The organism is Sphingomonas sp. Leaf4, assembly GCF_920939515.1.
Taxonomy (GTDB): Bacteria; Pseudomonadota; Alphaproteobacteria; order Sphingomonadales; family Sphingomonadaceae; genus Sphingomonas.
On record NZ_CAKLBB010000006.1, the window covers coordinates 221,971 to 276,820 of the forward strand.

The window sequence follows — 54,850 nt, forward strand, 5'->3', positions numbered from 1 at the left end:
CCTTGGCGATCAGTTGGATCGCCGTCTGCACCCTCTGGTCGATCGCGCTATTGCCCGAGGCATTGTCCTCCAGCGCCGAATCGCGTCCAGCCTTCTGCATCTCCCCGTCGAGAATCCCCTGGACGTAGGTCTGGAACATCAGATCGCCCAGACCCATGATGAGCGCCACCAGCACGGGAATAATCAGTGCAAATTCGATGATCGTGGCACCGCGCCGGTCGGCGAAGAGGAAGCGCGCGCGCCGGATCATTTCGAGATCCGCAGCATCGCGACCGCCTTGGCGATCTTGCGAAAGGTATCCGACAGGCCGCTGCCGGACTCGGTCGCCAACGCCTGGTCGGGCGTGCTGGCGCACTGGGTCAGCTCGTCGGTGGAATCGGTGCCGAGCGCCACGGTCCACACATCGATATTGGCCGCCGCCGCCTGCTGGCACAGCGAGAGGAAGCGGGCGTTGTGATACGCCTTGAGATCACCGGTATCGCCGTTGGCGATGCGCCGGTCCCAAGCCTCCATGCCGTACAGGCCATAGAGGGTGTCGTTGGGCGACATCGCGCCATCGGTCAGGAACACGATAACGCGCTTGGGTGCGCCGCGCCCGCTCTGCACGGCGTTGTCGCTGGCGAACACGCCGGTGCGCGACAGCAGTCGCATCGCCCACAGCATGCCGGTGTCGTGATAGGTGCCGCCGAGCGGCGCGAAATCGGCGGCGTTGACGTAGGAGCGGACTTGGTCGCGGTTCAGTTCCGAAAGGCGCTGAACGGGCTTCCCGCACGAGACGTTACCCGAGTTCTGCATACCGACCGATCCCATCCACGGCCCCAGATTGGTGTCTTCGCCGTTGGTCGTGATCTGGTCAGACGTGGGATAATAGGCGACCTGCCAGCCATAGTAATAATACCAATAGGCATATCTCCGTTGATATTCGACTTCCGGCCACATCGGTTGCCAGCGCAAGGCACCACTGGGGATCAGGTTGGGGTCGAGGTTGGGCGGCGGATTGGTCGTGCTGTAGCTCTTCGATCCACTGTTGCTGCTGTCGGGTTCCTCGATACAGCCGAGCCAGGCCGAGGTGGACAGCGGGAAGCGGTTCGGCGTCGTGACCGCAGCGTTGCTGACATAGCCGCTGACATCGACGGGATAGCGATTGTAGGTCCACACCGGGGCCAGATTGCGATTGAAGTTCTGGCATCGTTTGGTCGAATTGTTCCATTCCTGCCCGGTACGGGTGGCGGTGCCGTCCGATTTGAAGGTTCGCTCGTTGGCCGGATCCCGAACGGAGTTGAAGTTCGTACCACAGGCGGACTGCGCGCGATTGACGGTGGTCGTGACCGTGCGTGACGCTTCATATTCGCCGGTGATCGTGCGTGACTGGTAGTCGGCAGTATCGCCCGCTCCATTGCCGCCGACGATATAGCTGGTTCCCATCGCGCGGACCGATGCGCCGACGTTGACCGTCGAGGTATAGGGAACGAACGCATAGCGGACGCGCGTCGTCGGCTGTTTCGCTGCGGCCATGGTATCGAAGAAATCGACCACGGCGGTGCGCAGCGCGGCGATGCGCGATCCCGACCGTTCCGCCACCGAATAGCCCGTCGTGCCGACATAGCCGGGCGTGACATTGGCGGTGCTGGTTGCGGGGCGGCTGTAGGTGATCTTGGTCGCGGTGCCGGCATAGTTGCTGCACGAATCGTCGTCGTCGCCGGGCAGGCAGGCCATCGACCCGGTCGTGTCGAGCACGAACATCACATCGGTATCGGCGATGTCGAGCCGCGCCTCGCAGGTGGTCGTCAGCGTCACGTCGGCGGCGCCGAACATCTTCATCACCGTCATCGGCACGCGCGCGGTCGCGGTGCCGGCGACACGGTTCTGCGCGGTCCTGACAGGTACGAAGGTATAGTCGGATGCGCGCATCCACCCCTGGGCGATATTGTTGTTGAAGAAGTTGCGCGCCTGAAGTGTGGCGTTGGCGTCGAGCGTGTTGTTGCTCGAATCGACCATGAACTTGCGACCGGCGAGGACGCCCGCGTCGCAGGCCTGTTGCAGCCGGGTCTTGACGACATAGATTCGCGCGGTGTCGACCGCCGATCCGCCCAGTGCGGTAAGCGGGATCATCGAGATCGCCATCATCGCCAAGGTGTTGCCGCGCCGGTCGCGCGACAGCCGGGGGAGCAGCGCGGCGCGGGGAGGCTCCTTCGTTCGCGCCGTCGTATCGTTCATTCGCCCCGTCCACCGTCGATGCCGCGACCGGTTCGCGGCACCTATCCCCTTGCGCTCTGCACCAATGGGGTTGACGCGGCGTTAAGGGCGGCGATGGACGAAGGTATGAGCAACGACCCCGAACGCGCGCTGGCGCTGACCTATGCCCCCGCCGGCCGCCGGCCTGCGCTGGCGGCGCTGCTGGCGCTCGACGATGCGCTGGGCGATGTGGTGCGCACCACGACCCAGCCGGCGATCGGGCAGATCCGGCTGGCGTGGTGGCGCGATTCGCTCAAACGGCTCGACAGTGCGGCCCCGCCGGCGATGCCGGTGCTGGAGGCGCTGGCGGCGCATGTCCTGCCGCTGGGGGTGAGCGGTGCGCGGCTGGCGGCGGTGGTCGACGGCTGGGACGTACTGATCGAGCATGAGGTGCTGGACGAGGCGGCGCTCCGCGAATTTGCCGAAGCGCGGGGCGGGATGTTGTTCGCGATCGCGGCCGCGGTGCTGGGCGGCGACGCCGAACGCGCGGCGTCGCCGGGCGAGGGATGGGCGCTGGTCGATCTGGCACGCTATGCCGACGATGCCGGGGTTGCAGAGCGGGCGATGGCGCTGGCGGGCGTATCGCTTGGGCAATCGCTGGCCGGCGTGCCGCGGGCGCTGGGGCTGCTGGCGCTGTCGGCGCGGCTCGACCGGGCGGGGGTGCCGCATGGCGGGCCGAAGCGCGCGGCGCGGCTGGCGTGGTTCGGCCTCACCGGGCGGTGACTCTTGCGCCGCCGCCTGCTCCGCGTAGGATCGTGGCGAAGGGGAGCGGCAGATGGGGCGATTCTTGGCGGGGGTCGGGGCGGCGCTGGCGCTGATGCTGGCTGGATTGTTCCTGTTCCGCAGCGATGCGGCGAGCGAGGCATTGCCGCCGCCGCCGAGGATGGTCGCGCTGGCCGATGCGCCGACGGTCCCCGAGGTGCAGGCCGATGCGCCCGCCGCCTTGCCCCGCACCCGCGAGCAGAAGCGCTTCGGCCGGTATGACAAGGATCGCGACGGGCGGATCACCCGCGACGAATATCTGGCGTCGCGGCGCAAGGCCTATGCGAAGCTTGACACCAACGGCGACGGGCGGCTGAGCTTCGACGAATGGGCGGCGAAGACGACGACCAAGTTCGCAACCGCCGACAAGGGGCGCGACGGCGCACTCGACGCCGCCGAGTTCGCGACGACGGCAGTGAAGCGCAAGGCGCCGAAGCGGACCAATTGTCCGCCCGCGACCCAGCCGGCGGACGAAGGTTGACGTTCACGTAAACGTAAGGCAGCATCGCGCGATGGTTGCCGTTGCTACGTCGTCGGAGTCCCCCTCCGACCAGTTTTCGATCACCGACCTGTGCGCCGAATTCGGCGTGACGCCACGCGCGCTGCGCTTCTACGAGGATGAAGGGCTGATCGCGCCCGAACGGCGCGGCCTTGCCCGCATCTATTCGCAGCGCGACCGCGCACGCCTTGCGTGGATTTTGCGCGGCAAGCGGGTCGGGTTCAGCCTCGCCGACATCCGCGAGATGATCGACCTGTACGACATCGGCGACGGGCGGCGGGTGCAGCGGCAGGTAACGGTGCAGAAGTGCCGTGACCGGATTTCGCTGCTCGAAAACCAGCGGCGCGACATCGATGCCGCGATCGCCGAACTGACCGATTTCGTGACGATGCTCGACGCGCTGCCCCAACAAACCGCGCCGCAGACGCGCGGGACGGAGAAGGATTGATCCCATGCCCAGCTATACCCCGCCGGTTCGCGATACCCGCTTCATCCTCGACCATGTGCTGCGCGTCGGCGATCATGGCAATCTGCCGGGCTTCGCCAATGCGACTCCCGACGTGATCGAACAGGTGCTGGAGGAGGGCGGACGCTTCGTCGCCGAGGTGCTGTTCCCGCTGAACCAGTCGGGCGATCTGGAAGGCTGTACCCGCCACGCTGATGGCAGCGTGACGACGCCCAAGGGGTTCAGGGAAGCCTATCGCCAGTTCGTGACAAGCGGCTGGGGTACGCTGGCCGCGCCCGAACAGTTCGGCGGGCAGGGGATGCCGCATGTCGTCGCCACCGCGTTCGAGGAATATCTGATCTCGGCCAACATGGCGTTCGCGATGTATCCCGGGCTGACGCAGGGCGCGACCGCCGCGCTGCTGGCCAAGGGCAGCCCCGAACAACAGGCGATGTACGTGCCCAAGATGGTGTCGGGCGAATGGGGCGGCACCATGAACCTGACCGAGCCGCAGTGCGGCACCGACCTCGGCCTCATCAAGACGCGCGCGGTGCCGAACGACGACGGGTCGTGGGCGATCACCGGCACCAAGATCTTCATCTCGTCGGGCGAGCACGACCTGACCGACAACATCATCCATCTGGTGCTCGCCAAGACGCCGGATGCGCCGGACAATGTGAAGGGCATCTCGCTGTTCGTGGTGCCCAAGTTCCTCGTGAACGACGACGGATCGCCGGGCGCGCACAACGCGGTGTCGTGCGGGTCGATCGAGCACAAGATGGGCATCCACGCCAATTCGACCTGCGTGATGAACTATGACGGGGCGACCGGCTGGCTGGTTGGCGAGGAGATGAAGGGGCTGGCCGCGATGTTCATCATGATGAACGCCGCGCGGCTGGGCGTGGGGTTGCAGGGGCTGGGCGTCGCCGAGACGGCGTATCAGAACGCGGTCGTCTATGCCGGCGACCGGCGGCAGGGGCGCGGGCTGACCGGGCCGCAGGAGCCGGACGAGAAGGCCGACACGCTCTTCGTCCATCCCGACGTGCGCCGCATGCTGATGGAGGGCAAGGCGCTGACCGAGGGGTTGCGCGCGCTGTGCCTGTGGGGCGCGCTCCAGGTCGACATCGCACATATGGGTGCCGACGAGGCGAGCCGCGAACTGGCTGACGATCTGGTCGGGCTGCTCACCCCGGTCATCAAGGGTTATGGCACCGACAAGGGCTATGACGTCGCGACCAACGCGCAGCAGGTCTATGGCGGGCACGGTTACATCGCCGAATGGGGCATGGAGCAATATGTCCGCGATGCGCGGATCGCGATGATCTACGAAGGCACCAACGGCGTGCAGGCGATGGACCTCGTCGGGCGCAAGCTGGCCAAGAACGGCGGGCGCGCGGTGCAGCATTTCTTCCGCATCGTTACGGAAGAGATCGCGACCGCGAAGGAGAGCGACGCGACACGCGACTTCGCCGAACGTTTGGGCAAGGCGCTGAACGATCTTCAGGCGGCGACGATGTGGTTCGTCGCCAACGGCATGCAGAACCCGAACAACGTCGGCGCGGGCGCGCATTCGTACATGCACGTCATGGGGATCGTTGCGACCGGACTGATGTGGCTGCGGATGCTGACCGCCGCCGAGGCGCTGTCCGCAGCGGGTGAGAGCGACGCGGCGTTCATCGCGGCCAAGCGGGTGACGGCGCGCTTCTATGCCGAGCGTATCCTGCCCGACACCGGTGCGTTGCGCCGCAAGATCGAGGGGGGCAGCGAGGCGGTGATGGCGCTCGACCCGGCGTTGTTCGCGCGGGGGTAGTCCCCCCGCTCAAAACCGTCATCCCGGCCTTCGCCGGGATGACGAAATCGATTACTTCTCGCGCTTCTTGCGATGCGTCTCGAGGTCGAGGACCGCCGAGTCCGCGCCCTCGGGCAACAGCCCCAGCCGACGGGCGACTTCCTGATACGCCTCAACCTCGCCGCCGAGGTCGCGGCGGAAGCGGTCCTTGTCGAGCTTTTCGTTGGTGACCATGTCCCACAGGCGGCAGCCATCGGGGCTGATCTCGTCCGCCAGGATGATGCGGCTGAAATCATTGTCCCAGATGCGGCCGAATTCGAGCTTGAAGTCGACCAGCCGGATGCCGATTCCCGCGAACAGGCCGGACAGGAAATCGTTCACCCGGATCGCCATGTCGGCCATCTCGTGCAGCTCGTCCTGCGCTGCCCAGCCGAAGCACAGGATATGTTCGTCCGACACCATCGGATCGCCGAGCGCATCGTCCTTGTAATAATATTCGATGATCGTGCGGGGCAACTGCTGCCCCTCCTCGATGCCGAGGCGCTTGCTGATCGATCCGGCGGCGACGTTGCGCACCACGACCTCGATCGGCACGATCTCGACCTGACGGATGAGCTGTTCGCGCATGTTCAGGCGGCGGATGAAGTGCGTCGGCACGCCGATGTTGCCGAGCAGTGTGAACACATGCTCGGAAATCCGGTTGTTGAGCACGCCCTTGCCGTTGATCGTGCCCTTCTTCTGGGCGTTGAAGGCGGTGGCGTCATCCTTGAAATACTGGATGAGCGTGCCTGGCTCGGGACCCTCGTAGAGAATCTTTGCCTTGCCTTCGTAGATCTGGCGACGGCGGGCCATGCGTTTTCCTTCGACGTGATGGTGCGGGGCGGCGGACCCCTGCGATAGAAGCCCGCCGCATAGCCCAAGGGTCACGCCGGTGCAATCAGGCGCCGTGCGCCATGCGCCGCTCCCACAGCCGCCGGCCGCGCGCCCATAGCCACAGGCCGAGCAGCGCCACCGCCAGCGGCGGCAGGCCGACGCCCAGCGCCGCCAGCACCGTGCCGAGCGTCCAGCGCGCCGAGGTGACGGCAAGGTCGGCGGCATGGGTCAGCGGCGAGGCGGGATCGAAGCTGCGGATCGCCTGTCCGGCGCGATAGTCGAACACCACCGGCGTTGCCGCGAGTGACGCGCGCTGTTCGGCGATGGCGGCCTGCGCGGTGCGCGCGGCGTCGGTCGCGCTGGCGCGCTGGCGCTCCAGTTCGGCGCGCGCTTCCCGGCCGGTGCCGATACTGCGCGCGTCGATCGTGCGGGTATCGGCGGTCGCGGCGTCGCGGGTGCGGGTCAGTTGCCCGATCTTCGCACCCGCATCCTCGCCGGTGATCTGTGCATCAAGGACCATGCCCTCGGCCGCCTCGACCGCGCGGATGCCGTCGCGGCCGAAGGCGCGCGCCAATTCCGGCGCCAGCAGAAAGCCGAGCCGCGCATCGACGTCGTTGTCGGCATCGCGGCTGTAGCGCATCGCGGTGATCCGGCAGCGGTTGACGCCCAGCCGCTCGCAGGCGGCGGCATGCGCTTCCTGCACCGCCGCGATCCGCTCGGCGGGCAGGCGAAAGCCATAATGATACTGAAAGGCGACACCGGGCGCGGCGGTGACGTCGACGCCGGGGGCGCTGTCTACGGTGGTCGCATCGTCGGCGGTCGTAGTCCCGTCGTCACGGGCGGGATTGCTGCATCCGGCAACGAAAATGAGGGCGAGGATCGAAACGGTAGCGCGCATGAACCACTCCTGCCTTAAATATGGCGAGAATGTGTCACGATTGGGGCAGGTCCGTCAAGCCTTGGCCGTAATCAGTCCGGTAGCGCCAACGCCCGCAGCGTCGCCGCCCTGACTGCGTCCCATGCGGCAGTGCCCGGCGCGATCAGTTCGACATGGCCGGCATCCGCGACCCAGTGCAGCGCGACCCGGTCGCCGGCAGTCCGCGCGGCGGCGACATGGTCGTCGGCCATGTAGTCGGGCACGATCCGGTCGACGCGGCCGTTCACCAGCGTGTGGGGCACGCCGATCGGCAGCAGCGGCGGGATCGAGGTGTCGGCGAAGCGGTCCGGCCGGTCGCCGACCAGCCGGGCAATGACCTCCGTACCGCAGCCATTGGCCGGATCGCGCTCGACCGCCGCCAGATCGGGCAGGCCGCCGACCGAGACGACATGGGCGATCGGCAGCGGATCGGCCGAGGCGAGCAGGCTGTCGCGCGGGAGGCGCGGCCGTGCCGCCAGCCACAGCGCGAGGTGCCCGCCGGCGGAATGGCCGATCGCCACAATTCGCGACGTGTCGAGCGCATGGGTCGCGGCATGGTCGCGAAGATGGTCGGCCGCCGCCGCGACGTCGTGGAACGTACCGGGATAACCGCCGCCCGCGCGGTCGACGCCGCGATAGTCGATGTTCCACACCGCGATCCCGGCATCCCGCAGGTCCGCCGCCGCCCAGTCCATCAGCCGCCGGTCGGCGATCGAACTCTGCCAGCAGCCGCCATGGACCATCACGACCACCGGCCATCGTCCGTCCGGGCTGCCCGCCGGAAGCCAGAGGTCGACGCACTGAAGCGAATCGGGACCATAGGCGAAATGATGATCGGGCTCGGATCGCGGCCGCTGCGTCAGGTCGGGCCATGTCATCGGCGACGCGGGCGGTGGCGGCGAAAGGGTATCGGCCAAGGCTATGCTCCGGGTCAGTATCGGTATTGATAGTATTGTTGCACTATTGGAAACGTTCTCAATTAGTCGAAACGTATTTTCGTATAATAATTTTGCGAATTGAACATATTCTAGGTTAAGGGCGACGCCGTGGCGGGGGACGCCCGGAATGATTGCAGGACGTTAGGGGCCAGAGACGTGGGACGAATTCGTACGATCGAACGCGACGGTATTCTCGACGCGGCGGAGGCGGTGACGCTGGCAAAGGGACCCTCCGGGCTGACAATCGCGGCGGTGGCCGAACAGATGGGCATCACCAACGGCGGCGTGCAGTACAGCTTCCGCAGCAAGGAAGCGCTGATTACGGCGATGTTCGAGCGGTGGCAGGACGAATATGCGCAGCGGATGGCGGCATCGTGCGACGATCCAACAAGCGACCATGCGCTGACCCGCGCCCATATCGCCTACGCGGCCAATTATGACGATCGCTCGCGGCGCGGCGCGCCGAGCCTGCTCGTCTCGCTGCTCAATTCGCCGCAGCACATGGTCGCGACGCGCAAATGGTATCGCGAGCGGCTCGACGCGCTCGACATTTCGACCGCCGAGGGGCGCCAGTTGCGGCTGGCGTTCCTGGCGATGGAAGGCGCGTTCCTGATGCGGCTGTTCGGGCTGATCGAGATCGGGTCCGACGAGTGGCGGGGCATCGTCAACGACGTCGTGGCGCTGAGCGATGGCGAGATGCCGCACGAACAGGTGAACGCGCGGTCCTGCGCCGCCTGATCCCGGTTTGTTCCATTTCGCCCCTCGCATGGGGGGCGCTCCCCTGCTAAGGCGGGGGCAATGGCTACCGACCTGACCGACCCTGCGACGCCGATCGGCGTGTTCGATGCGCCGTTCGACAGCGCGCTGTCCGAACGCTACCTTGTCTATGCGCTCTCGACGATCACCGCGCGATCGCTGCCCGATGTGCGCGACGGGTTGAAGCCGGTCCATCGCCGGCTGCTGTGGGCGATGCGGCTGCTCAAGCTCGATCCGGCGTCGGGGTACAAGAAATGCGCGCGCGTCGTCGGCGACGTGATCGGCAAATATCACCCGCATGGCGACCAGTCGGTCTATGACGCGATGGTGCGGTTGGCGCAGGACTTCGCGCTGCGCTATCCGCTGGTCGACGGGCAGGGCAATTTCGGCAACATCGACGGCGATAATGCCGCCGCATATCGCTATACCGAGGCACGGCTGACCCAGGTCGCGATCGACCTGATGGCCGGGCTCGACGAGGATGCGACCGACTTTCGCGCGACCTATAACGGCGAGGAGCAGGAGCCCGAGCTGTTCCCCGGCATGTTCCCCAACCTGCTCGCCAATGGCGCCAGCGGCATCGCGGTCGGCATGGCGACGAGCGTGCCGCCGCACAACGCCGCCGAACTGCTCAACGCAGCGATCATCCTGGTCGATCAGCCGGAGGCGGACGATGCGGCGGTGCTGGCGCAGGTGCAGGGACCGGACTTTCCGACCGGCGGGCAGGTGGTCGACAGCCCGGCGGCGATCCGCGACGCCTATGCGACCGGGCGCGGCGGCTTTCGCGTGCGCGCGCGCTACACGATCGAGCGCGAGAAGGGCGGCGGGTGGCAGATCGTCGTCAGCCAGATTCCCTATGGCGTGCAGAAGGGCAAGCTGATCGAGCAGATCGCCGCGCTCATCAACGACAAGAAGCTGCCGATCCTGAGCGACGTGCGCGATGAATCGGACGCCGAGATTCGCATCGTCCTCGAACCGCGTAGCCGGACGGTGGACGCGGGCGTGCTGATGGACGGGCTGTTCCGCCTCACCGACCTCGAATCGCGGGTGCCGCTCAATCTCAACGTGCTCGACAAGGACCGCACCCCGCGCGTCATGTCGCTGCGCGAGGCATTGAAGGCGTGGCTCGACCATCAGTTCGTCGTGCTGCGCCGGCGCAGCGAACATCGGCTGGCGAAGATCGCCGACCGGATCGAACTGCTCGACGGCTATCTCGCCGCCTATCTCAACCTCGACCGGGTGATCGCGATCATTCGCGGCGAGGACGAGCCCAAACCGGTGCTGATCGCCGAGTTTTCGCTCACGGACCGGCAGGCCGAGGCGATCCTCAACATGCGGCTGCGCAGCTTGCGCAAGCTGGAGGAAATGGAAATCCGCGGCGAGCGCGCCAAGCTGGAGAAGGAACAGGCCGAACTCACGCTGTTGCTGTCGAGCGAGGCGCGGCAGCGGACGCGGATGAAGCGCGATCTGGGCAAGCTGCGCGACCGCTATGGCCTCGATACGCCGCTGGGCGCGCGACGGACGATGATCGAGGAAGCCGCGCCGGCACGCGAGATTCCGGCCGAGGCGATGATCGAGCGCGAGCCGCTGACCGTCATCCTGTCGAAACGCGGCTGGGTGCGGGCGCTCAAGGGCCATGTCGAGCTGGCGTCGGCCGATACCGCCAAGTTCAAGGAAGGCGACGGTCCGGCCTTCGCGTTCCACGCGCATACGACCGACAAATTGCTGCTCGCCACCGATGGTGGGCGATTCTTCACGATCGGCGCCGACCGGCTGCCCGGCGGACGCGGCTTCGGCGAGCCGGTGCGGGCGATGATCGACCTTGATGGCGATGCGCAGATCGTCGCGCTGCTGAAGGCCGCCGCGTCCGACCGGCTGCTGCTGGCGGCGAGCGACGGGCGTGGCTTCGCGGTGCGGGTGGCCGATGTGCTGGCCGAAACCCGCAAGGGCAAGCAGGTGATGACGCCCAAGGCCGGCGCGCGGATGAAGCTGATCCGGCCGATCGACCCCGCGCACGACTATGTCGCGGCGATCGGCGACAATCGCAAGCTGGTGCTGTTCCCGATAACCGAACTGGCCGAGATGGCGCGGGGGCAGGGGGTGCAGTTGCAACGGTTCCGCGAGGGTGGGCTGTCGGATGCGCGCACGCTGCGCTTCGCCGACGGGCTGCACTGGGCGATGGGCGGCGAGACCGGGCGGACCCGGACCGAGGCCGACCTGTCGCCATGGCGCGCGGCGCGCGGCGCGGCGGGGCGGATGCCGCCGGTCGGCTTTCCGCGCGACAATCGCTTTTAAAAAACCATCCGTTGGTTTTCAGAAGGTCTTAACTACCGCTGGCCTAGACCATCGGAGATGGGGTTCCGCCGGTCGATCTTTCCCGCACTGAAGGCGGCTGTTCCGCTTCCCGCGAACGAGGCATCGGGCGAGGCGTTGGCGTCGCCGCCCGCGCCGACGGCGGGGCAGGCGTCCGAAGCGATCCTCGACCTGTTCCCGGTGCCGACCGCGGTCCTGACGATCGAACATGGCGCGCTGACGTTCGAGGCGGTGAACCAGCCGTTCCGCGCGGCGGGCTTCGGCAGCGATGCGGTGACGTCGCCGTTGATCGCGGTGATCGGCGAACGGGTCGAGGCCTTTCTCCTGTCCGACGATACGCGCCACTCGTTCACGCTTCGGCTGGGTGACGCGATCGATTGCCGCTGTTTCGACGTGGTGATGGCGCGGCGGGCGATGGCGCGCAGTTTTCCGCGATGCCTCATCACGCTGGTCGACCAGACGCCCGAACAGCGCACCGAGATCAGCCTGCGCCGCGAGATGAACACCGATTCGCTGACCGGGCTGCTCAACCGCGCCGGGTTCGGCGACCGGATCGACGAGCAGATCACCGACAGCAACCGGTCGAACTATGCGGTGCTGGCGATCAACCTCGACCGGTTCAGCCGGGTCAATGCCTGCATGGGATCGCTGTCGGGCGACGAGTTGCTGATCTCGGTCGCGCGCCGGTTGAAAGGGGCGCTGCGCGGGCGCGACATCCTGGCGCGGACCGGCGGCGACGAATTCGCGGTGCTGCTGACGCTCAGCGACGGACCCGACGACGCGCAGCAGGTCGCGCGGCGCATCCATCAGGCGTTAGTCCAGCCGTTCCGCCTGTCCGACTTCAACATCCGCATCGATTGTTCGATCGGCATCGCACTCGGCGAGGATGCGATCGACGAAACCGAGGATCTGATCCGCCACGCCCAATTCGCGGTGAAGCGGGCGAAGAAGACCGGGCAGACCGAAATCTATCGTCCGCACCTGTTCGACATCGTCCGAAACCAGTTTTCGATCGAAACCGAGCTGCGCCATGCGGTCGAACAGAATCTGCTCCACCTGAATTTCCAGCCGATCTGCGACCTGTCGACCGGGCGGATCAGCAGTTTCGAGGCGCTGGCGCGATGGACCACGCCCGATGGCCGGTCGATCTCACCGGTCGATTTCATTCCGGTCGCCGAGGAAGCGGGGCTGATCGTCTCGCTCGGCCGCTGGGCGATGGAGGAGGCGGCGCGGACGCTGGCCGACTGGGACCGGCAGGCGGGGGGAAATTGCGGGGTTCACATGGCGGTGAACCTGTCGGCGGTGCAGTTGCAGCGCGACCAGATCGAAACGGTGGTCGCGGGCGTACTGTCGCGCCATCGGCTGGGCGGCGACCGGTTCGTCATCGAACTCACCGAAAGCGCGTTCATCGTCGATCCCGACCGGACGTTGCGCACGATGCTGGCGCTGAAGGATTTGGGGGCCAGCATCGCCATGGACGATTTCGGCACCGGCTATTCCAACCTCGCCTATCTCCAGAAACTGCCGATCGACAAGTTGAAGATCGATCGCAGCTTCATCACCGGCATGCTGGCCGATCGCGACAAGGTGGCGATCGTCCGCGCGATCCTCAGTCTGTCGCAGGCGCTGGGTATGCGGACCACCGCCGAGGGGATCGAGACGCGCGAGCTGGAGCAGACGCTGGTCGCGCTCGGCTGCGCGTTCGGGCAGGGCTATTATTATTCGCGGCCGGTCGACGCCGATGCCGCCTATGGATTGCTGACCGCGCGCAACCACTGATCGGCGACCGCATCGGCGATGGCTGCCGCCCGCGCCGCATCGGGGAAACCTTCGGCGATCCAGCGATCCTCGACCATCCGCAACGCGCGCGCGACATCGGGACCGCGCGCCAGCCCGCGTTCGACCAGCGCACCGCCGGTCAGCGGGAACACCGGCCGCTCCCAGCGCGACAGCCGCGTCGCCGCCGCGACATCGCGGCCGAGCAGCAGCCGGTCGACCGCGCCTTCCACGCCGATACGATAGCCCAGTTCCTCGGGGGCCATCGCCTCGTCCCGCCCCAGCGCGAGGGCGACTCGCTTGCGCTGGGCCTTGGACAGTTTGAGCCGTGCGGTGACGCCTTCGGCCTGCGCCGACGTGAGCAGCGCGGCGAGGCGGCGGATCGCATCGGGCGCGACACCGGCGGCAAGTTCGGCCCCCGTCAGTCCGGCGAGGCGATCGGCGGCAGCGCTATCGATCTCGGGCAGGACGGGGCGGAAGATGCCGCGATCGACCATCAATCGCACGACCCCGACCGCATCCCGCGCGACGAGCAGCTTGCGCACCTCATCGGCAATGCGTTCGCGTGACAAGGCCATCAGGTCGTTGGCACGGGCGGTGCAGGCGACCAGCCCGTCGGCATCGGGCGTATCGCCGAAGCGGGCGAGGAAGCGGAAGAAGCGCAGGATGCGCAGGTGATCCTCGGCGATGCGCTGCAACGGATCGCCGATGAAACGTACCCGCCCGGTCGCAAGATCGTCGGTGCCACCGAAATGATCGTGGATCGCCCCGCCCGACATATCGGCGTAGAGCGCGTTGATGGTGAAGTCGCGCCGCGCGGCATCGGCGCGCCAGTCGTCGGTGAAGGCGACCTCGGCATGACGGCCATCGGTGGTGACGTCGCGGCGCAGCGTCGTGACCTCGACGACGGTGCCGTCGGTGACGGCGGTGATCGTGCCGTGCGCGATGCCGGTCGGGATCGCCTTGATGCCCGTCGCCTGCAACCGGCGGACGACCTCGTCCGGCGCATGGATCGTCGCCACGTCGATGTCGGAGACGGGCAGCCCCAGCAGCGTGTCGCGCACCGCCCCGCCGACATAGCGTGCGCCGCCGTCATCGGCACCCAGCGCAAGACCGAGCCGGTCGAGCCCGGGGCGGGTGCGCCACTCGGCGGCGGGAAGAGTCAATGCCATGTCAGTCGCCGGCTCAGGTTGACGATCATCGCGGCGGTCGCACCCCAGATGCGCCTGCCCCCGAAGACCAGTTCGTAATAGTGCCGCTCGCGCCCGTCGTGCCAGCGGCTGCCGGTCGCCAGATGCGCCGGATCGAGTAGAAACGCCAGCGGGACCTCGAAGATCGCCGCGACCTCGCCCGGTGCGGGGACGAGCGGCAGGTCGGGCGGGACGACCGCCAGCACCGGCGTCACCGCAAAGCCGGTGACGGTATGATAGGGATCGAGCGTCGCGACCACGCTCGTGGCGGCCGGGGGCAGGGCGATTTCCTCCCACGCCTCGCGCAGCGCGGCGGCGGGCGCATCGGCGTCGCCGGGATCGATCGCGCCACCGGGAAAGGCGATCTGCCCGGCGTGGGTGCGAAGCGATTCGGTCCGTTCGGTCAGCAACACGCCCGGTTCGGGCCGGTCGGTAATGGCGATCAGCACCGCCGCCGCCCGCCAGCCCTCCGCCGGCATGGTCGCATCGCCGTTCAGATCGCCGGTCAGCAACTCGCCGCGCGGTTGCCCGAGCGCAGCCGACAGCCGCTCCGCCAGCGTCACGCCGCCTCGAACGGAAAAAACGTCCCTTCGCTCCACAGCCCGCGTGCGCCGTCCGGCCCGACGACCAGTCGCTCGACCAGTTCGTAGAACACCGGCCGGGCGATCAGCGCGTCGAGTCCGCCGCGGACGTGAAGATAGGGGCGGGGAGCATCGGCGCTCCCTTCGATCCGGATCGCGTGCGCCGCATCGGCGACGACCGGTTCGTCGGTATTGAGCCGGAAGGCGATGCGCTGTCCTTCGCCCTCACCCGAGAATTTCGCCTCGACCGCGATGAACGCCGCGTCCTCGACCGCGATCGACAGTTTCTCGACCGGCGTGACCAGCACATGGCTGCCGTCGCTTTCGCGCCGCAGGATGGTGGCGAACAGCCGGACCATTTCGGCGCGGGTGATCGGGCTGCCCTGATGATGCCAGCTTCCGTCGGCGGCGATCCGCATTTCGCTGTCGCCGCAATGCGTCGGGTTCCAGCGGTCGACCGGCGGCAGCTTCGCATCGGCGGCAAGCCGCGCGACTTCGGCGAGGGAGAGACTGGCGAAATCGGCGGGCGGCTGCATCGGCATGGGTCCCCGTTACCGTGGCAATGCGCGTCGCGACAAGAGCTTGTTGCCGTTTCGTACCCGTCGGGTCAGACGGACACCGCTGCGCGCGGCGCGATCATCCCCGCGATGGCCGGCACCGCGCCCATCGCGAGCAGCCGGTGCTGTTCGTAGGGACCGGGCAGGCGCCATCCGCCCGTGCGCGCGGCGGTGAAGCCGAAGCGACCATAATAGGCGGGATCGCCGATCAGCATCAGCGGCGCATCGGCACCCGCCACGGCGATCGCGCGCGCCATCAGCGCGCGGCCGATCCCCTGTCCCTGTCGGTCGGGCGTGACCGCGACCGGGCCGACCATCACCATCGGCACGGCGGTGCCATCGTCGCCGTCGATCTGTACCGGCCAACACTGGATGCTGCCGATGAGGTTGCCGTCCTCGACCAGCGCGAGGCTCATCGCCCCGATCGGCTGCAATCCCGCGCGCACGCGATAGGCGGTACGCTGACGACGATCGGGGCCGAAGGCGGCATCGAGCAGCGTCTCGACCCGATCGGGGGCGATGGTCGACAGGGGAACGAGGTCGGGCAAACGGCAGGTCCAGTCAGCGGCGGATACGGATCGCGCCTGTACCGCCGATCCGGCGCGACGCAAGCGGATCGCTCTGCTAGGGGGCCAATGTTCCGGGATGATGACAGGTGCGGCTTGCGCGATTCGCTACAATTGGAAGTCCATGATTTCGAAGTGAACGTCCTGACCGGCGTCTATTCCGAGGAGACGCATCTGCCGCAGCCGTTGCGCATCTCGATGACGGTCGATCTCGACTGTCCCGAGCATTTCGCGCCCGATACGCCGCTGTCGGCGTCGAAAAGCTATCTCGACCTCAAGCATGCCGCGTCGACCGCGCTGCCGCAGGGCGTGCATTTCACGCTGATCGAAGGCGTGGCGGAGCATATCGTCGACACGCTGTTCCTGTCCGATCCCCGCGTGCAGCGGGTGACGATCAAGATCGTCAAGCTGGCGATCGCCGAGGCGGGCGAGCGAATCGGCATCACCATGGTCCGGCACCGGCGTTGATCCGGCCGCTCGCGCTCGTCACCGGCAGTTTCCGCCGGTTGGGCGCGGCGATCGCGCAGCGGCTGGCCGAGGGCGGCCATGACGTCGCGCTCCATGCCACGCGACCGGGCGAACCGGATGCGGCGCTGGTGGAGGCGATCGAAAAGGCCGGCGCGCGATGCGAATGGTTCGCCGCCGATCTCGCCGATGGCGCGGCGGCGGCGGGACTGGTCGCGGCGGTCGCGGCGCGATTCGGGCGGCGGGTCGACCTGCTGGTCAACAATGCGTCGTGTTTCCGGGCAAGCGACGATGCCACGCCGGGGGCGGAGTCGCTCGTCGCCCATTTTGCGGTCAACGCCGCTGCGCCGTTCGTGCTGGCCACCGCGCTGGCCGGGCAGGGGGGATCGGCGGTGGTCAACATCCTCGACCAGCGTATCGCCCATCCTCACCGCGACCAGCTTGCCTATACCCTGTCGAAACAGGCGCTGGCCGAAGCGACGCGGACGCTCGCCGCCGCGCTCGCCCCGGCGGTACGGGTCAACGGTGTCGCGCCGGGGCTGACGCTGGCGACCGGGGACTATGACGCCGACCAGCTCGACCGGTTGCGTGGGCTGATGCCGCTCGGCCGGTTGCCGACCACCGACGATGTCGCCGATGCGGTGCTGTTCCTCGCCACCGCCCGGTCGAGCACCGGGCAGCTACTCTTTGTCGACGGCGGGGCGGGGATGGTCCGCTTCGAACGCGACTTCGTCCATCTGGCGCGTCAGCCCGGCTGATTGCCCCGCCCGTCGTCGCAGGTGCCGAGCGCGTCGCGGACGAAGCGGTAATCCTCGCGCGCGATCGCCGCGTCGGCCCCCTCCGACTGAACGCTCGCGTCGGGCAGCGTCGCCGGCAGCGTGCAGGCGAGGCGATACCATGCCAGCGTGTCGCGACGCGGCGGTCCGCCCGCCTCGTCGATGATGTCGCCCAGCGCCAGCGCCCAGCGGCGTTCCTCGCCCGGCCGGCGCAACACCAGCAGCGACACCGGATCGCCGGTCGTCGTCTGGAGGAAGATCTGCGTCTCGCCTTCGCCGGGCAGCGTGCCGGGAACGTGGAAGGCATTGCCGACGGCGGTGATCGTCGGCGGTGCGGCGGGATCGACGACCTCGCGCACCACGCCGCGTACGCGGGCATCGAGTGCCGGGTCCCAGGTGAACTGCGCGTCAGGAGTCACGAGCTGGATCTGATCGGCGGCACCGGCGACCGGGCGGGCAAAAGCGATGATCCGCTGGCGCTTCAGGTTCGGCGCGCGACCGCGCGGATCGAACGGCACATCGACCAGATAGCCGATCCGTGCCGGCAGCGCACCGCCCGCGCGGATCAGCGCGCCGACATCGGCGGTCACGAAATAGCGGACATGCCCCGGGGCAAGCCCGGTCGCCTCCGCCGGCGGGATACGTGCGGCGGAGCGAATCACCGCATCCACCACCACCGGCGACTGCAGCGCCAGTCGGGCCAGCCGGGCATAGGCCGGACCCGGCGAATCGGCGTTAGCGGTATCATCGACGGCGATGGTCTGACGGGCCTGCAGCGACGTGCAAGCCGCGCAAAGGAGCGATGCGCCGACCAGCGCGACCGAAATTTGCTTCATGCTTCGGTCATAGGCCCCGGATTCCCATGGTTACAGACTTATTTTCGTCATCGCGCGATTGTACGAATGTTTCGTCCGACAAAGCGTTTGCGTCGTCGAAAAGGCCGCGATAGACAATCGCGGTCCGGAATGCCGTGTAGCCCCGGACGTACGATCATTGCGTGCGGGTTGTTCCGTGTGACGATGGTCCAATGTACCGGGCTAGAGGAGTTTGGTTGCTGAATGGCTTATGCTGACCAGAGAGCAGGTAATGGCCGGATTGTCGCGCTCGTTCTCGTGGGGATTCTCCACGTATTGATCGGGTATGCGTTCATCTCCGGTCTTGCCTATAAATATGTGAAGAAGGCGGTCGAGGATACCGAGACGTTCGACGTCGTCGAGCCGCCGCCCCCGCCGGAGGAAGTTCCTCCGCCCCCGCCACCGCCCGATCAGCCGCAGCCGCAGTCGCCGCCGCCGGTCGTCACGCCTCCGCCAATCGTGCGGACCCAGGCGCCGCCGCCCGTCGTGGTGCAGTCGGTAACGACGCCGCCGCCAACCTATGCGCCGATTCCGACCGCGGGCCCGCCCGCGCCGCCGGCACCGGTCTCGCCGCCCGCGCCTCCCGCGCCGGTGGTCAGCAAGGCCGCGGGTGCGAAGGGCGATCCGTCGCAATGGATCACGCAGGACGATTACCCGGCCTCCGCGCTCAACAGCGGGGACGAAGGTGTCAGTGCGATCTCGTGGGACATCAACGCTCAGGGTCGTGTCGAAAATTGTCGCGTGACCTCGTCGAGCGGCTCGGCGGCACTGGACCGGGCAGCATGCGCCGCCCTTCAGCGTCGCGCCCGCTACACGCCGGCGCTCGACCAGTCGGGCAACCCGATCCGGTCAAGTTCGTCGCGCCGCGTCCGCTGGCAGTTGCCCGCCGACCGGTAAGCCGGCGCTCCCCATGGCCGCGTGCCATGGGGCCGACCGGGTCTCTCTTCACGAAAAACAACTGGCTTTAAGGAAACTCTCCCGATGCTCACCCCCATTCTCGCCGCCGGGGCGCCCGCCGGTCAGCCGAACTTCGGTTTCTTCGAAGCGCTGCAGCAGGGTGGCGCGATCGCGTTCACCACGCTCGGCATCCTCGTCATCATGTCGGTCGGTTCGTTCTACATCCTGTTCACCAAGCTGGTCGAACAGCAGAAGATCATGAACCAGGCGAAGCGCGTTCGCGCCAGCTTCTGGCAGTCGAACTCGCTGCGTGAAGGCGCCGCGAAGCTCGAGAAGAACTCGGCCTATCGCCAGATCGTCGACGACGGCCTTGCCGCGCAGGAACAGCATGGCAAGCTGACCGATCCGGTCGAGGCGCATGACTGGCTGCACGGTTCGCTCGCCCGCTCGGAAGCGGCGATCAACTCGAAGCTCAACGGCGGCCTCGCCTTCCTCGCGACCGTCGGCGCGACCTCGCCGTTCGTCGGTCTGTTCGGCACCGTGGTCGGCATCTACCGCGCACTCGTGAAGATCGGTGCCGCCGGTCAGGCCGCCATCGGCGACGTCGCCGGCCCGGTCGGTGAAGCGCTCATCATGACCGCCATCGGTCTGGTCGTCGCGGTTCCCGCCGTGCTCGCCTACAACTGGCTGCAGCGCCGTAACAAGGGCATCGCGGAAGACCTGTCGGCGTTCTCGAACGACGTGCTGGGCTTCCTCGCCTCGAACGGCGCCGTCCGTCCGGCCGCCGCTGCCCGCGGCCCGGTGCCGACCGCCAAGCCGGTCACGACCGGTTCGACGACTGCCGGCCAGGCCGGTGGCGTCCCGACCGCGCCGCGCTCGTAAGCCGACGCTGACACCGCCGGGCCGGAATTCTCCGGCCCGGCGGTTCGACTGAGTAAATGTGGATAGGATAGCCTCATGGCGATGAGTGTTGGCGGCGGCGGCGATGAAGCCCCCCTCTCGGACATCAATACCACGCCGCTCGTGGACGTCATGCTCGTGCTGCTGATCATCTTCCTGATCGCGGTTCCGGTCGTGGTCCAGCAGGTGAGCGGCCTGAAAGTGCCCAAGGTCGTGTTCGAACCGACGACGACCAAGCCCGAGAACGTTTCGCTCTCGGTGCAGGGTCTCGACGGTCAGTGCGCGGTGTACTGGGGTCTGACCCGTGTCGATGCGGGTGAGTTGCAGAAGCGTGCGGTCGACAAGCTGAAGTTCGAGATCGAGCGGCAGGGCGGCGTCGGCAACCCGAAGCTCGAACTGCCCGAAGTGCATATTCGCGGCGACATCAATACGCCGTACCGTTGCATCGGCGGCACCATCTATACGATGCAGTCGGCCGGGTTCACCAAGGTTGGGTTCATTTCCGAACCGGACCCCAATACCACCCCTCGCGCGCGTCAATAGGAGTAGCCTGACATGGCAATGAGTGCTGGCGGTCGCGCAGACGACGAACCGATGATGGACATGAACACGACGCCGTTGATCGACGTGCTGCTCGTGCTGCTCATCATGTTCATCATCACCATCCCGATCCAGAGCCACGCGGTTAAAGTTGATCTGCCGCAGCCGGATACCCGGCAGCAGCAGAACATCGATCCGCAAAAGAACAAGATCACGATCAACGCGCAAGGCGCGGTGGCGTGGAACGGGACGCCGGTCGACGAGGTCACACTGACCCAGTATCTCGACCAGACGGTGGCGATGGACCCGCAGCCCGAACTTCACTTCCAGCCGGACGCTACCGCGCGGTACGAAGTGGTCGACGGCGTGATGGCGATCATCAAGCGGTCGAACGTGACGAAGCTCGGCTTCGTCGGCAACGAGCAGTATCGCAACGATTTCTGATCGGGTGATCTGATCTTTCCTGCCGCAAGGCGGGTCCCGAGGGGGCGGCATTTGCCGCCCCTTTTTTTGTGCCCGATACACTGAAAAGTGCACTTGTCAGCATGTCGCAAAAGTGAAACATTGATGTCATCAAAACGAAACAAACAGGAGATGATGACATGCGACTCGGAACCTTCACCCGCCTTGCCGTGGCGCTGTCGGCGGTTGGCTTCGCTGGCAGCGCGATGGCGCAGGACGCGCAATATGTGCATGCGGCGATCGTCGGCGGAAAGCTGGCGCAGGCCGAACGCGATCTGGAGCGCGATACCCGCGCTGGCAGCCGCGAGCCCGAGGTCTTGCTGAACCTCGCCGCCGTCTATGCAATGACCGATCGCAGCGATCAGGCGCGCGGTCTGTACCAGCAGGTCCTCAAGCGCGGCGATGCGTCACTGCTGCTGTCGGGATCGCGCGTGGCCAGCGCGCATGACGTCGCCCGCAAGGGGCTGAGCCTGCTCGACCGCGACACCGCGATCCAGATGACGTCGCGCTGAGCGACACACCGAGCCCTGCCGCCCATCTTCGGATGCGCGGCAGGATCGGTATTATCGGGCGATCCTGACGGCTATGCCGATCGCCCGACGCTTTCGATACAATGACCGGGGCGAACGAGCCGGCCGATCCGGTCAGGCCGGAACGAGCAGCCCGTGATGCTTCTTTCCGGCTGACACCCGGACCGGCGCCACGACCGCGATCGACTGTGCTTCGTCGACGACCTTTTCGCCATCGACCCGGGCACCGCCGCCCTTGATGAGCCGCCGTGCCTCACCCTTCGACGTCGCCAGCCCCAGCGCAACCAGCGCATCGACGACGTTGATCGCGCCAACGACGGCATGGGTCGGCAGCGCATCGCCCGCTGCCCCTTCCTCGAACGTCCGCCGCGCGGTTCCCGCAGCTTCGGCGGCGGCGGCGGCCCCACGGCACATTGCCGTCGCCGCGTCGGCCAGCACTTTCTTCGCCTCGTTGATCTCGGCACCCGGCAGCGATTCCAGCCGTGCGATCTCGTCGAGCGGCAGGTCGGTGAACAGCCGCAGGAACCGGCCGACATCGCGATCGTCGGTGTTCCGCCAGAACTGCCAATAATCATATGCCGATAGCTGCTCGGCATTCAGCCACACCGCGCCCGACATGGTCTTGCCCATCTTGCCGCCGTCAGCGGTCGTGATGAGCGGGGTGGTGATGCCATACACCTCGGTCCCGTCCATGCGGCGGGCAAGCTCGATGCCGTTGACGATATTGCCCCATTGGTCCGACCCGCCCATTTGCAGGCGACAGCCGGCACGGCGCGACAATTCCATGAAATCATACGCCTGGAGGATCATGTAATTAAATTCGAGGAACGACAGCGACTGTTCGCGGTCGAGCCGGAGCTTGACCGAATCGAAGCTGAGCATCCGGTTGACCGAGAAATGCTGGCCGACGTCGCGCAGGAACGGGATATATTCGAGCGCGTCGAGCCACTGGGCGTTGTCGAGCATGACCGCATCGGTCGGCCCGTCGCCAAAGGTCAGGAAGCGTTCGAACACCGTCTTGATCGACGCGACGTTGCTGGCGATCACCTCGTCGGTCAGCAGGCGGCGTGCCTCGTCCTTGAAGCTCGGATCGCCGATCTTGCCGGTGCCGCCGCCCATCAGCACGATCGGCTTGTGGCCCGCTTGTTGCAGCCGGCGCAGCAGCATGATCTGGACGAGGCTGCCGACATGCAGCGACGGCGCGGTCGGATCGAAACCGATATAGCCCGGCACGATCTGCCGGGTGGCGAGCGCGTCGAGGCCCGCCGCGTCGGTCAACTGATGGATATACCCGCGCGAGGACAGCAGGCGCAGCAGATCGGAAGCATAGTCGGTCATGATCTGGCGCTGTAGCGCTCCGGCGGGGGGCAAGTCCACGCCTCTCGACTTGTCCGCCGGGAGCGATAGAGTGGCCAGCCAATGCTTGGTTACGAAGGCCGCCCCATGCTCGCGATCGGTTTGATGTCCGGAACCTCGCTCGACGGGATCGATGCCGCGCTGATCGAAACCGATGGCGAGGATCAGGTGCGCGCGATGGCCTTCGTCGGCCAACCCTATACCGATGAGGATCGCGCGACGCTGGCCGCCGCGACCGAACTGGCGTTGCTGTTCGACGATCCGGGCGAGCACCCGTTGCTGACCCGGGCCGAGCAATTGCTGACCCGCACCCATGCGGCGGCGGTCGCGGCGTTGCTTGCGCAAGCCGATGTGGCGGCACGCGCGGTCGAAGCGATCGGTTTCCATGGACAGACGGTGGCGCACCGTCCCGATCGCGGCTGGACATGGCAATTGGGCGATGGCGCAGCGCTGGCAGCGGCGACTGGAATCGATGTGGTGGCCGGTCTGCGCACGGCGGATGTCGCGGCCGGGGGGCAGGGCGCGCCGCTGCTGCCGATCTATCATGCAGCGCTTGCCGCCGACATGGCGCGGCCGGTGGCGGTGCTGAACCTCGGCGGGGTCGGCAATATCACGTGGATCGGCGCGGACGGCGACCTGATCGCGTTCGACACCGGCCCGGCCAACGGGCTGGTCGATAGCTGGGTCGAGCAGGAAACCGGCGCGCGCTTCGATGCCGATGGCGCGCTCGCGGCGGCGGGGCGGATCGACGAGACGGTGCTGACCGGCATGCTCGACCATCCATTCTTCGATCTGGCACCGCCCAAGTCGCTCGACCGGCACGACTTCACGATCCAGCCGGCGCGGGGGTTGAGTGCGGCGGATGGCGCGGCGACGCTGACCGCGTTCACCGCCGCCTGTGTCGCCGAAGCGATCGACCGGCTGCCGGTGCGGCCACAGGCGTTGGTCGTCGCGGGCGGCGGGCGGCGCAATCCGACGATGCTGAAGATGATCGCCGAGCGCACCGGACTGACTCCGATCCCCAGCGACGGCGTCGGCTGGAACGGCGATGCGGTGGAGGCGGAAGGATTCGCCTATCTCGCGGTGCGGTCGCGCAAGGGATTGCCGATCAGCTTTCCGGGAACGACCGGCGTGCCGATGCCGCTCACCGGGGGCAGCTTTCACGCTGCGCCGCGTGTGGGGCTGGCGCTTCGCGTCGTGGGGGCCTAACCGGCGGGGATGCGCACCGGCCTGATTTTCGCGACCGAGGAAGCCGAACGCCAGCCCGGCGTCCTCGCGGCGACGCTGCCGTTCGGCGGCATGACGCTGATCGAGTATCAGGCGCGACTACTGATCGGGGCGGGCGTGACCCAGTTGCTGGTCGCGGTGGCGCGGGTGACGCCGACGCTGGCGGCGGCGATCAACCGGATCGGCCGGCGCGGGGCGAGCGTCGATCTGGTCCGGTCGGCCGAGGAAGCCGTCGCACGCGCGCATCCGCTGGGGACGATCCTCGCGCTTGCCGACGGGCTCGTCACCACCGATGCGGTAGTCGCGGCGATGGCGCTGGAGCCGGCCGACACGCTGCTGGTCACGCCCGACGACGATGCCGCGACGGCGGTGGAGCGGGTCGATGCCGGGCATTGTTGGGCCGGCGTCGCGACGCTGTCGGTCGATCGGCTGCACGATGTAGTGCGATTGCCGCGCGAATATGATTTCCAGTCGACGTTGCTGAGGGTCGCGACCCAGGCGGGGGCGGGGCATGTCCTGCTCCCGGCGCGCGCGATCCGTGCCGGCCACGGCGTCGAGCGCGATGCCGCCACGCTGGAAGTGCGCAGCCGCGATGTGCTGGCGTCGCTGGCCGAGGCGCGCAGCGGCTGGATCGACCGCTATTGTTTCACGCCGCTGACCCGGCTGATCCTGCCGTTGTTCGTCCGGCGGCGGGTGCCGGCGGTAGGTGTTCTCGGCGCGGGTGCGGCCATCGCCCTGGGCGGACTGGCGGCGATTCCGTGGTGGGGGGCGGGGCCGGCGGCGGTGGTGATGGTCGTCGCGATGGTGCTGTTGTCGGCGGGATCGCTGCTCGGCTGGCTGCGGGGCGAGGATGCGCAGGCGCGGATCGGCGAACAGGGTATTGCGGCACTGGGCGTGCTGGGCGTGCTCGGTATCGCCGGGGTTCATGCGTCGAGCGTCGGCAGCGGGACGGCGGCGGTGCTTGGGCTGGCCGGCATGGCGGCGACGCTGATCGGCGGGCGGGTGCCGGGGCCGGTCGCGCCGTGGGCGGCATCGCCCGCGACCGCGCTCGTGCTGCTCGCACCATTTGCGCTGGGCGGCGTGACGACCATCGGGCTGGCACTGATCGCGCTGCATGGCGCGGTCAGCCTGACGATGGCGATTGAGACATTGCGGCGGCGGGTTTAGTTCAACCTTAACCGCCGCCGTTCTAGGGCCGTTCCAATGGCATACGACCCGCTCGATCCTCTCTTCTTTTCGGCTGCGGTTCCGCCGCTGCTCGATCGTGTCGCATCGGCCGAACGGGTCGGTGCATCCCGCCTGCGGGCGGCCGCCGATACCTTTCATCTGACCGACGATGCCCGGATCGACGATCGTACCGCCACCGCGCTCCACGGTGCGATGCGCGGTGTGGTCGGTGCGGTAGAGGCCGAGGTGCGCGATCATGGTGTCCGGCTGCTGACCACGCGCGGCGAGGCGGCACTAGCGCAGCAGTTGCGCGGCTGCGGCGGAACGTTCGACCGCGTCAACCGCGCCGGGCTGTTCCGCGATGGCGCATTGTTCGGCGAACTGCTGGCGCGGGTCCGGCTGGCGCATATCGCCGCCGCGCTGCCGGTCACGCTGCCCGAGGGGCTGGAGCGGCCGACGATGATCGCGCGCATGGCGCAGGCGAGCGACCGGCTGGTCGCGGCGGCGGCGGTGGCGATGCTGGCGGCGCAGGCCCGGCGCGGTCCGCGCTGGGATGGCGATGTCACGGTCGTAGACCTTGTCCGGCCGCTGCACCAGCGGGTCGCATGGTGGGTCGCGGCGGCGCTGCGCGAGGCAGTGGCGGCGGGCGATGCGACGACGCTGCTCGATGCCGCGCTGTCCGAATCCGTCCGCCGCGCGCTCGATCCTCAGGCGGAGCTGGTGCCGCTGGAGGTCGCGGCGATGCGGCTGGCGCAGGCGGTCGATGCGCAGCGCGACGAACTGCCCGGCCTGCTGATCGAGGCGATCGGCGACGGGCGGCTGGTGTTCTTCGTCGCCTTGCTGGCCAAGGCTAGCGGGCTGGCGTTCGACCGGGTGCGCGACCTGTTGATCGATCGCGACGGCACCCGGCTGTGGGTCGTGCTGCGCGCGGTCGATCTCGACCGGACGGTGATCGCCCGGATCGGCTTCGCGCTGACCGAGGCGGAGCCGGCACGCAATGTCGAGGCGCTGGCCGAAGCGATCGATTCGATCATGGCGGTCACGCCCGCCGCCGCGCGGCTCGCGCTGGCGCCGATGGCGCTCGACCCCGACTATCATGCGGCGATGCTGGCGCTGGGCGGACAGACGTGATCGCGCGCGATTCCGGTCTGCCGCCGGCGTTCGGCCGGGTGTCGGCGGACGGAGTGCTGCTCGATGCCGAACCACGCCTCGCCGAACTGAACCGGCGGGCGGGTGGTGCTGTGGGGCAGCCGGTGGCGGTGCCGCAGATCGCGGCGCTCGTCCGGCTGGTGCAGCGCCTCGGCATCGAACTGACCCGGACCATCACCGCCGCCGATGGCGAGGACGACCTCGAACTCACCGTCACCGCGCGGCCCGACGATCTCGGCATCCGGCTGGAGGCGGCCGGATGGCATGCCGGTGCGCCGTGGCAGGGAGAGGACACCGGGCGCGAGGCGGATTTCCTGCGCGCCGATGCCGACTGGCTGTGGACCACCGATGCGTCGCTGCACCTGACCCATGTTTCGGATCACGCGGGGGCAAGCCATGGCTTCGATCCGCTGACGGTGCTGGGCCAGCCGGTGACGCGGCTGTTCGTGCTCGACGATGATGGCGAGGGCGGTTTCCCGCTGCTGGGCGCCGTCGCGTCGCAGGCGATGTTCGACGAGCAGGAGGCGGGCGTTCGCGGGACGCCACACCGCGTCCGGCTGGCGGCGGTGCCACGGCGCGACGCGGCGGGGCGCTTCGCCGGGTTCGACGGCGCAGCCTATGCCATCGTGCCCGACGAGCCGATCGTCGCGGAAGCTCCGCCGCCCGGCGATTTGTCCGAAGCGTTTAGCCGCCGTGTCGGTCGGGCGTTGCGCGATCCGCTTGGGCGGATCATCGCCGATGCCGACAGCATGTCGGCACGGACCGAGGGGCCGCTGACCGACGACTACACCGGCTATGCCACCGACATTGCAAGCGCGGCGCGCCACCTGCTGGGGCTGGTCGACGATCTGGAGGATCTGTCGGCGATCGAGCGCGCCGATTTCGTCGTCAGCGTCGAGGACCTCGACCTTGCCGATGTCGCGCGGCGTGCGGCGGGGCTGCTGGCGGTACGCGCGTCACAGGGCGACGTGCGGATCGACCGCCCTTCGTTCGACGATTCGATGGCGGCGAGTGGCGAGTTTCGCCGGGTACTCCAAATCCTCGTCAACCTGATCGGCAATGCGGTGCGCTATTCGCCGCCGGGCGGCATGGTGTGGATCCGCCTCGAACGCGATCGCGAGAGCGCCTGCGTGATCGTCGCCGATCAGGGTAAGGGCATCGCGCCCGAGGATCACGAACGCATCTTCGAGAAATTCGGCCGGGTCGATCCGGGCGAGCCGGGCGGTAGCGGGCTCGGCCTCTATATCGCGCGGCGGCTGGCGCGGGCGATGGACGGCGACATCCTGCTCGACAGCGCGCCGGGCGAGGGCGCGCGGTTCGTGCTGCTGCTACCGGCGCGATAGGTCGCTGCGGTCAACGGGTCGTCGGCCAGATCGCCTCGATACCGCCGGTCAACGCCGCGACCGCGACATCGTCGTTCGCCATGATGTCCATCACCATCGCCGCCGGTGTAAGCTTTGGATCGAGCGTACAGCGCATCGTCAGCCGGACGGTGCGAAATTCCTTCATCCGGTGGACCACGCTCGACTCGCCGATCTTGCGATCGGTGCATAGCTTCAGGATCTGCGCGAAGTCGGCGCGCGTCGCCGGCGCGCCAAAGTCGCCGGTGAACATCACCGTGAACTGGTGGGTGGTTCGCTGGAACGCGGCATCATCGCCGGCGTCGGTGGCCTCCAGCAGACGCTGCACCGTGCGGACGGTGCCCTGCGCTGTTGGTGGGCCGGACGGAGTCAGACCCGGTTGCGCGAGCATCAATGCTGCCGTCAGCAGGCCCGTCATCCGGTCATCCCCCTCATTTTTATCAGGGGAAAGGTGGCACGACCGGCAGTCGCGGGCAAGCCGGTCGGCTTACCGCCTTGGCAACCGACGCGCGATCAGCACCAGCAACAGCCCGAGTGCCGCGACCACCGATCCGGTGACGACCCACAGATACTGATCGATCATGAACGAACTGGCGGGCCAGCGGATGATGCCCATCCCCTGACCCAGCCAGAACAGTCCGACGAACGCCAGGATCGCGCCCGCGATCGTCAGCACGCGCCGGACGATGCGCATCAGCGTTCGCCGACCGATACGTAATCACGCTGCGCCGGCCCGGTGTAGAGCTGACGCGGGCGGCCGATCTTCTGTTCGGGGTCCGAGATCATCTCGTTCCACTGCGCGACCCAGCCGACGGTGCGGGCGAGCGCGAACAGCGCGGTGAACATCGTGGTCGGGAAGCCGATCGCCGACAGGATGACGCCCGAATAGAAGTCGACGTTCGGGAACAGCTTCTTCTCGACGAAATAATCGTCCGACAGCGCGATTTCTTCCAGACGCAGCGCGGTTTCGAACACCGGATCGGTGACGCCGAGCGATTCGAACACTTCGCGCACGGTCTTCTGCATCACGGTCGCGCGCGGATCGTAGTTCTTGTAGACGCGGTGGCCGAAGCCCATCAGGCGGAACGGATCGTCCTTGTTCTTGGCGCGGGCGATATATTCCGGGATGCGATCGGGCGTGCCGATCTCGCGCAGCATGTTGAGTGCGGCTTCGTTCGCGCCGCCATGCGCCGGACCCCACAGGCAGGCGATGCCCGCCGCCATGCACGCGAACGGATTTGCACCCGACGAACCGGCAAGCCGCACGGTCGAGGTCGAGGCGTTCTGTTCATGGTCGGCATGCAGGATGAAGATGCGGTCCAGCGCCTTTTCGACGACTGGGTTCACTTCATACGGCTCGGCCGGCACGCCGAAGGTCATCTTCAGGAAATTGCCGGTGTAGCTCAGCGAATTGTCGGGATACTGGAACGGCTGACCGACGCTGTACTTGTACGCCATGGCGGCGATCGTCGGCATCTTGGCGATCAGCCGGTGCGACGCGATCGTCCGCTGGTGCGGATCGGTGATGTCGGTCGAATCGTGATAGAATGCCGACAGCGCGCCGACGACGCCGCACATGATCGCCATCGGATGCGCATCGCGGCGGAACCCGCGATAGAAGGTCGCAAGCTGTTCGTGCAGCATCGTGTGGCGGCTGATCGTGGTGGTGAAATTGCCCAGCTCGTCGCCCGACGGCAGTTCGCCGTTCAGCAACAGATAGGCGACTTCCATGAAGCTCGACTGTTCGGCGAGCTGGCCGATCGGATAGCCACGGTGGAGCAGCACGCCCTCGTCACCGTCGATATAGGTGAGCGCGGAATCGCAGCTCGCGGTCGAGGTGAAGCCCGGATCATAGGTGAAGGTGCCGGTCTGGGCATAGAGCTTGCGGATGTCGATGACATCCGGGCCGATGGTGCCCGATCGTACCGGATACTGGACGTCCTTGCCCGCTACCTGCAGTTTCGCGTCTTCAGCCATGCGGCGTCTCCTGTTTCCGTTATGCGGCCGGTGCGGCCATCTGGTCCTTGATGCGTCCGAGGCTTTCGTCGCGGCCCAGCAGGGCAAGCACGTCGAAAATCCCCGGTGAGGTGCGCGAGCCCGTCAGCGCGGCGCGAAGCGGTTGCGCGGCGGCACCCAGCTTCAACGCCGCTGCCTCCGCCACTTCGCGTACCGCAGCTTCGATCGTCTCCGTATCCCATGCTGCGAGTGCGTCAAGCTTGGCGTGCAACCGCGTCAGGATCGCACGTGCTTCCGGTGTCAGCAGCGTGGTGGCACCGTCATCCATCGCGAGCGGGCGTGACCGGAAGAAGAAGCCGGCATTGGCGGCCAGCTCGTTCAGATCGGCGGCGCGGACCTTCAGCACCGGCATGGCGCGCTGCAACAGATCGCGGTCGATCCCGTCGGGCAGTCGTGCCGCCACCAGATCGGTGAGCCGGGCATCGTCCGCCTCGCGGATATAATGGCCGTTGAGATGCAGCAGCTTCTTGGTGTCGAAGCGCGACGGCGAGCGGCCCACGCCGCCGAGGCCAAAGATTTCGATCGCGCGGTCACGGTCGATGATCTCCTCGTCGCCATGCCCCCAGCCGAGCCGCAACAGATAGTTGTTGAGCGCTTCGGGCAGCACGCCCAGTTCGTCGCGATACGCCTCGACGCCCAGCGCGCCGTGACGCTTGGACAGCTTTGCGCCGTCCGCGCCGTGGATCAGCGGCACATGCGCATAGATCGGGTCGGGCCAGCCGCCCTCGACCACATCCATCGCCCGGATGAGTGCGAGCTGACGGAAGGCGTTGTTGAGATGATCGTCGCCACGAATGACGTGGGTGACGCCCATGTCATGGTCGTCGACCACCACCGCCAGCATATAGGTCGGCGTGCCATCGGAGCGCAGCAGCACGAAATCGTCGAGTTCGGCGTTGGCGACGGTGACGTCGCCCTGCACCTGATCCGAAATCGTGACCGCGCCTTCCTTCGGCGCCTTCAACCGGACGACGAACGGCGCACCCTCGGGCGCATCCTCCGGCGACCGGTCACGCCAGCGGCCATCGTAGCGGATCGGCTTGCCGGCCGCACGCTGCTCCTCGCGCAGCGCGGTCAGTTCGTCGGGCGTCGCATAGCAGCGATAGGCATGGCCGGCGTCCAGCAACTGGCGGGCGACGGCGGCATGGCGATCGGCCCGGGCGAACTGGAACACGGCATCGCCGTCCCAGTCGAGGCCGAGCCAGCGCATGCCGTCGAGAATCGCATCAATCGCCGGCTGCGTTGAACGCGCCCGGTCGGTATCCTCGATCCGCAGCAGGAACTGTCCGCCGTGGCGGCGAGCATAGAGCCAGTTGAACAAGGCGGTACGCGCCCCTCCGATATGGAGGAAGCCGGTCGGCGACGGCGCGAAACGGGTGACGACTTGCGCCGTGGAATTGGTTGCGCCCAAGCGCGGATGCTCCCAGACATCGGGTGGATAAGACTATGGCCGGTACAGCCGCGAGCGCCTCTAGCATGGCCCCCCGCCTGCTTCAAACCTTGGGCACCCCCGCTGGGTTCCTCGGGCAAATCGAGCTGTGGCTGGAAGCGGAGCGGGCGCAATTGCCGCTGTGGCTGCCGGTCGCGCTGGGGGGCGGGATCGCGGCGTGGTTCCTGTTGCCCGATGCGGCCGGGTGGGGCGGCTTCCTGTTCGCTGCCGCCGCCGTCGCCTTGGCCGGGCTGGCGCTGCCATGGTGGAGCCGGGCGGGGCGGGTGCTGCTGTGGGGCGGGGTGCTGGCGATGCTCGGCTGCGCGCTGGTGTGGTGGCGTGCCGAGCGGGTGGCGACACCGGTGCTGGCGCGGCCCGCCGTCGTCGCGCTCACGGCGAAGGTCGAACGGGTCGAGCCGCTGCCGGCGCGCGAACTGGTGCGCCTGACGCTGCGGACTGACGATCCGGGGATGCCGCCGCGCGTGCGGGTGAACGTCGCGCAACGCGACCTGCCGCCCGGCGTGACGGCGGGGGCGGAGGTGGCGCTGCGGGCGCGGTTGATGCCGCCGCCCGATGCGGCGGTGCCGGGGGCCTATGATTTCCGCCGCGTCGCGTGGTTTCAGGGGATTGGCGCGACCGGGCGCGGCTTTGCGCCGATCGCGGTGCTGCAACCCGGCGAAACCGGCAATGCCGGGCTGCGCAGCCGGCTGACCAACCATATCCAGTCACGGGTGGAGGGCAGCGCGGGCGGGATCGCGGCAGCGTTCGTCACCGGCGACCGGGGGGCGATCGCCGAGGCGGATGCCGAGGCGATGCGCCGTTCGGGTCTCGCCCATCTGCTATCGATCAGCGGACTGCACGTCACGGCGGTGGTCGTGGGCACGATGACCGTGGTGTTAAAGCTGCTCGCGCTGTTTCCGCCGATCGCGCTCAGGGTCCGGTTGCCGGTCGTCGCGGCGGGGGCGGGGGCAGGCGCTGCGATCTTCTACACATGGCTGTCGGGGGCGGACGTGCCGACGGTGCGGTCGTGCATCGCCGCGCTGCTCGTGCTGGCCGCGCTGTCGCTGGGGCGCGAGGCGATCACGCTTAGGATGATCGCGACCGGGGCGTTGCTGGTCCTGCTGGTGCTGCCCGAATCGCTGGCGGGGCCGAGCTTCCAGTTGAGCTTCGCCGCCGTGACCGCGATCGTCGCGCTCCACGAACATCCCCGCGTCACCCGCTGGTTCCGCGCGCGCGACGAAGGCGTCGCGCGGCGGCTGGCGCGCGGCCTCGCCTCGCTGTTGCTGACCGGGGTCGTGGTCGAGGCGGCGTTGATGCCGATCGGGCTGTATCACTTCCACAAGGCCGGGCTGTACGGCGCGCTGGCCAATATCGTCGCCATTCCGCTCACCACCTTCGTCACCATGCCGCTCGAAGCGCTGGCACTGGCGCTCGACGTGGTCGGGTTCGGCGCGCCGGCGTGGTGGGCGGTCGAGCTGTCGCTGTCGCTGCTGTTGTGGATCGCGCGGAGCGTCGCCGCCGCACCAGGATCGGTCGCGGCGCTGCCCGCGATGCCGGGCGGCGCATTCGCGCTGATGGTGGGTGGCGGCCTGTGGGTCGCGCTGTGGCGCACGTCGCTCAGGCGATGGGGCGTGGTGCCGTTCGTCATCGGCGGACTATGGGCGCTGGCGACCCCCGCGCCCGACCTGCTGGTGACGGGAGACGGGCGGCATCTGGCGCTGCGCGGGCCGGATGGCGGCATGGCGATCCTGCGCGACCGGGCGGGGGACTATGTCCGCTCGACGCTGGGCGAGGGCGGCGGGGTGGAGGGCGATCTGCCGCCGCTGTCCGAACAGCCGGGAACGGCGTGCAGCCCCGATCTGTGCATCGCGACGCGGACGGCGGGCGGGCGGCGCTGGACGATCGTCGCGACGCGCAGCGGCTATGCGGTGCCATGGGCCGAACTGGTCGGGGTTTGCCGGCGCGCCGACATCGTGGTCAGCGACCGACGGCTGCCGGCGGCCTGCATTCCGCGCTGGTTGAAGCTCGACCGGGCGATGCTCGCGCGGACCGGCGGGGTGGCGGTGTCGCTGGCCGACGGCCGGGTGCGCGTGGTGCGATCGGACGGCCGGCACCCGTGGGAACGGGCCGAAACGGTACGCCCAAGCCACTGAACCAAAGGACGATCCGAACCGTTGGCGCGATTGACGGACAGGGAAATCGCACGATGGAATACGGACCTTCACGGCGGGCAGTTTTGGGCGCGGCGACGGTCGGCTTGGGCGGCATCGCCTCCGCCGGTTTCGCCGGACAGGGCGCGGCCCCCACCCCGGCGGTGGGGCCGACGCTACGCGACCCGCGCACCGCTTACACCCGCGACCCCTTCCCGGAGCAGCGCCAGCCATGGCCGGGGCTGCAATCGAAGATGAGCCCACGCCCCGATTGCGGCGAGCGCAGCTATCGCGGATCGGGCAAGCTCGCCGGGCGCAAGGCGCTGGTGACGGGCGGGGATTCCGGCATCGGCCGGGCGGCGGCCATCGCCTTCGCGCGCGAAGGGGCGGACGTCGCGATCAACTATCACCCCGACGAGGAAAGCGACGCACGCGAGGTGATCGACCTGATCCGGCAGGCGGGGCGCAAGGGGGTGGCGATCCCGCGCGACCTGCGCACGCTGGAGGGGTGTCAGGCGATCGTCGTGGCGGCGAAGAGGGGGCTGGGCGGGGTTGACCTGCTGGTCAACAACGCGGCCTATCAGCAGTCGAAGGAAGACATTTTCCAGATCAGCGACGAACAGATGGTGCGGACGTTCGAGACCAATATCTTTTCCTATTTCCGCATCGCGAAGGAAGTGGCGCGCGACATGGTGCCGGGGTCGGTGATCCTGAACGTCGGGTCGGTCAACAGCTACGACCCCGGCGTCGAACTGCTCGACTATGCCTCGACCAAGGGCGCGATCCTGATCTTTACCAAGGGGCTGGCCAAGCAACTGGCGAAGCGCGGCATCCGGGTGAACATGATCGCGCCCGGCCCGATCTGGACCCCGCTCCAGGTCGCGGGCGGACAGTTGCCGGGCGACATGGGCGAGTTCGGGCAGGACACGCCGCTCGGCCGCGCTGGCCAGCCCGCCGAACTCGCCGGGCTGTTCGTGATGCTGGCGGAGAGTGGTGCCAGCTTCTCGACCGGCACGGCGGTCGGCGCGCATGGCGGCAAAGGCAGCCCATGATTTCCTGGCCCCTCCCTGGAAGGGAGGGGTTGGGGTGGGTCGGTATGGGGCAGATGCTACGTTCCCACGCGGACCCACCCACCCCCGGTCCCTCCCTTCCAGGGAGGCGAGAGTTACAGCTTCGGCAGCGTTACCCCGCGCTGGCCCATATATTTGCCCGCGCGATCGGCGTAGCTCGTCTCGCACGGCTGGTCGCCCTTCAGGAACAGGAACTGGCACGCGCCTTCGTTGGCATAGATCTTGGCGGGGAGCGGGGTGGTGTTCGAGAACTCCAGCGTCACATGCCCCTCCCATTCGGGCTCCAGCGGCGTGACGTTCACGATGATGCCGCAGCGGGCATAGGTCGATTTGCCGAGACAGATGACCAGCACGTCGCGCGGCACCCGGAAATATTCGACGGTGCGGGCCAGCGCAAAGCTGTTGGGCGGGATGATGCACACGTCGGTCTTGCGGTCGACGAAGCTGTTCTGCGCGAAGTCCTTCGGGTCGACCACTGCCGAATCGACGTTGGTGAAGATCTTGAACTCGTCCGAGACGCGCGCGTCATAGCCGTAGGACGACAGGCCGTAGCTGATGCAGCCGTCGCGACGTTGCGATTCGACGAACGGTTCGATCATGCCCGTCGCGAGCGCGGTTTCGCGGATCCAGCGATCCGACAGGATGGTCATGCGTGTTCCCCGATACCAAGATTGGCCGGTCCGAACGCGCTGGGCAGCAGCACGGACAGGCGATGTGTTTCGATGATCCCGCCGGCGAGCCCCGAACAATAGACGTCCATATCGCCGAGCGGACCCATTTGCGCGGCTTCGTTCAGCACCTGACGGCAACGGCCGCACGGGCGGATCGGATCGGTATCGGCCTGTCCGATGCGCCCGCCGACGATGCCGACCGCGACGATCTCGCGCAGGCGGCCGCTGGCGCTGGCGGTGGCGGTGGCGACCGTTTCGGCGCAGAGCGACAGGCCGTAGCTGGCATTCTCGAAATTGGCGCCGGTCACGATCGATCCGTCGGCCAGCAGCAGTGCCGCGCCGACCGCGAACTTCGAATAGGGCGCATGGGCATGAACGGCGGCCTCGCGCGCGGCGGCGATCAGGCGGTCGGGATCGGTCATGGCGCGGCGACACTCCAGGCAACGGGACGGGCGACGCCGTCGATGCGGCGTGCCGGGTTCGCCTGCCACAGTCGCCACGGCCGCGCCAGATACGCGGGTTCGAGAAAGGCGCGTTCGGCCCATAGCGGGCGGACGATCGCCTCGCTCACCCGGTATTCGTCCTCGAACGCCGCCGACACGCGCAGCATCATCGGGCGGCCGTCGTGATATTCCGCCGGCCCCAGGAAACCGCGGATCGCGCTCAGCACCTGCGCGCGGGTGGGGTGGGCGTCGCAATCCTCGGCGACATCCAGCGCCAGCGCGGCGGGCAGCGCATCGGCCGCGCGCGGCACGGTGGTCAGATACGCCGTCACCTGATCGGCGGTCGACTCGCACAGCGAGAAACGGTGGAGCGCGCCGTGGCGCAGGCCCGCGGCATGGGCGGCGTTCCAGTTCCCCTCGAACGCCGGATCGCGCGCCGTGCCCGACGATGCGGTGACGAAGGCGAAGTCCGCCCCCTGCGCGCGCACCATCGGCCAGTCGATCGCGCCGTCCGCCGCCGACACGGTGACACCCTGCACCGCGAACCGCGCCGTCGCCGGTGCCCAGCCGAGCGACCAGCGCCAGCCAATGAGCGTGGCGACCGCCAGCACGGCGGCCACGATCAGGACGATCCGTGCCCGGGTCATTGCTTGATGTGCAGCACGCAGATGAGCGTGAACAGCCGCCGCGCGGTATCGAAATCGATCGCGACCTTGCCGGTCAGCCGTTCTTTCAGCGCCTCGGCGGCGTCGTTGTGGATGCCGCGCCTGGCCATGTCGATCGTCTCGATCTCGTGCGGGGTCGCCTGGCGGATGGCTTTGTAATAGCTGTCGCAGATCGCGAAATAGTCGCGGATCGGGCGACGCAGCCGTGCCATGCCCAGCACCAGCGTCTCGATCAGGCTGCCGTCCTCGCGCATGATGTCGATCGCGAGGCGGCCCTCGGGCACCGACAGCGCGATGCGATACGGCCCGGCATAGGCATCGGCGGGGGTGCGATCGGGGGCGAAATGATTCGCCTCCAGCAGATCGAAGATCGCGATGCGGCGTTCCTGCTCAATATCGGCGCTGCGCCACAGGATGGTGCGCTCGTCCAGCGTGACGTCGATGATCCGGGGGTCGGCCATGGCATCCTCTTGCCGCTCCCGCGCGCGGCGTCCACCGCAAAATCATTGTGGGCAAGCCCAAGGTCTGGGAAAAGGGGCGATGGCCACTGTTCACAACATCGCCGGGGGCAATCCCCCCGCGCCGCCGCGCGTGCCCCACAACGTCGACGCCGAAGCCGCGCTGCTGGGGGCGATGATGATCGACAACGGCCTTGCCGACGACATGGTCGAACGGCTCGACGCCGAGCATTTCTACGACCCCGCGCACGTCCGCATCTTCGAGCGGATTCGCGACGTGCGCCGCACCGGCATGATCGCCAGCCCGGTGACGTTGAAGCCGATGTTCGACGGCGACGAACTGCTCGCCCCGCGCGGCGGCGTGCAATATCTGGTCGAGATCACCGGATCGAACGCCAGCCTGCTCGGCGCCCGCCAGTTCGCGCAGCAGATCTATGATCTGGCGCAGCTCCGCGCGCTCATCACCGTCGGCCGCACCCTCGTCGAGAATGCCACCGACACCTCGACCGAGGTCGACCCGAAGAAGCAGATCGAGGCGGCCGAGGAAGCGTTGTTCAAGGTCGCCGCCGAAGGCAATTCGGCCAATGCGGTCAAGTCGTTCGCGCAGGCGACGACGATGGCGGTCCGCATGGCCGAGCGGGCGATGAATTCGGGCGGCGGCCTGTCGGGCGTCACGACGGGACTCGATTCGCTCAACGGCCGGATCGGCGGCATGCACCACAGCGATCTCATCATCCTCGCCGGGCGTCCGGGCATGGGCAAGACGTCGCTCGCCACCAATATCGCGTTCAACGCCGCCCAGCGCTTCATGGACGATCAGCGCGCGGGGATGGAGAAGGGCAAGTCGGTCGGCGCGAAGGTCGCGTTCTTCAGCCTCGAAATGTCGGCCGACCAGCTCGCCACCCGTATCCTTGCCGAACAGGCGGCGATCAGTTCCGAATCGCTGCGCATGGGCAAGATCCGCAAGGAGGATTTCACCCGGCTGGCCAATGCCGCCGCCGACCTCGAACAACTGCCGCTGTATATCGACGATACCGCCGGGCTCTCGATCTCCGGCCTCCACACCCGCGTCCGCCGGCTGCACCGCAAGCTCGACGGCGAGCTGGGGTTGGTGGTGGTCGATTACCTCCAGCTTCTGCAAGGGTCGGGCAAGGGCAGCGACAACCGCGTGCAGGAAATCTCCGAAATCTCGCGCGGGTTGAAGACCCTGGCCAAGGACATCGGTGTGCCGGTGGTGGCGCTGTCGCAGCTTTCCCGCGCGGTCGAGCAGCGCGAGGACAAGCGCCCGCAATTGTCCGATCTTCGTGAATCGGGGTCGATCGAGCAGGACGCCGACATGGTCTGGTTCGTCTATCGCGAGGATTATTACGTCGCGGCCAAGGAACCCAAGCGCCCGCGCGACGGCGACGACGCCCGCGTGTTCGAGGACCACGCCAAATGGGCGATGGACATGGAACGGGTCTATGGCCTCGCCGAACTCATCATCGCCAAGCAGCGCCATGGCGCGACCGGCAAGGTGACGCTGAAGTTCGAGCCGTCGATCACCAAGTTCAGCGACTATGCCGGCGGCGGGTTCAGCGGGCTGGACGAGTAGGGCGGCGTCCAAAGTCTCCAAAGTTTACACTCGCGGCGCGAAACGGGGCCGGATTGTGGCGGGATTTCGGTCAAATCGGTCGGGCATGATCGGCGCTCCTGTGATGGTCCGTGGGGAGCGTAGCAGCGCTGCGGCGTGTAGGAAAAGCTTGGCTGCCTCGCATCGTCACCCCGGAATAAGTCCGGGGTGACGATGCGGCTTAGGCGCTTGGCGCCGGGCGCAGGCCGAGCAGGTCGAGCAGCGTTCCGGCGAGCGCGTCGGGGTCGGCGGCGGGGAGCGTGACCGCATCACCGTCGTTCGCCTCGAACCCGTTGTTGGGGCCGAGGTTGGTAAGCGGGGTGAGGGTCACGCGGTCGCCGTCGGACTCCAAGTCGACGCGGCGGGCGTCGCGCATGAAGGTCTTGAAGTTCTTGACCTCGGCGGCGTCCTGAAACGGAATGAAGCTGCGTTTCGCCGCTTCCGGGGTGGGATCGGGCAGCGGGGTCGTGGCGGCGGCCAGCGCGTCGGCGATCGCGGCGGCAAGGATCGGTTTCTTGACCGACTTGCCGAACCATCGCGGGCTGTGCGCCAGCGTGGCCCCCGATGCGATGGGCGAGACGGGCGCGACGATCAGGCGGGCGTTGGTGAAATAGGCGACGGCGGATGGCATCGCGCGGCTGTGCGCCGGTTGGCGAGGTTGGGCAAGGGGGGTGTGCGTTCTCCCCTCCCTGACAGGAAGGGGGCGGGGGTGGGTCGGCCTGCGAGGGACCGGATCGCCCGCCACGGGCCTACCCACCCCCAGCCCCTCCCTTTCAGGGAGGGGAGCATTTCATTCCTCCGTCAGAAACTCGGCAGGTTCGGATCACCGTCGCCCAGCGGCACATGGATGCCGCATTCGACCTTTTCCCAACCGGCCCAGCGGCCCGAGCGGGGGTCTTCGCCCGGCTTCACCCGGTTGGTGCAGGGGGCGCAGCCGATCGAGGGGAAGCCCTGTTCGACCAGTGGGTGGCGCGGCAGGTCGTGTTCGGCGAAATAGGCATCGACATCCGCCGGGGTCCAGGTGATGAGTGGGTTGACCTTCAACCGGCCCGCCGCGTCCGACAGGTCCAGCTCGAAGCGCGGGAGCGCGGTGCGGGTCGCCGACTGGAACGCCTTGCGCCCGGTGAAGCTGGCGTCGAAGCCGGTCATCGCGCGGGCCAGCGGTTCCACCTTGCGGATGTCGCAGCAGCCATCGGGATCATAGGACCAGCGCAGGCCCGTCGAATCCTTCGCTGCCAGCCGTTCGGGATCGGGTTCGAGATTGCGGAAATCGGTGAGGCCGAGCCGGTCGACCAGCAGGTCGCGATAGGCCAGAGTCTCGGGAAAATGCTTGCCCGTCTCCAGAAACAGCACCGGCACCGATGCGTCGACCGAGGCGACCAGATGCAGCAGCACCGCCGATTCCGCGCCGAACGACGAGACGATCGCGACATCGCCCAGCATGCGTTCGGTGAGGACGGTGGTGAGCATCTCCTGCGTCGTGGCGCCCCGGAACAGGTTGTTCAGCCGGTGGGCGTCGGCGGTGGTGAAGCGCGGGCCGGTATCGATCCGGTCGCGGATGCGGCTGTCGATCTCAACCATGCCGGCGTTTCCACACCGGCACATGGCCGTCGGCCGCCGCCTGATAGACATCGTCGTAGCGGGTGAGCGCGCGTTCCAGCGCGGCGGGATCGATCGGCTGGGCAGGCGCGAAGCTGTCGAAGCCGCAGCGGCGCATCAGCGGCAACTGGTCGACCAGCACGTCGCCCTCGGCACGCAATTCGCCGGTATAGCCCGCTTCGCGCAGGATACGGCCGGCGGAATAGCCGCGCCCGTCGCGGAACTTGGGGAAGCTGACCTCGATCAGCGACAGCCGGTCGAGATGGGGGAGCAACTCGCGCGCATCGTCGCCCGCCTCGATCCGCACGGCGGTGGCGTTCGATTGCCCCAGAAAGGCGTCGAGGGTGACGGCGGGCTCGTCATGGCCCGCATCGTCGCGGAAGCGCAGTGCCTCAACCATAGATGGCCTCCTTGAACGGTTCCATGCCGATCCGGCGATAGGTGTCGACGAACCGCTCGTCGCCCTCGCGTTCGGCGAGATAGCGCTCGGTCACGCGCTCGATCGCGTCGACCACGCCGTCCTCCGAGAAGCCGGGGCCGGTGATCTTGCCGAGGCTCACGTCCTCCGCGCCCGATCCGCCGAGCAGCAACTGGTAATTTTCCGTGCCCTTCCGGTCGACGCCGAGGATGCCAATGTGGCCGGCGTGATGATGGCCGCAGGCGTTGATGCAGCCGCTGATCTTGAGCTTCAACTCGCCCAGATCGCGCTGGCGCACCGGATCGGCGAAGCGGTCGGCGATCTTTTGCGCGAGCGGGATCGAGCGGGCGTTGGCGAGGCTGCAATAATCGAGGCCGGGGCAGGCGATGATGTCGGTGATGAGGTCGAGGTTCGCCTCGGCTAGCCCGATTTCGACCAGCCGGTCGTAGACGGCGCGCAGGTCGGCCGAGCGGACGTGGGGCAGGACGATGTTCTGCGCATGCGTCACGCGTAGTTCGTCGAAGCTGTAGCGCTCGCCCAGATCGGCCATGGCATCGATCTGATCGGCCGAGGCGTCGCCGGGGATGCCGCCGGCGGGTTTCAGGCTGATCGTGACGATCGTATAGCCCGCCCGCTTGTGGGCGTGGGTATTCTGGTCGAGCCATGCGGCGAAGCCGGCGTCGCTGCGATCGACCGGAGCGTCGGCCGAGGTGTCTGCGAAGGCGGGGTCGGCGAAGAAGGCGGCGATCCGGTCGAATTCGGCCTGCGGCGGGTCGATGCCCAGCGTCTTGATATGCGCGAATTCCTCGGCGACCTCGGCACGGTACTTGTCGACGCCGATCTCGTGGATCAGGATCTTGATCCGCGCCTTGTACATGTTGTCGCGCCGGCCGTAGCGGTTGTAGACGCGCAGGCACGCTTCGAGATAGCTCATCAGGTCGCCGAGCGGCACGAAATCGTTGACCAGCGGCGCGATCATCGGGGTGCGGCCCATGCCGCCACCGACATAGACCTGCGCGCCGGCAACCCCGTCCTGCGAGGTGATGCGCAGGCCGATGTCGTGCAGGCGCATCGCCGCGCGATCCTCGTCGGCGGCGATGACCGCGATCTTGAACTTGCGCGGCAGGTAGCTGAATTCGGGGTGGAAGGTCGACCATTGGCGCAGCAACTCGGCCCATGGGCGCGGGTCGGTCGTCTCGTCGGCGGCGGCGCCGGCGAACTGGTCGGAGCTGATGTTGCGGATGCAGTTGCCGCTGGTCTGGATGGCGTGCATCTCGACCTTGGCCAGTTTTTCGAGGATGTCGGGCGTGTCGGCCAGCTTGATCCAGTTGAACTGGAGGTTCTGGCGCGTGGTGAAATGGCCGTAATCGCGGTCATAGGTGCGCGCGATGTCGGCCAGCGTCCGCATCTGCAGCCCGTTCAGCGTGCCATAGGGGATGGCGACGCGCAGCATATAGGCGTGGAGCTGGAGATAGAGGCCGTTCATCAGCCGCAGCGGCTTGAACTGGTCCTCGGTCAGATGGCCCGACAGGCGGCGTTCGACCTGATCGCGGAACTCGGCGACGCGGGCGTCGACGATCGACTGGTCGTAGGTGTCGTACTGATACATCGCTTGTTCCTAGACCTTCGCGGGGGCGGCGAGGTTCAAATGACCCACGCGCCGGCATCGCGGTCGGCGGGCTTGAGCGTCAGGTCGTTGCGGACGGTGGGGCCGAGCGCGCGGATGCGGTCCTTGATATGCGCCGGGCGCGGGCCGTCGGGGGTTGCCACCGCATCGATCACATAGGGCGCGTTGACGCGGCGGGCGGCCTCTTCGGCCTGGGCGATCCGCTCGCCGTCCTCGCCGACGTCGGCGGCATCCTCGACATGGCGCGACCATTCGGTCCCGGTCCACCACGTCACGTCGCCGCTGGGCAGGTCGTTGCCGGTCAGCAGTTTCATGCCATTGCCTCCGCCGCGGTGGCCCATGCGCCGAGCTTGTCCTCGGCATCGGCCAGTTGCACCACTTCGCCGACGACGATCACCGCCGGGCTGCCGACGCGCTCGCGCGAGACCATCGGTCCGAGATCGGCGAGCAGGGTGCGCAGCGCGCGGGCGTCGGCATAGGTGCCGCGTTCGAGCACCGCGACCGGCATGTCGGGGGCGACGCCGTCGGCCATCAGCTTGTCGGCGATGGCCTCGGCGGTGGCGACGCCCATGTAGATCACCAGCGTGCGACCCTGTCCGGCGAGGCCCGACCAGTCCTGTTCGGAGAGGCCCTTGCACTGGCCGGCGACGAAGCTGACCGCCGACGACCAGTCGCGGTGGGTGAGCGGGAGCATCGCCCCCGCCGCGCAGCCGAGCGCCGCCGACACGCCGGGGATGACCTCGACGGGGAGGCCGGCGGCGCGCACCGCCTCGACCTCCTCGCCGCCGCGGCCGAAGATGAACGGATCGCCGCCCTTCAACCGGACGACGATCGCGCCGGTCTTGACGTGGGCGACGATCAGCGCGTTGATCGCCTCCTGCGGCAGCGTGTGGCGCGCGCGCTGCTTGGCGACCGAGATGCGCTGCGCGGTGGCGGGGGCATGGTCGAGGACGCGCGGGTCGATCAGCCCGTCGTGGACGACGACGTCGGCGGATTTCAGCGCCTCGACCGCGCGCACGGTCAGCAGGCCCGGATCGCCCGGCCCGGCACCGACGAGGATGACGCGCCCGCGCGCGGTGGGATCGAGTAGACTTGCCATGGTGGAATAGATGCGGGGCGGGCGGGGTTTGCGCAACCGACGCTTGCTTGGGGGACGGGTAGGGATTCTTTTCCTGTACCCGACCACCCCGTCATTCCGGCGCAGGCCGGAATCCATGGATACGGGCGGGTGCGATGGAGCCGCTACCGTCGCCTGTCCATGGATCCCGGCCTGCGCCGGGATGACGGGTGGGTGTCACCCGATCGCCTGCATCGCCCTTGCCTGCGCGGCGACCAGTGCCAGCGTCGAGGCGTCGGTGTCGAACACGCCGTACCAGCCCTGCGGTTCGTGCGGCGGATCGCCCATGTACTGGAGGTCGCCGGGGTGGAAGCGCCAGTCGGCGTTCTTCGTCCGCGCCTCGCCATTCCATGCCCAGAAGTTCGTGCCGGCGGTCGGCCCGCCGCTTTGCGCGTCGGCGAGTGCGAGGCGGTGGAGCAACTGGTAGAAGCGATCCTTGTAGACGATCGATGCTTTCGGATCGTTGCTGCCGCCGTCGCGCGGATAGCCGAATTCCTCGATCACCATCGGCTTGTTCAGATCGCGGGCGATGGCGATGTGCTTGCGGACATAGTCCTCGACCAGCGTCTCGCCCCGGGCATAGGTTCGCGCCAAGTCCTTCTGGTCGACCCAGGTCCAGTTGTTCGGCCAGACATGGACCGTCAGATAATCGATCGAATCGAACGCATGTTCGGTGCGAACGATGTCGGTCTGCTCAAGGCTGCCCTTCAACCCCTCGCTGCCGGTCGACACCAGATGATTGGCGTCGAGCGACTTGATGAGGCGCGCGGTGCCGTCGACCCAGCCATAGAAGTCGGGCAGCTTCGCATGCGCCAGATCACCCGCCGGGCGCGGTTCGTTGCAGAGCTGCCACGCCATCACCGCCGGATCGTCGCGGTACGGCTTGCCGGTCACGCGGTTGGTGCGCGTCACGACCGCGCGGACATAGGCGTGGTAGAGCGCCACCGCGCGGGCATTGCCGTAGAAGCGCGAATTCGAATTGGGGAATTCGGGCCATGGATGCTTGGGGTCGCCCATGTCGATCCACGGTTCGCCGACATAGCTGAGATAGGTCATCAGCCCGCCAGACCATTCCCAGAAGTTGGTCAGGCACAGCACGGCGGTCATCCCCCGCCGCGCGATCTCCGCCATCGCCCAGTCGAGCCCGGCGAGCATCGTTTCGTTATAATCGGCGTTGGCGGTGCGGAAGCCGGGCTTGATCGAATTGTTGAGCGGGCCTTCCTCGGCCGAGGCCATGATGCGCAGGTTGGTGACGCCCGCCGCCTTCAACCGGTCGAGCTCGCGCGACAGGCGGGCGCGGTCGCCGTAAGGCGCATCGGCACCGAGCCATGCCGCATACCACAGGTTCGCGCCGGCGAAGCGATAGGGCCTGTCGCCCTGCATCAGCCGCATACCGTCGCGGCGAATGAAGGGTCGGGCCGCCGTGGTGCCGGGCGGGGTCTGTCCGGTGGCGGCGCATCCCGCCAGAACCAGCCCGCCCGCAAGGACGGAACGACGATCGACCACGGCTCATCTCCCTATTTGTTTTTCTTATTCCTTTTTATCGCAACCGGCGGCGCTCGCAACCATCTTCATTCGGGCGAGTCGACATTCAACGATATGCCGTCCCGATCTGCTCCCCTCCCTGGAAGGGAGGGGTTGGGGGTGGGTTGGCCGGTTGCGGAGCGCTTGCGTTTCCTCGCGGGCCGACCCACCCCCGGCCCCTCCCTTGTCAGGGAGGGGAGCAGGCAAGCGCCGCCGTCTGGCTGAATGTCGATCCGGCCCTATTCGTTGGCAAGGCCGATGCCGATCGAGGCGCGCGGCTGTTCCGCCTCGGCCGAGACGACCGGATAGGCGCAGTAATCGGCGGCGTAATAGGCCGAGGGGCGGTGGTTGCCCGACCAGCCGACCCCGCCGAAGGGTGCGGCGGACGAGGCACCGTTGGTCGGCCGGTTCCAGTTGACGATCCCCGCGCGGATATTGGCCCAGAAGGCGTCGTAGAGCCGCGGGTCCTGCGCCACTAGCGCGGCGGACAGGCCGTAATTGGTGTTGTTCGCCTCGGCGATCGCATCCTCGAAACTGTCGACGCGGAATACCTGCAGCAGCGGGCCGAACAGTTCGATGTCGCTGCGCTCGGCGGTGTCGGACATGTCGATGATGCCGGGGGTGAGGAACGGCCGCCCCTCGATCAACCGGCGCAGATAGCGCAAGGGGCGGCCGCCGCGCGCGGACAGCGACAGGAAGCTTTCGGTCAACTGGTCGGCGGCGTCGTTGTCGATCACCGGCCCCATGAACGGCGCGGGATCGGCGTGCGGCTCGCCGATGATGAGCCGGTCGCACAGCCGGCCGATCTCCGCCAGCAGCGGTTCGGCCAGCCGCCGCTCGACGATCAGCCGGCGCGCGGCGGTGCAGCGCTGCCCGGCACTGGTGAAGGCGGACTGCACCACCAGCACGGCGGCCGAATAGAGATCGGGCGTGCCCCACACCACGATCGGATTGTTGCCGCCCATTTCCAGCGCGAGGATCTTGCCCGGCGTCTCGGCGAACTGGCGGTTGAGCGCGACGCCGGTGCGCGCCGATCCGGTGAACAGCAGCCCGTCGATGTCGGGGTGTTGTGACAGCGCGCGCCCTTGGTCCGCGCCGCCGATCAGCAGCCGCACGCACGCTTCGGGCACGCCCGCCGCACGGTAGCAGTCGATCAGGAACGCGCCCGACGCCGGGGTCTTTTCCGACGGCTTGAACACGATCGCATTGCCCGCGATCAGCGCGGGGACGATGTGGCCGTTGGGCAGGTGCGCCGGGAAATTATACGGCCCCAGCACCGCCAGCACGCCATGCGGCTTGTGGCGCAGCGCCATGCGCGTGTTCATCGGCGATTCGAGCCGGCGCTGGCTGGTGCGATCGCTATAGGCGGTGACGGAGATGTCGACCTTGGCGACGACCGTCTCGACCTCGCTGCGCGCCTCCCACAGCGGCTTGCCGGTTTCGCGGGCGATGACGTCGGCGAACGCCTCGGCGCGCTGGCGCACGACATTGGCGAAGCGGCGCAGCGTCTCGACGCGGAAGGTGAGCGGACGCGACGCCCAGTCGGCCCAGCCGGCGCGCGCGGCGGCGACTTCGGCATCGGCATCGCCGATGGCACCGCGCCACAGCGTTGCCCCGGTGGCGGGTTCGGTCGAGACGAGTTCGGCCATGATAGGGTGATCGACTCCTGAAACTAACTCGTTCTTGGACCAGAACGGACCGGGATGCCAGATTTGTGGAATGGTGGGTAATGCCTCCGTCATTCCCGCGAAGGCGGGAATCCATTGCCGCAACGGCTGTGATGGAAGCGCTATGTCAGCGTATATGGGTCCCCGCCTGCGCGGGGACGACGGAAATAGCGGGTGGCGCGCCATTTCGCCATTCCGGCGAAAGCCGGAATCCACGGATGGGGTGACGTCGCGTTTTCATCGATACGGCCCGTATCCATGGATTCCGGCCTTCGCCGGAATGACGATGGGTTCAGCGCAGCGCATCCCCCATCCGCCGGATCGCGGCGACCTTGGCGTCCAGCGGCGCCCAGTCGTCGCGCTCGGCGATCGCCGCCCAGATCGCCTCCACCTCGTCGATCAGCATCGAACAGGGGTGGGCGTCGGACCAATAGGGGTGCGAGCGGTCCTTGCGCGGCCGATAGTCGGACAGCAGCGCGCGGACCTCCTCGAACGGTGTCCAGTCGTCGCCTTCGGGCAGCCAGCCGCCGAACGCCTCGTGATAGAAGCGGTCGAGCGGCATGCGGGAAGCGGCAAGCGCGCGGACGACGGCGTCGTGCAGCGCGCCGTCCTCCGCTTCCCCGCGCGGGGACACGCCCAGCCGCCACAACAGCGCATCGGCGGCGGCGCGGGCGAAGCGGGCGGGATAGGTTTCGAGGATCGCGATCAGCGGTTCGGCCGGCGACAGGGTGCGCAACGCCACCGCCAGTTGCATCGCGTTCCAGTGCATCGCGTCGGGCTGGCGGCCATAGGCATAGAGCCCCTGATGGTCGAAATAGGCGGCGGTGAACCCGGCATCCCAGTCGCGCGCGAACCGCCACGGGCCGTAATCGAAGCTCTCGCCGGTCAGGTTGATATTGTCGGTATTGAGCACGCCGTGGACGAAGCCCGCCGCCATGAACTGCGCGGCGAGCGTGGCGATGCGGCCGACCGCCGCGTCGAACAGCTCGACCGCCGGTTCGGCCCCCGGCGTGCGGTGGTAGAGGCGGGTCAGCACATAATCGACCAGCCGCGCCATCGCCTCGCCGTCGCGCTCATAGGCCAGCCGCTGGAACGTGCCGATGCGGACATGGCTGTGGTTCAGCCGCACCATCACCGCTGACCGGGTGGGCGAGGGTTCGTCGCCGCGCACCAGCTCCTCGTGCGTCTCGATCAGCGACAGGGTGCGCGAGGTCGTGACGCCCAGCGCCTCTAGCATCTCGGTGGCGAGGATTTCGCGTAACCCCCCTTTCAGCGTCAGCCGGCCGTCGCCGAACCGGCTGTACGGCGTCTGCCCCGATCCCTTGGTGCCCAGATCCATCAGCCGGCCCGCGCCATCCTCAAGCTGCGCGAAGAGGAAGCCGCGCCCGTCGCCGATGTCGGGGTTGTAGTGCTGGAACTGATGGCCGTGATAGCGCAGCGCCAGCGGCTGCGGCAGGCTGCCGGGCAGGGCGGCGAAGCGGGCGAAATGGGTGATCCACTCCGCGTCGGTGAGCGTCAGCACCCCGTCGTCACCCCGGACTGGTTCCGGGGTCCACGGTTCGGCGGACGGTGCCGCTTCGATTTCGGACGTTATCGCCCGTGGCCCGGTGGACCCCGGAACCAGTCCGGGGTGACGGGATGGCGTGATCCCGATCTGCGCCGCCGCGCGGTCGTTGCGGTAGCGCAGCGTCGCGTCGGGAAACGCCGCCGCCTCGACGGGATCGAAGAACGGATCGCCCAACGCCAGAATATCGGTGCGGGGACGATAGCGAGCGGGTTGCGGGTTTTCGGCCATGCGGCGATATGGGGGACGATGGCGCTCCCCGACAAGCAACGCTGCACCGATGGCTATTGGTGGTCGAACGACGGCCTGCGGCTGCATTACCGCGACTATGCCGGCCGCGACGATCGCCCGGCGATCCTGTGCCTCCACGGCCTGACGCGCAACGCGCGCGACTGGGACGACGTGGCCGGGCGGCTGGGCGGCGAATGGCGGCTGATCGTGCCCGAAATGCGCGGGCGTGGTGAGAGCGGCTATGCGCGCGATCCGATGACCTATGTGCCGCTCGTCTATCTCCAGGATGTCGAGGCGCTGCTCAACCAGCTCGACCTGCCGCGCGTCGTGGCGTTCGGCACCTCGCTCGGCGGCATATTGACGATGCTGCTGGCGGCGACCGATCGCGACCGGATCGCCGCCGCGCTGCTGAACGACGTCGGGCCGGAACTCGACCCGGTGGGGCTGGGGCGGATTCGCGGCTATGTCGGCAAGCAGGTGAGCCACCCGACATGGATGCACGCCGCGCGCTGCATGGCGGAGGGGAACGCGGCGGTCTATCCCGGCTATGACGTTCATGACTGGCTGCACATGGCCAAGCGGCTGCACCGGCTGACCTCCGCCGGGCGCATCCAGCTCGATTATGACATGCGCATCGCCGAGCCGTTCCGCGTGCCGGGCAACGAGGCGGGGCCGGACATGTGGCGCGCGTATGAGGCATTGGCGGGCAAGCCGGTGGCGATCGTGCGCGGCGCGCTGTCCGACATCCTGCCCGCGCGGGTGGCCGAAGCGATGGCGCAGCGCATCGACGGGGCGGAGTTGACCGTCGTGCCCGACACCGGCCATGCCCCGACGCTGAACGAAGCGCCGGCGCAAGCCGCGATCGACCGGCTGCTCGCACGGGTGGCGGGCGCATGAGCGCGCCGGTCCGCATCCTCCACCTCCATTCCTCCTTCGCCTATGGCGGCAAGGAGGCGCGCGCGATCCGGCTGATGCACGCCTTTGGCCGGAGTGCGACGCACACCATCGTCTCGGGCGTGCCCGAGCGCGTCGAGGCGCAGGCGGCGATCGGCCGGCATATCGACTGGCAGATCGCGCAGAATCCGCCGCCGCTGACCGGCAAACCCTCGGTCGCGCGGTACGAGGCGATCGCGAACTTCCTGCGGCGGTTCGATCTGGTGCTGACCTATAACTGGGGCGCGATCGACGGGGTGATGGCCAAGCGCGTGTTCGCCAAGGGCCTGCCGCCGGTGATCCACCACGAGGACGGCTTCAACGAGGACGAGGCGACCCGGCTGAACCCGGTGCGCAACATGTATCGCCGCATGGCGCTGTCGGCGGCGCACGCGCTGGTCGTGCCGTCGGACAAGCTGATGGCGGTCGCGCGGGGGCCGTGGAAACAGCCCGAGGCGCGGCTGCACCTGATCGGCAACGGTGTGCCCGTCGACAAGTTCGCGCAAGGCGTCGCGGTGGACGCGATCCCCGGCTTCCGGCGCAGGCCCGGCGAAGTGGTGATCGGCGCGGTCGCGGGCCTGCGCGACGTGAAGGACCTGCCGCTGCTGGTCCGCGCGGTCGGCGGCATCGCGGTCAAGGTGCGGCTGGTGATCGTCGGCGAGGGACCGGAGCGGCAGGCGATCGTCGACGCCGCCGAGGCGATGGGCATCGACGACCGCGTCCATCTGCCCGGCTTCCTGCCCGAAGCATGGCGCTACATGGGGCTGTTCGACATTTTCGCGCTGTCGTCGAAGAGCGAGCAGCAGCCGATCTCGGTCATGGAGGCGATGGCGGCGGGGCTGCCGGTCGTGGCGCCACCGGTCGGCGACATCGCGTCGATGGTGGCGCCGGAAAACGCGCTCTACATGGGCATCGACCGCCACGAGGTTCACCTGCGCGACCGGCTACAGGCCCTCGCCACCGACCCGCAAGCGCGCCGCAAGGTCGGCGAGGCGAACCAGGCCAAGGCCCGCGCCGCGTTCGACGAGGCGGCGATGATCGCGAAGTACAAGGCGCTCTATGAGAGTGCGATCGGCCGGCCGGGGGCGTTGGGATAGGGCCGATCGATATTCACGCTCCCATCGTCACCCCGGACTTGTTCCGGGGTCCACCTGGCCCCAAACGCTGTCGATACAGCCGCAAGGCGCACCGATTGCCGAGCCGTGGACCCCGGAACAAGTCCGGGATGACGATGGGATAGCTGGTTCGGCCGAAAATGACGAAGATCGGCCAGCAATGCTGAATGTCGATCCCGCCTGGGGCTGCTTGCCGCCGCGCCGGGGCTGCTGATACTATCGTCCGAAACATGCGCCGGACGGGCGCGGGGGAGGGGGCGGAATGCGGCGATGGATCGGGTGGTGGCCGGCGGCGTTGCTGCTGATGCCGGCGGCGGCGGATGCGCAGCGGCCCGCGTCGCCGCAGCGTGCCGTGCTGGATGTCGATATCGACGGGGACGGCCGGCCGGACCGCTTCGACCTGCAATTCGACCCGATGGTGCAACAATTCTGGGTGACGGTGACGCTCGGCACCGGCATGACGCTCGTCCCGTTGTCAGGCCGGATCGATCCCGACCGGGTCAGGTTGTCGCTGACGGTTCGCGCCGGGCGTGGCGACATCCGCTGCGCCGAATGGCGGCCGGTCGCCACGGGCAACGGCCTTGGGTGCGGCGCTGTGGTGACGTCGCACTCGCAACCCGATCGGCTGGTGCTGGTCGATACCGGCGCGGCGAAATTCCTGCTGATTTATGGCCGACAGCTAGAATGGGGCGGACGTCCGCCGGCGGCCAACGTGCCGGTCCATTTTCAGGTGATGCCGGCGATCGAGGGCGCGGTGCAGCCGATACCATGAACGGTCGGGGGGAACGGGATATGCGGCGATGGTTGGCGATCGGTTTTCTGCCCCTGATCGGGGCGATGGCCGTGCAGGACAAATCCGACAAGGATATTGTCGTAGTCGGACCTTCCTTGAACGTCCGTCCCGGCGAGTGGCTGTTCGAGCGCGGCAAGACCTTTCCGCTTGGGAATTATCCGGGGCGTCGTGTGATGCCGGGTTTCAAATATCGCATGTGCATCGGTGAAGGGGACATGCGCGATGCGATTGGCATGATGCTGGGAGCCGATCCGGGGATGGCGGGCAGTGGCACCTGTGCCCCGCCGAAGTTGAGAATAGCCAACGGCCGGATCGAAGGCGGCTATCGATGCAGCTTTGGCAGGCATGAATTCGTCCAGCGGGTATCGGGTACCGTCGTTGCCGAAACGGTCGATCTGACGATCAACAGCACCTATGAATTGTCGAACGGCAGCATCACGCCGTTTCGTTCGACGTTGAAGGCCCGCAGACTGGGCGAATGCCCGCCGAAATAGCCATCGGTCCCCGGCGTGTCGGCCATGACCGGGGGTGCCCACGCAATTTGCTCGCGTTCGTGCTACCCTGCCACTATTGAACGCCGGATGCGGTCGGCACAAATGCCGTCGGCCGGCTTGGTTCCAGCGGAGGTCACGTTGTTCAAAGGTCTGTCGCCCATCGTCTATAACGGCCGCGAAGTCTGGCCGCTGATCGAAGGGGGCAAGGGCGTCGCCGCGACCAATCACGCATCCGCCGGCGCTTGGGCGGCGGCGGGCGGGATCGGCACCGTCTCGGCGGTCAACGCCGACAGCTACGACCCCGACGGCAAGATCATTCCGCAGGTGTACAAGGCGCTGACCCGCCGCGAACGCCATGAGGAACTGATCGAATATGCGATCGAGGGCGCGGTGCAGCAGGTCCGCCGCGCGTGGGAGATCGCCGGCGGCAACGGCGCGATCAACATCAACGTGCTGTGGGAAATGGGCGGGGCGCAGCGTATCCTGCACGGCGTGCTGGAGCGCACGCGCGGCCTCGTCTCGGGCGTCACCTGCGGCGCCGGCATGCCCTACAAGCTGTCGGAGATCACCGCATCCTATGGCGTGAGCTATCTGCCGATCGTGTCGTCGGGCCGCGCGTTCCGCGCGCTGTGGAAGCGTGCCTATTCCAAGGCGTCGGAATGGCTGGCGGCGGTGGTGTATGAGGATCCGTGGCTGGCCGGCGGCCACAACGGCCTGTCGAACGCCGAGGACCCGCTGGCCCCGCAAGATCCGTATCCCCGCGTGAAGGCGCTGCGCGACACGATGCGCGAGGGCGGCATTTCCGACGACGTGCCGATCGTGATGGCCGGCGGCGTATGGTATCTGCGCGACTGGAGCGACTGGATCGACAATCCCGAGCTGGGCAAGATCGCGTTCCAGTTCGGCACCCGGCCGCTGCTGACGCAGGAAAGCCCGATCCCGCAAGGGTGGAAGGCGAAGCTGATGGAGATCGAGGAAGGCGACGTGCTGCTGCACCGTTTCTCGCCGACCGGTTTCTATTCGTCGGCGGTGCGCAACCCGTTCCTGCGCCAGCTCGAAGCGCGCTCCGAACGGCAGATCGCCTTTTCCAAGCAGGAAGCGGGCGACCATGTGTTCCAGCTCGACGTAGGCGTGAAGGGCCGCAATTTCTGGGTGACGCAGGGCGATCTGCTGCGCGCGCGCGAATGGTTCGGCCACGGCTTCACCGATGCGCTCAAGACCCCGGACAACACGCTGGTGTTCGTCACTCCCGAGGAAAAGGGCGAAATCCGCAAGGATCAGGCCGACTGCATGGGCTGCCTGTCGCAGTGCAGCTTTTCGAGCTGGGCCGACAGCGAGACGAATTCGACCGGGCGGCTGGCCGATCCGCGCAGCTTCTGCATCCAGAAGACGTTGCAGGACATCGCGCACGGCGGCGATACCGACCGCAACCTGATGTTCGCCGGCCACGCCGCGTACAACTTCAAGCGCGATCCATTCTATTCCAACGGCTTCGTGCCGAGCGTGAAGCAACTGGTCGACCGCATCCTGACCGGCGACTGATGCGGACGGCACCCGGGTTGACGCTGTCGCATCGGGCGGCGCTGGCCCGGGTGGCGCACATCCTTGGGGCCGCGCGATCGCCGTGGTGGGTGATCGCGGGGGCGGCCGTCGCTCTGCACGGCGTTCCGGACATGATGGTCGACGACATCGACGTCCTCATCGACGCGGACGATTTCGGGCTTGTCACGGCGGTGCCCGAGGTCTGGTCGCTCGATCCCGGTCACAGCGACCATTTCCGGTCGGCCCGCTATGCGGCTGCCGTACTTGCGGACATCCATGTCGAGTTCATGGCCGGGCTGACGGTCCGGCGGCGTGGGGACTGGGTTCCGGTCGTACCACGGTCGCGCGAAGCGGTGCGTCTTGCAGGGGGAACCGTGTTCATCCCCGATCGCATCGACCTTGCCGAAATGCTGACGCTGTTCGATCGCCCGAAGGATGTGCGCCGGGCGGCACAGTTGCGCGGGATGGCCGGGGGGTAGCGGTCCGCCCCGGCCGTTCCCGTTCGATCAATCGTCGGCAACGGTGCCGACCACCGCGCCGCCGACGCCGCCGACTGCTGCGCCCTTTTCCACGCTGCCGCCGGTCGCGGCGGCGATGCCGGCACCGCCCGCCGCGCCGATCGCGCCGCCGCGCAGCGTCGAACAGGCGGCCAGCGACGAGCCGGCGGCAAGGGCGAGGACGAGCGTTGCGAATTTCTTCATGGGTTTACCTCCTGTTACGCGGGACGCCCCATGAAATGGCTTGCGCCGCGACAGGTTCCGAACCGTCGCTTGGGCCACACAAAGAAACATTGCAGCGTCGGTTCAGCTCGCCCAGACTAGGTTGCGATGATGAAGTCCGCCCTGATCGTTCGTCATGTCCCCTACGAAGGCTGCGCCGGCTATCGCGCGCCGATCGAGGCGGCGGGCTATGCGCTCGACCGGATCGACGTGACCGATCCGGCGTTCGCCACCGCCGATCTGACCGCGCCCGACCTGCTGATCGTGATGGGCGGGCCGATGGGGGTGTACGACACCGCCGACCACCCGTGGATTCCCGGCGAGATCGCCGCACTTGCCCGACGGCTGGCGGCGGATCGCCCGACGCTCGGCATCTGCCTTGGCGCGCAGATGGTCGCGGCGGCGCTGGGCGCGGCGGTCTACAAGGGGCCGGCGTGCGAGATCGGGTTCGATGCCATCGAGCTGACGCCAGGGATCGCCTCGCCGCTGCGCCATGTCGCGCAGGTGCCGGTGCTGCACTGGCACGGCGATACCTTCGACCTGCCGCACGGGACCGAGCTGCTGGCGACGACCGCGCGCTATCGGCAGGGGTTCCGGCGGGGGAGCAACCTGCTGGCGCTGCAATTCCATGCCGAGATGGGCGAGGACGAACGCTTTACCGCATGGCTCGACTATCTCGACTGCCCGATGCACCGGGCGGGGCTGGTCGCGGCCTATCGCACCCATGGCCCGGCGGCGGTGCGCGCCGGACAGGCGATGATCGCCGAGTGGCTGACCGGGCTGGGAGCGTAAAGCCGATCAGCGGTCGAAATGCGGGTGCGGCTGGCGGTGGATGTTGCCGTCGCGGCGGCTGTTGAAGCGGTGCCAGCGGCCGTGCATGTCGCGGCGCAGCGGCGCGCCGCACCCCAGGCAGCGCGAGCGCGCATCGATATTGTCGTGCCAGATCGACCGCTTGCGCGGGGTATGCTTGCCGAGCGCGCAAGAGAAAAGCGCGACGATTCGCCGGATCATCTTCGATTCCCCAAGTAATGCTGCACTACAGCATAGCGTGATCCGGGCGATAGGACGAGGCACGTAAACGAAGCGTTGCGACGAAGCGCGATGTGCGTGAAA

At 67.8% G+C, this 54,850-nt stretch carries 58 protein-coding genes (1 of these 58 cut by a window edge); 28 read left to right on the forward strand and 30 right to left on the reverse strand.

The features are described 5' to 3' along the window. On the reverse strand, positions 1-250 hold the 5' end (the start) of the coding sequence (locus LRA89_RS10910; RefSeq protein WP_055760173.1) for a TadE/TadG family type IV pilus assembly protein. Its footprint begins 341 nt before the window's first position; only the first 250 of its 591 coding nucleotides appear in the window; the start codon lies at positions 248-250; its stop codon lies beyond the left edge, outside the window. After that, positions 247-2,217: a TadE/TadG family type IV pilus assembly protein gene (locus tag LRA89_RS10915; protein WP_230770164.1), complete on the reverse strand. Its 1,971-nt coding sequence runs from the start codon at positions 2,215-2,217 to the stop codon at positions 247-249. The genes LRA89_RS10910 and LRA89_RS10915 overlap by 4 nt, the downstream gene beginning before the upstream one ends. 105 nt (positions 2,218-2,322) lie before the next feature. Here LRA89_RS10915 and LRA89_RS10920 point away from each other — a divergent pair, with 105 nt between their 5' ends. The 4 genes from LRA89_RS10920 to LRA89_RS10935 are packed head-to-tail and all read left to right on the forward strand — an operon-like array spanning position 2,323 to position 5,751. After that, a complete protein-coding gene (locus LRA89_RS10920; protein WP_230770165.1) occupies positions 2,323-2,958 on the forward strand; it encodes a squalene/phytoene synthase family protein in 636 nt (211 codons plus the stop codon). A 52-nt stretch (positions 2,959-3,010) separates the two neighbouring features. After that, a complete protein-coding gene (locus LRA89_RS10925; protein ID WP_230770166.1) occupies positions 3,011-3,478 on the forward strand; it encodes an EF-hand domain-containing protein in 468 nt (155 codons plus the stop codon). Positions 3,479-3,509: 31 nt separating this feature from the next. Next, entirely contained in the window at positions 3,510-3,944 is a 435-nt protein-coding gene (locus LRA89_RS10930) for a MerR family transcriptional regulator (protein WP_230770167.1), read from the forward strand. Positions 3,945-3,948: 4 nt separating this feature from the next. Next, entirely contained in the window at positions 3,949-5,751 is a 1,803-nt protein-coding gene (locus LRA89_RS10935; RefSeq protein ID WP_230770168.1) for an acyl-CoA dehydrogenase C-terminal domain-containing protein, read from the forward strand. 51 nt (positions 5,752-5,802) lie between these two features. On the opposite strand, the gene purC is transcribed toward LRA89_RS10935, so the two are convergent. From purC to LRA89_RS10950, 3 genes are all read right to left on the reverse strand, one after another. Beyond that, positions 5,803-6,582: a phosphoribosylaminoimidazolesuccinocarboxamide synthase gene (purC, locus tag LRA89_RS10940; RefSeq protein WP_055760193.1), complete on the reverse strand. Its 780-nt coding sequence runs from the start codon at positions 6,580-6,582 to the stop codon at positions 5,803-5,805. An 85-nt stretch (positions 6,583-6,667) separates the two neighbouring features. After that, positions 6,668-7,501, reverse strand: a complete 834-nt coding sequence (locus LRA89_RS10945; RefSeq protein WP_230770169.1) for a hypothetical protein — start codon at positions 7,499-7,501, stop codon at positions 6,668-6,670. Between the two features lie 71 nt (positions 7,502-7,572). Next, complete coding sequence (locus tag LRA89_RS10950) at positions 7,573-8,436, reverse strand: alpha/beta hydrolase (RefSeq protein ID WP_230770170.1); 864 nt, start codon at positions 8,434-8,436, stop codon at positions 7,573-7,575. Positions 8,437-8,613: 177 nt separating this feature from the next. On the opposite strand from LRA89_RS10950, the gene LRA89_RS10955 reads away from it, so the two are divergent. Genes LRA89_RS10955 through LRA89_RS10965 form a run of 3 tightly spaced genes read left to right on the forward strand, consistent with a single transcriptional unit; the run spans position 8,614 to position 13,305 of the window. Beyond that, a complete protein-coding gene (locus LRA89_RS10955) occupies positions 8,614-9,195 on the forward strand; it encodes a TetR/AcrR family transcriptional regulator (RefSeq protein ID WP_056497621.1) in 582 nt (193 codons plus the stop codon). Positions 9,196-9,255: 60 nt separating this feature from the next. Further along, positions 9,256-11,508 (forward strand): DNA topoisomerase IV subunit A, encoded by a 2,253-nt coding sequence (parC, locus tag LRA89_RS10960; protein ID WP_230770171.1) that lies wholly within the window; start codon positions 9,256-9,258, stop codon positions 11,506-11,508. 57 nt (positions 11,509-11,565) lie between these two features. Beyond that, positions 11,566-13,305: a putative bifunctional diguanylate cyclase/phosphodiesterase gene (locus tag LRA89_RS10965; protein WP_082448278.1), complete on the forward strand. Its 1,740-nt coding sequence runs from the start codon at positions 11,566-11,568 to the stop codon at positions 13,303-13,305. Here LRA89_RS10965 and LRA89_RS10970 read toward each other — a convergent pair. The 4 genes from LRA89_RS10970 to LRA89_RS10985 all read right to left on the reverse strand — a co-directional run bounded on the left by LRA89_RS10970 (position 13,275) and on the right by LRA89_RS10985 (position 16,178). After that, a complete protein-coding gene (locus LRA89_RS10970; RefSeq protein WP_230770172.1) occupies positions 13,275-14,474 on the reverse strand; it encodes a CCA tRNA nucleotidyltransferase in 1,200 nt (399 codons plus the stop codon). The genes LRA89_RS10965 and LRA89_RS10970 overlap by 31 nt on opposite strands. Further along, positions 14,465-15,055, reverse strand: a complete 591-nt coding sequence (locus LRA89_RS10975) for a CoA pyrophosphatase (protein WP_230770173.1) — start codon at positions 15,053-15,055, stop codon at positions 14,465-14,467. The genes LRA89_RS10970 and LRA89_RS10975 overlap by 10 nt, the downstream gene beginning before the upstream one ends. Continuing rightward, positions 15,052-15,615 carry a DUF1285 domain-containing protein gene (locus tag LRA89_RS10980; protein ID WP_230770174.1) on the reverse strand — a complete coding sequence of 188 codons (564 nt, stop codon included), beginning with the start codon at positions 15,613-15,615 and terminating at the stop codon, positions 15,052-15,054. The genes LRA89_RS10975 and LRA89_RS10980 overlap by 4 nt, the downstream gene beginning before the upstream one ends. A gap of 65 nt (positions 15,616-15,680) precedes the next feature. After that, entirely contained in the window at positions 15,681-16,178 is a 498-nt protein-coding gene (locus LRA89_RS10985) for a GNAT family N-acetyltransferase (protein ID WP_230770256.1), read from the reverse strand. Positions 16,179-16,292: 114 nt separating this feature from the next. Between LRA89_RS10985 and LRA89_RS10990 the strand changes: the two genes are divergently transcribed. Together LRA89_RS10990 and LRA89_RS10995 are read left to right on the forward strand one after the other, a co-directional pair. Next, a complete protein-coding gene (locus LRA89_RS10990) occupies positions 16,293-16,664 on the forward strand; it encodes a dihydroneopterin aldolase (RefSeq protein ID WP_230770175.1) in 372 nt (123 codons plus the stop codon). Continuing rightward, positions 16,661-17,419: an SDR family oxidoreductase gene (locus LRA89_RS10995; RefSeq protein WP_230770176.1), complete on the forward strand. Its 759-nt coding sequence runs from the start codon at positions 16,661-16,663 to the stop codon at positions 17,417-17,419. The genes LRA89_RS10990 and LRA89_RS10995 overlap by 4 nt, the downstream gene beginning before the upstream one ends. On the opposite strand, the gene LRA89_RS11000 is transcribed toward LRA89_RS10995, so the two are convergent. After that, positions 17,407-18,273 (reverse strand): hypothetical protein, encoded by an 867-nt coding sequence (locus LRA89_RS11000; RefSeq protein WP_230770177.1) that lies wholly within the window; start codon positions 18,271-18,273, stop codon positions 17,407-17,409. The genes LRA89_RS10995 and LRA89_RS11000 overlap by 13 nt on opposite strands. 222 nt (positions 18,274-18,495) lie before the next feature. Between LRA89_RS11000 and LRA89_RS11005 the strand changes: the two genes are divergently transcribed. The 5 genes from LRA89_RS11005 (at position 18,496) to LRA89_RS11025 (ending at position 21,602) form a co-directional block, all read left to right on the forward strand. After that, complete coding sequence (locus LRA89_RS11005) at positions 18,496-19,188, forward strand: TonB family protein (RefSeq protein ID WP_230770178.1); 693 nt, start codon at positions 18,496-18,498, stop codon at positions 19,186-19,188. Positions 19,189-19,272: 84 nt separating this feature from the next. After that, entirely contained in the window at positions 19,273-20,070 is a 798-nt protein-coding gene (locus tag LRA89_RS11010; protein ID WP_055760225.1) for a MotA/TolQ/ExbB proton channel family protein, read from the forward strand. A gap of 75 nt (positions 20,071-20,145) precedes the next feature. Continuing rightward, positions 20,146-20,631: an ExbD/TolR family protein gene (locus LRA89_RS11015; protein ID WP_055760228.1), complete on the forward strand. Its 486-nt coding sequence runs from the start codon at positions 20,146-20,148 to the stop codon at positions 20,629-20,631. 12 nt (positions 20,632-20,643) lie between these two features. Next, positions 20,644-21,072, forward strand: coding sequence for an ExbD/TolR family protein (locus LRA89_RS11020; RefSeq protein ID WP_055760231.1), 429 nt, complete (start codon positions 20,644-20,646; stop codon positions 21,070-21,072). A 158-nt stretch (positions 21,073-21,230) separates the two neighbouring features. Further along, positions 21,231-21,602 carry a hypothetical protein gene (locus LRA89_RS11025; protein WP_056497587.1) on the forward strand — a complete coding sequence of 124 codons (372 nt, stop codon included), beginning with the start codon at positions 21,231-21,233 and terminating at the stop codon, positions 21,600-21,602. Positions 21,603-21,734: 132 nt separating this feature from the next. On the opposite strand, the gene tyrS is transcribed toward LRA89_RS11025, so the two are convergent. Beyond that, positions 21,735-22,958 (reverse strand): tyrosine--tRNA ligase, encoded by a 1,224-nt coding sequence (gene tyrS, locus LRA89_RS11030; RefSeq protein ID WP_230770179.1) that lies wholly within the window; start codon positions 22,956-22,958, stop codon positions 21,735-21,737. Positions 22,959-23,063: 105 nt separating this feature from the next. Between tyrS and LRA89_RS11035 the strand changes: the two genes are divergently transcribed. The 4 genes from LRA89_RS11035 to LRA89_RS11050 are packed head-to-tail and all read left to right on the forward strand — an operon-like array spanning position 23,064 to position 27,862. Continuing rightward, a complete protein-coding gene (locus LRA89_RS11035; protein WP_230770180.1) occupies positions 23,064-24,185 on the forward strand; it encodes an anhydro-N-acetylmuramic acid kinase in 1,122 nt (373 codons plus the stop codon). A 9-nt stretch (positions 24,186-24,194) separates the two neighbouring features. Next, positions 24,195-25,370 (forward strand): hypothetical protein, encoded by a 1,176-nt coding sequence (locus LRA89_RS11040; protein WP_230770181.1) that lies wholly within the window; start codon positions 24,195-24,197, stop codon positions 25,368-25,370. A 36-nt stretch (positions 25,371-25,406) separates the two neighbouring features. After that, complete coding sequence (locus LRA89_RS11045; RefSeq protein WP_230770182.1) at positions 25,407-26,501, forward strand: DUF2336 domain-containing protein; 1,095 nt, start codon at positions 25,407-25,409, stop codon at positions 26,499-26,501. Next, positions 26,498-27,862 carry a PAS domain-containing sensor histidine kinase gene (locus LRA89_RS11050; RefSeq protein WP_056497571.1) on the forward strand — a complete coding sequence of 455 codons (1,365 nt, stop codon included), beginning with the start codon at positions 26,498-26,500 and terminating at the stop codon, positions 27,860-27,862. The genes LRA89_RS11045 and LRA89_RS11050 overlap by 4 nt, the downstream gene beginning before the upstream one ends. 10 nt (positions 27,863-27,872) lie before the next feature. Here LRA89_RS11050 and LRA89_RS11055 read toward each other — a convergent pair whose 3' ends face one another. The 4 genes from LRA89_RS11055 to gltX form a co-directional block, all read right to left on the reverse strand. Next, positions 27,873-28,298, reverse strand: coding sequence for a hypothetical protein (locus tag LRA89_RS11055; RefSeq protein WP_230770183.1), 426 nt, complete (start codon positions 28,296-28,298; stop codon positions 27,873-27,875). 69 nt (positions 28,299-28,367) lie between these two features. Then, positions 28,368-28,574: a hypothetical protein gene (locus LRA89_RS11060; protein WP_055760256.1), complete on the reverse strand. Its 207-nt coding sequence runs from the start codon at positions 28,572-28,574 to the stop codon at positions 28,368-28,370. Further along, positions 28,574-29,857: a citrate synthase gene (locus LRA89_RS11065; RefSeq protein ID WP_055760259.1), complete on the reverse strand. Its 1,284-nt coding sequence runs from the start codon at positions 29,855-29,857 to the stop codon at positions 28,574-28,576. Before LRA89_RS11065 ends, LRA89_RS11060 begins: the two co-directional genes overlap by 1 nt. Positions 29,858-29,876: 19 nt before the next feature. Continuing rightward, positions 29,877-31,307: a glutamate--tRNA ligase gene (gene gltX, locus LRA89_RS11070; RefSeq protein WP_230770184.1), complete on the reverse strand. Its 1,431-nt coding sequence runs from the start codon at positions 31,305-31,307 to the stop codon at positions 29,877-29,879. Between the two features lie 65 nt (positions 31,308-31,372). Here gltX and LRA89_RS11075 point away from each other — a divergent pair, with 65 nt between their 5' ends. Then, positions 31,373-33,478, forward strand: a complete 2,106-nt coding sequence (locus LRA89_RS11075) for a ComEC/Rec2 family competence protein (RefSeq protein ID WP_230770185.1) — start codon at positions 31,373-31,375, stop codon at positions 33,476-33,478. Positions 33,479-33,531: 53 nt separating this feature from the next. After that, positions 33,532-34,527, forward strand: coding sequence for an SDR family oxidoreductase (locus tag LRA89_RS11080; protein WP_056497560.1), 996 nt, complete (start codon positions 33,532-33,534; stop codon positions 34,525-34,527). A 113-nt stretch (positions 34,528-34,640) separates the two neighbouring features. Here the strand turns inward: LRA89_RS11080 and dcd are convergent, their stop codons facing one another. From dcd to LRA89_RS11100, 4 genes are read right to left on the reverse strand one after another with little or no spacing between them, the layout of a single operon-like run. Further along, a complete protein-coding gene (gene dcd, locus LRA89_RS11085) occupies positions 34,641-35,195 on the reverse strand; it encodes a dCTP deaminase (protein ID WP_056497555.1) in 555 nt (184 codons plus the stop codon). Beyond that, positions 35,192-35,638 (reverse strand): cytidine deaminase, encoded by a 447-nt coding sequence (locus LRA89_RS11090; RefSeq protein WP_230770186.1) that lies wholly within the window; start codon positions 35,636-35,638, stop codon positions 35,192-35,194. Before LRA89_RS11090 ends, dcd begins: the two co-directional genes overlap by 4 nt. Then, positions 35,635-36,306, reverse strand: coding sequence for a GH25 family lysozyme (locus tag LRA89_RS11095; RefSeq protein WP_230770187.1), 672 nt, complete (start codon positions 36,304-36,306; stop codon positions 35,635-35,637). Before LRA89_RS11095 ends, LRA89_RS11090 begins: the two co-directional genes overlap by 4 nt. Further along, positions 36,303-36,785: a UPF0262 family protein gene (locus LRA89_RS11100; RefSeq protein WP_055760277.1), complete on the reverse strand. Its 483-nt coding sequence runs from the start codon at positions 36,783-36,785 to the stop codon at positions 36,303-36,305. The genes LRA89_RS11095 and LRA89_RS11100 overlap by 4 nt, the downstream gene beginning before the upstream one ends. A gap of 79 nt (positions 36,786-36,864) precedes the next feature. On the opposite strand from LRA89_RS11100, the gene LRA89_RS11105 reads away from it, so the two are divergent. Beyond that, on the forward strand, positions 36,865-38,376 hold the full coding sequence (locus tag LRA89_RS11105) for a replicative DNA helicase (protein ID WP_230770188.1): 1,512 nt from the start codon (positions 36,865-36,867) through the stop codon (positions 38,374-38,376). Between the two features lie 199 nt (positions 38,377-38,575). On the opposite strand, the gene LRA89_RS11110 is transcribed toward LRA89_RS11105, so the two are convergent. The 9 genes from LRA89_RS11110 to LRA89_RS11150 all read right to left on the reverse strand — a co-directional run bounded on the left by LRA89_RS11110 (position 38,576) and on the right by LRA89_RS11150 (position 48,141). Beyond that, positions 38,576-39,025, reverse strand: coding sequence for a hypothetical protein (locus LRA89_RS11110; protein ID WP_230770189.1), 450 nt, complete (start codon positions 39,023-39,025; stop codon positions 38,576-38,578). 170 nt (positions 39,026-39,195) lie between these two features. Next, complete coding sequence (locus tag LRA89_RS11115; RefSeq protein WP_230770190.1) at positions 39,196-39,975, reverse strand: phosphoadenylyl-sulfate reductase; 780 nt, start codon at positions 39,973-39,975, stop codon at positions 39,196-39,198. Then, positions 39,968-40,393, reverse strand: a complete 426-nt coding sequence (locus LRA89_RS11120) for a DUF934 domain-containing protein (protein WP_230770191.1) — start codon at positions 40,391-40,393, stop codon at positions 39,968-39,970. The genes LRA89_RS11115 and LRA89_RS11120 overlap by 8 nt, the downstream gene beginning before the upstream one ends. Then, on the reverse strand, positions 40,386-42,020 hold the full coding sequence (locus LRA89_RS11125) for a nitrite/sulfite reductase (RefSeq protein ID WP_230770192.1): 1,635 nt from the start codon (positions 42,018-42,020) through the stop codon (positions 40,386-40,388). The genes LRA89_RS11120 and LRA89_RS11125 overlap by 8 nt, the downstream gene beginning before the upstream one ends. A 35-nt stretch (positions 42,021-42,055) precedes the next feature. Continuing rightward, positions 42,056-42,352 (reverse strand): DUF2849 domain-containing protein, encoded by a 297-nt coding sequence (locus tag LRA89_RS11130; RefSeq protein WP_230770193.1) that lies wholly within the window; start codon positions 42,350-42,352, stop codon positions 42,056-42,058. Continuing rightward, positions 42,349-43,137 carry a uroporphyrinogen-III C-methyltransferase gene (gene cobA, locus LRA89_RS11135; protein ID WP_230770194.1) on the reverse strand — a complete coding sequence of 263 codons (789 nt, stop codon included), beginning with the start codon at positions 43,135-43,137 and terminating at the stop codon, positions 42,349-42,351. Before cobA ends, LRA89_RS11130 begins: the two co-directional genes overlap by 4 nt. Before the next feature lie 195 nt (positions 43,138-43,332). Next, positions 43,333-44,661 (reverse strand): glycoside hydrolase 5 family protein, encoded by a 1,329-nt coding sequence (locus tag LRA89_RS11140; protein ID WP_230770195.1) that lies wholly within the window; start codon positions 44,659-44,661, stop codon positions 43,333-43,335. Between the two features lie 257 nt (positions 44,662-44,918). After that, on the reverse strand, positions 44,919-46,328 hold the full coding sequence (gene astD, locus LRA89_RS11145; protein WP_443024963.1) for a succinylglutamate-semialdehyde dehydrogenase: 1,410 nt from the start codon (positions 46,326-46,328) through the stop codon (positions 44,919-44,921). A gap of 310 nt (positions 46,329-46,638) precedes the next feature. Continuing rightward, on the reverse strand, positions 46,639-48,141 hold the full coding sequence (locus tag LRA89_RS11150) for a protein adenylyltransferase SelO family protein (RefSeq protein WP_230770196.1): 1,503 nt from the start codon (positions 48,139-48,141) through the stop codon (positions 46,639-46,641). 18 nt (positions 48,142-48,159) lie between these two features. Here LRA89_RS11150 and LRA89_RS11155 point away from each other — a divergent pair, with 18 nt between their 5' ends. From LRA89_RS11155 to LRA89_RS11180, 6 genes are all read left to right on the forward strand, one after another. Beyond that, positions 48,160-49,038, forward strand: coding sequence for an alpha/beta fold hydrolase (locus LRA89_RS11155; protein WP_230770197.1), 879 nt, complete (start codon positions 48,160-48,162; stop codon positions 49,036-49,038). Beyond that, positions 49,035-50,171, forward strand: a complete 1,137-nt coding sequence (locus LRA89_RS11160) for a glycosyltransferase (protein WP_230770198.1) — start codon at positions 49,035-49,037, stop codon at positions 50,169-50,171. The genes LRA89_RS11155 and LRA89_RS11160 overlap by 4 nt, the downstream gene beginning before the upstream one ends. 280 nt (positions 50,172-50,451) lie before the next feature. After that, positions 50,452-50,961: a hypothetical protein gene (locus LRA89_RS11165; RefSeq protein ID WP_230770199.1), complete on the forward strand. Its 510-nt coding sequence runs from the start codon at positions 50,452-50,454 to the stop codon at positions 50,959-50,961. Positions 50,962-50,993: 32 nt separating this feature from the next. Next, positions 50,994-51,476: a hypothetical protein gene (locus LRA89_RS11170; protein ID WP_230770200.1), complete on the forward strand. Its 483-nt coding sequence runs from the start codon at positions 50,994-50,996 to the stop codon at positions 51,474-51,476. A gap of 138 nt (positions 51,477-51,614) precedes the next feature. Continuing rightward, on the forward strand, positions 51,615-53,018 hold the full coding sequence (locus LRA89_RS11175) for an NAD(P)H-dependent flavin oxidoreductase (protein ID WP_056497503.1): 1,404 nt from the start codon (positions 51,615-51,617) through the stop codon (positions 53,016-53,018). Next, positions 53,018-53,497 (forward strand): hypothetical protein, encoded by a 480-nt coding sequence (locus tag LRA89_RS11180; protein ID WP_230770201.1) that lies wholly within the window; start codon positions 53,018-53,020, stop codon positions 53,495-53,497. The genes LRA89_RS11175 and LRA89_RS11180 overlap by 1 nt, the downstream gene beginning before the upstream one ends. A 27-nt stretch (positions 53,498-53,524) precedes the next feature. Here the strand turns inward: LRA89_RS11180 and LRA89_RS11185 are convergent, their stop codons facing one another. Continuing rightward, entirely contained in the window at positions 53,525-53,719 is a 195-nt protein-coding gene (locus tag LRA89_RS11185) for a hypothetical protein (protein ID WP_055760315.1), read from the reverse strand. Between the two features lie 129 nt (positions 53,720-53,848). Between LRA89_RS11185 and LRA89_RS11190 the strand changes: the two genes are divergently transcribed. Beyond that, on the forward strand, positions 53,849-54,529 hold the full coding sequence (locus tag LRA89_RS11190) for a glutamine amidotransferase (protein WP_230770259.1): 681 nt from the start codon (positions 53,849-53,851) through the stop codon (positions 54,527-54,529). Between the two features lie 6 nt (positions 54,530-54,535). Here the strand turns inward: LRA89_RS11190 and LRA89_RS11195 are convergent, their stop codons facing one another. Next, positions 54,536-54,748: a hypothetical protein gene (locus LRA89_RS11195; RefSeq protein WP_055760318.1), complete on the reverse strand. Its 213-nt coding sequence runs from the start codon at positions 54,746-54,748 to the stop codon at positions 54,536-54,538. Positions 54,749-54,850: the final 102 nt, after the last annotated feature.

What these genes read in the sequence shown, in the direction of transcription:
- LRA89_RS10970 (WP_230770172.1), bottom strand. Translation starts at nt 14,474, where the DNA reads ATGGCATTGACTCTTCCCGCCGCCGAGTGGCGCACCCGCCCCGGGCTC.
- LRA89_RS10925 (WP_230770166.1), top strand. Translation starts at nt 3,011, where the DNA reads ATGGGGCGATTCTTGGCGGGGGTCGGGGCGGCGCTGGCGCTGATGCTG.
- LRA89_RS11185 (WP_055760315.1), bottom strand. Translation starts at nt 53,719, where the DNA reads ATGAAGAAATTCGCAACGCTCGTCCTCGCCCTTGCCGCCGGCTCGTCG.
- LRA89_RS11195 (WP_055760318.1), bottom strand. Translation starts at nt 54,748, where the DNA reads ATGATCCGGCGAATCGTCGCGCTTTTCTCTTGCGCGCTCGGCAAGCAT.
- LRA89_RS11020 (WP_055760231.1), top strand. Translation starts at nt 20,644, where the DNA reads ATGGCAATGAGTGCTGGCGGTCGCGCAGACGACGAACCGATGATGGAC.
- LRA89_RS10980 (WP_230770174.1), bottom strand. Translation starts at nt 15,615, where the DNA reads ATGCCGATGCAGCCGCCCGCCGATTTCGCCAGTCTCTCCCTCGCCGAA.
- LRA89_RS10935 (WP_230770168.1), top strand. Translation starts at nt 3,949, where the DNA reads ATGCCCAGCTATACCCCGCCGGTTCGCGATACCCGCTTCATCCTCGAC.
- LRA89_RS10930 (WP_230770167.1), top strand. Translation starts at nt 3,510, where the DNA reads ATGGTTGCCGTTGCTACGTCGTCGGAGTCCCCCTCCGACCAGTTTTCG.
- LRA89_RS11120 (WP_230770191.1), bottom strand. Translation starts at nt 40,393, where the DNA reads ATGGTTGAGGCACTGCGCTTCCGCGACGATGCGGGCCATGACGAGCCC.
- LRA89_RS11090 (WP_230770186.1), bottom strand. Translation starts at nt 35,638, where the DNA reads ATGACCGATCCCGACCGCCTGATCGCCGCCGCGCGCGAGGCCGCCGTT.
- LRA89_RS11045 (WP_230770182.1), top strand. Translation starts at nt 25,407, where the DNA reads ATGGCATACGACCCGCTCGATCCTCTCTTCTTTTCGGCTGCGGTTCCG.
- LRA89_RS10915 (WP_230770164.1), bottom strand. Translation starts at nt 2,217, where the DNA reads ATGAACGATACGACGGCGCGAACGAAGGAGCCTCCCCGCGCCGCGCTG.
- LRA89_RS11150 (WP_230770196.1), bottom strand. Translation starts at nt 48,141, where the DNA reads ATGGCCGAAAACCCGCAACCCGCTCGCTATCGTCCCCGCACCGATATT.
- LRA89_RS11040 (WP_230770181.1), top strand. Translation starts at nt 24,195, where the DNA reads ATGCGCACCGGCCTGATTTTCGCGACCGAGGAAGCCGAACGCCAGCCC.
- LRA89_RS11080 (WP_056497560.1), top strand. Translation starts at nt 33,532, where the DNA reads ATGGAATACGGACCTTCACGGCGGGCAGTTTTGGGCGCGGCGACGGTC.
- LRA89_RS11000 (WP_230770177.1), bottom strand. Translation starts at nt 18,273, where the DNA reads ATGAAGCAAATTTCGGTCGCGCTGGTCGGCGCATCGCTCCTTTGCGCG.
- LRA89_RS11100 (WP_055760277.1), bottom strand. Translation starts at nt 36,785, where the DNA reads ATGGCCGACCCCCGGATCATCGACGTCACGCTGGACGAGCGCACCATC.
- LRA89_RS11075 (WP_230770185.1), top strand. Translation starts at nt 31,373, where the DNA reads ATGGCCCCCCGCCTGCTTCAAACCTTGGGCACCCCCGCTGGGTTCCTC.
- LRA89_RS11110 (WP_230770189.1), bottom strand. Translation starts at nt 39,025, where the DNA reads ATGCCATCCGCCGTCGCCTATTTCACCAACGCCCGCCTGATCGTCGCG.
- LRA89_RS10920 (WP_230770165.1), top strand. Translation starts at nt 2,323, where the DNA reads ATGAGCAACGACCCCGAACGCGCGCTGGCGCTGACCTATGCCCCCGCC.
- LRA89_RS11095 (WP_230770187.1), bottom strand. Translation starts at nt 36,306, where the DNA reads ATGACCCGGGCACGGATCGTCCTGATCGTGGCCGCCGTGCTGGCGGTC.
- LRA89_RS11055 (WP_230770183.1), bottom strand. Translation starts at nt 28,298, where the DNA reads ATGACGGGCCTGCTGACGGCAGCATTGATGCTCGCGCAACCGGGTCTG.
- purC (WP_055760193.1), bottom strand. Translation starts at nt 6,582, where the DNA reads ATGGCCCGCCGTCGCCAGATCTACGAAGGCAAGGCAAAGATTCTCTAC.
- LRA89_RS11115 (WP_230770190.1), bottom strand. Translation starts at nt 39,975, where the DNA reads ATGGTTGAGATCGACAGCCGCATCCGCGACCGGATCGATACCGGCCCG.
- LRA89_RS11125 (WP_230770192.1), bottom strand. Translation starts at nt 42,020, where the DNA reads ATGTATCAGTACGACACCTACGACCAGTCGATCGTCGACGCCCGCGTC.
- astD (WP_443024963.1), bottom strand. Translation starts at nt 46,328, where the DNA reads ATGGCCGAACTCGTCTCGACCGAACCCGCCACCGGGGCAACGCTGTGG.
- LRA89_RS10965 (WP_082448278.1), top strand. Translation starts at nt 11,566, where the DNA reads ATGGGGTTCCGCCGGTCGATCTTTCCCGCACTGAAGGCGGCTGTTCCG.
- LRA89_RS10945 (WP_230770169.1), bottom strand. Translation starts at nt 7,501, where the DNA reads ATGCGCGCTACCGTTTCGATCCTCGCCCTCATTTTCGTTGCCGGATGC.
- LRA89_RS11190 (WP_230770259.1), top strand. Translation starts at nt 53,849, where the DNA reads ATGAAGTCCGCCCTGATCGTTCGTCATGTCCCCTACGAAGGCTGCGCC.
- LRA89_RS11005 (WP_230770178.1), top strand. Translation starts at nt 18,496, where the DNA reads ATGGCTTATGCTGACCAGAGAGCAGGTAATGGCCGGATTGTCGCGCTC.
- dcd (WP_056497555.1), bottom strand. Translation starts at nt 35,195, where the DNA reads ATGACCATCCTGTCGGATCGCTGGATCCGCGAAACCGCGCTCGCGACG.
- LRA89_RS11160 (WP_230770198.1), top strand. Translation starts at nt 49,035, where the DNA reads ATGAGCGCGCCGGTCCGCATCCTCCACCTCCATTCCTCCTTCGCCTAT.
- LRA89_RS11105 (WP_230770188.1), top strand. Translation starts at nt 36,865, where the DNA reads ATGGCCACTGTTCACAACATCGCCGGGGGCAATCCCCCCGCGCCGCCG.
- LRA89_RS11180 (WP_230770201.1), top strand. Translation starts at nt 53,018, where the DNA reads ATGCGGACGGCACCCGGGTTGACGCTGTCGCATCGGGCGGCGCTGGCC.
- LRA89_RS11065 (WP_055760259.1), bottom strand. Translation starts at nt 29,857, where the DNA reads ATGGCTGAAGACGCGAAACTGCAGGTAGCGGGCAAGGACGTCCAGTAT.
- LRA89_RS11165 (WP_230770199.1), top strand. Translation starts at nt 50,452, where the DNA reads ATGCGGCGATGGATCGGGTGGTGGCCGGCGGCGTTGCTGCTGATGCCG.
- parC (WP_230770171.1), top strand. Translation starts at nt 9,256, where the DNA reads ATGGCTACCGACCTGACCGACCCTGCGACGCCGATCGGCGTGTTCGAT.
- LRA89_RS11015 (WP_055760228.1), top strand. Translation starts at nt 20,146, where the DNA reads ATGGCGATGAGTGTTGGCGGCGGCGGCGATGAAGCCCCCCTCTCGGAC.
- LRA89_RS11060 (WP_055760256.1), bottom strand. Translation starts at nt 28,574, where the DNA reads ATGCGCATCGTCCGGCGCGTGCTGACGATCGCGGGCGCGATCCTGGCG.
- LRA89_RS11130 (WP_230770193.1), bottom strand. Translation starts at nt 42,352, where the DNA reads ATGAAACTGCTGACCGGCAACGACCTGCCCAGCGGCGACGTGACGTGG.
- cobA (WP_230770194.1), bottom strand. Translation starts at nt 43,137, where the DNA reads ATGGCAAGTCTACTCGATCCCACCGCGCGCGGGCGCGTCATCCTCGTC.
- tyrS (WP_230770179.1), bottom strand. Translation starts at nt 22,958, where the DNA reads ATGACCGACTATGCTTCCGATCTGCTGCGCCTGCTGTCCTCGCGCGGG.
- LRA89_RS11035 (WP_230770180.1), top strand. Translation starts at nt 23,064, where the DNA reads ATGCTCGCGATCGGTTTGATGTCCGGAACCTCGCTCGACGGGATCGAT.
- LRA89_RS11010 (WP_055760225.1), top strand. Translation starts at nt 19,273, where the DNA reads ATGCTCACCCCCATTCTCGCCGCCGGGGCGCCCGCCGGTCAGCCGAAC.
- LRA89_RS11025 (WP_056497587.1), top strand. Translation starts at nt 21,231, where the DNA reads ATGCGACTCGGAACCTTCACCCGCCTTGCCGTGGCGCTGTCGGCGGTT.
- LRA89_RS11155 (WP_230770197.1), top strand. Translation starts at nt 48,160, where the DNA reads ATGGCGCTCCCCGACAAGCAACGCTGCACCGATGGCTATTGGTGGTCG.